This window comes from uncultured Jatrophihabitans sp. (genome assembly GCF_964252635.1).
Taxonomy (GTDB): domain Bacteria; phylum Actinomycetota; class Actinomycetes; order Mycobacteriales; family Jatrophihabitantaceae; genus Jatrophihabitans.
In genome coordinates this window covers 1-54,351 of the sequence record NZ_CAXUNP010000023.1, presented here as the reverse complement: position 1 = coordinate 54,351, position 54,351 = coordinate 1, and the positions used below count along the sequence as shown (strand labels likewise).

General features: G+C 71.1%; 56 protein-coding genes. 32 read left to right on the top strand and 24 right to left on the bottom strand.

The window, feature by feature from the left end:
* Positions 1-640, top strand: a 640-nt coding sequence (locus tag ACFFCA_RS12080) for a TerD family protein (RefSeq protein ID WP_375485094.1), incomplete at its 5' end; no start/stop codon positions are given.
* Between the two features lie 25 nt (positions 641-665).
* Here the strand turns inward: ACFFCA_RS12080 and ACFFCA_RS12075 are convergent.
* The 9 genes from ACFFCA_RS12075 to ACFFCA_RS12035 form a co-directional block, all read right to left on the bottom strand.
* The gene (locus ACFFCA_RS12075) at positions 666-1,646 is read right to left on the bottom strand and encodes a hypothetical protein (protein ID WP_375485092.1); all 981 of its coding nucleotides are present in this window, start codon (positions 1,644-1,646) and stop codon (positions 666-668) included.
* A gap of 5 nt (positions 1,647-1,651) precedes the next feature.
* Positions 1,652-2,215 carry a TerD family protein gene (locus ACFFCA_RS12070; protein ID WP_375485090.1) on the bottom strand — a complete coding sequence of 188 codons (564 nt, stop codon included), beginning with the start codon at positions 2,213-2,215 and terminating at the stop codon, positions 1,652-1,654.
* Positions 2,216-2,248: 33 nt separating this feature from the next.
* Positions 2,249-2,734 carry a hypothetical protein gene (locus ACFFCA_RS12065; RefSeq protein WP_375485088.1) on the bottom strand — a complete coding sequence of 162 codons (486 nt, stop codon included), beginning with the start codon at positions 2,732-2,734 and terminating at the stop codon, positions 2,249-2,251.
* Positions 2,735-2,749: 15 nt separating this feature from the next.
* The gene (locus ACFFCA_RS12060; protein ID WP_375485086.1) at positions 2,750-4,027 is read right to left on the bottom strand and encodes a toxic anion resistance protein; all 1,278 of its coding nucleotides are present in this window, start codon (positions 4,025-4,027) and stop codon (positions 2,750-2,752) included.
* Positions 4,028-4,099: 72 nt separating this feature from the next.
* The gene (locus tag ACFFCA_RS12055) at positions 4,100-4,798 is read right to left on the bottom strand and encodes a tellurium resistance protein (protein ID WP_375485084.1); all 699 of its coding nucleotides are present in this window, start codon (positions 4,796-4,798) and stop codon (positions 4,100-4,102) included.
* A gap of 34 nt (positions 4,799-4,832) precedes the next feature.
* Complete coding sequence (locus ACFFCA_RS12050) at positions 4,833-5,966, bottom strand: DUF475 domain-containing protein (RefSeq protein ID WP_375485082.1); 1,134 nt, start codon at positions 5,964-5,966, stop codon at positions 4,833-4,835.
* 12 nt (positions 5,967-5,978) lie between these two features.
* Complete coding sequence (locus ACFFCA_RS12045; protein ID WP_375485081.1) at positions 5,979-6,557, bottom strand: TerD family protein; 579 nt, start codon at positions 6,555-6,557, stop codon at positions 5,979-5,981.
* A gap of 64 nt (positions 6,558-6,621) precedes the next feature.
* Positions 6,622-7,206, bottom strand: a complete 585-nt coding sequence (locus ACFFCA_RS12040; RefSeq protein ID WP_375485079.1) for a TerD family protein — start codon at positions 7,204-7,206, stop codon at positions 6,622-6,624.
* Positions 7,207-7,280: 74 nt separating this feature from the next.
* A complete protein-coding gene (locus tag ACFFCA_RS12035; RefSeq protein ID WP_375485077.1) occupies positions 7,281-7,922 on the bottom strand; it encodes a hypothetical protein in 642 nt (213 codons plus the stop codon).
* Between the two features lie 179 nt (positions 7,923-8,101).
* Between ACFFCA_RS12035 and ACFFCA_RS12030 the strand changes: the two genes are divergently transcribed.
* Positions 8,102-8,293, top strand: coding sequence for a bacterioferritin-associated ferredoxin (locus ACFFCA_RS12030; RefSeq protein ID WP_375485075.1), 192 nt, complete (start codon positions 8,102-8,104; stop codon positions 8,291-8,293).
* A 30-nt stretch (positions 8,294-8,323) separates the two neighbouring features.
* Positions 8,324-8,803, top strand: a complete 480-nt coding sequence (gene bfr / locus ACFFCA_RS12025; protein WP_375485073.1) for a bacterioferritin — start codon at positions 8,324-8,326, stop codon at positions 8,801-8,803.
* A gap of 28 nt (positions 8,804-8,831) precedes the next feature.
* Here the strand turns inward: bfr and ACFFCA_RS12020 are convergent, their stop codons facing one another.
* The gene (locus tag ACFFCA_RS12020; RefSeq protein WP_375485071.1) at positions 8,832-12,611 is read right to left on the bottom strand and encodes a SpoIIE family protein phosphatase; all 3,780 of its coding nucleotides are present in this window, start codon (positions 12,609-12,611) and stop codon (positions 8,832-8,834) included.
* 131 nt (positions 12,612-12,742) lie between these two features.
* Between ACFFCA_RS12020 and ACFFCA_RS12015 the strand changes: the two genes are divergently transcribed.
* Positions 12,743-13,078 carry an anti-sigma factor antagonist gene (locus ACFFCA_RS12015; protein ID WP_375485069.1) on the top strand — a complete coding sequence of 112 codons (336 nt, stop codon included), beginning with the start codon at positions 12,743-12,745 and terminating at the stop codon, positions 13,076-13,078.
* Between the two features lie 45 nt (positions 13,079-13,123).
* Here the strand turns inward: ACFFCA_RS12015 and ACFFCA_RS12010 are convergent, their stop codons facing one another.
* A complete protein-coding gene (locus ACFFCA_RS12010) occupies positions 13,124-14,590 on the bottom strand; it encodes a CHAD domain-containing protein (protein WP_375485067.1) in 1,467 nt (488 codons plus the stop codon).
* A 72-nt stretch (positions 14,591-14,662) separates the two neighbouring features.
* On the opposite strand from ACFFCA_RS12010, the gene ACFFCA_RS12005 reads away from it, so the two are divergent.
* Both ACFFCA_RS12005 and ACFFCA_RS12000 read left to right on the top strand, forming a co-directional pair.
* On the top strand, positions 14,663-15,106 hold the full coding sequence (locus tag ACFFCA_RS12005) for an SET domain-containing protein (protein ID WP_375485065.1): 444 nt from the start codon (positions 14,663-14,665) through the stop codon (positions 15,104-15,106).
* Between the two features lie 45 nt (positions 15,107-15,151).
* The gene (locus ACFFCA_RS12000; RefSeq protein ID WP_375485063.1) at positions 15,152-15,529 is read left to right on the top strand and encodes a hypothetical protein; all 378 of its coding nucleotides are present in this window, start codon (positions 15,152-15,154) and stop codon (positions 15,527-15,529) included.
* A 47-nt stretch (positions 15,530-15,576) separates the two neighbouring features.
* Here ACFFCA_RS12000 and ACFFCA_RS11995 read toward each other — a convergent pair whose 3' ends face one another.
* The 3 genes from ACFFCA_RS11995 to ACFFCA_RS11985 are packed head-to-tail and all read right to left on the bottom strand — an operon-like array spanning position 15,577 to position 17,533.
* Complete coding sequence (locus ACFFCA_RS11995) at positions 15,577-16,215, bottom strand: methyltransferase domain-containing protein (protein WP_375485061.1); 639 nt, start codon at positions 16,213-16,215, stop codon at positions 15,577-15,579.
* Positions 16,215-16,856, bottom strand: a complete 642-nt coding sequence (locus ACFFCA_RS11990; protein WP_375485059.1) for a DUF2064 domain-containing protein — start codon at positions 16,854-16,856, stop codon at positions 16,215-16,217. Before ACFFCA_RS11990 ends, ACFFCA_RS11995 begins: the two co-directional genes overlap by 1 nt.
* On the bottom strand, positions 16,853-17,533 hold the full coding sequence (locus ACFFCA_RS11985) for a glycosyltransferase family 2 protein (protein ID WP_375485057.1): 681 nt from the start codon (positions 17,531-17,533) through the stop codon (positions 16,853-16,855). The genes ACFFCA_RS11990 and ACFFCA_RS11985 overlap by 4 nt, the downstream gene beginning before the upstream one ends.
* A gap of 144 nt (positions 17,534-17,677) precedes the next feature.
* On the opposite strand from ACFFCA_RS11985, the gene ACFFCA_RS11980 reads away from it, so the two are divergent.
* From ACFFCA_RS11980 to ACFFCA_RS11970, 3 genes are all read left to right on the top strand, one after another.
* The gene (locus ACFFCA_RS11980) at positions 17,678-18,325 is read left to right on the top strand and encodes a hypothetical protein (protein WP_375485055.1); all 648 of its coding nucleotides are present in this window, start codon (positions 17,678-17,680) and stop codon (positions 18,323-18,325) included.
* Between the two features lie 100 nt (positions 18,326-18,425).
* On the top strand, positions 18,426-19,445 hold the full coding sequence (locus tag ACFFCA_RS11975) for an NAD-dependent epimerase/dehydratase family protein (RefSeq protein ID WP_375485053.1): 1,020 nt from the start codon (positions 18,426-18,428) through the stop codon (positions 19,443-19,445).
* Positions 19,438-20,778, top strand: a complete 1,341-nt coding sequence (locus tag ACFFCA_RS11970) for a glycosyltransferase 87 family protein (protein WP_375485051.1) — start codon at positions 19,438-19,440, stop codon at positions 20,776-20,778. The genes ACFFCA_RS11975 and ACFFCA_RS11970 overlap by 8 nt, the downstream gene beginning before the upstream one ends.
* On the opposite strand, the gene ACFFCA_RS11965 is transcribed toward ACFFCA_RS11970, so the two are convergent.
* The gene (locus tag ACFFCA_RS11965; RefSeq protein ID WP_375485049.1) at positions 20,752-21,405 is read right to left on the bottom strand and encodes a maleylpyruvate isomerase family mycothiol-dependent enzyme; all 654 of its coding nucleotides are present in this window, start codon (positions 21,403-21,405) and stop codon (positions 20,752-20,754) included. The two genes, ACFFCA_RS11970 and ACFFCA_RS11965, sit on opposite strands and share 27 nt — an antisense overlap.
* Before the next feature lie 149 nt (positions 21,406-21,554).
* Here ACFFCA_RS11965 and ACFFCA_RS11960 point away from each other — a divergent pair, with 149 nt between their 5' ends.
* Complete coding sequence (locus ACFFCA_RS11960; RefSeq protein WP_375485047.1) at positions 21,555-21,845, top strand: STAS domain-containing protein; 291 nt, start codon at positions 21,555-21,557, stop codon at positions 21,843-21,845.
* Positions 21,846-21,848: 3 nt separating this feature from the next.
* Here the strand turns inward: ACFFCA_RS11960 and ACFFCA_RS11955 are convergent, their stop codons facing one another.
* Genes ACFFCA_RS11955 through ACFFCA_RS11945 form a run of 3 tightly spaced genes read right to left on the bottom strand, consistent with a single transcriptional unit; the run spans position 21,849 to position 25,413 of the window.
* On the bottom strand, positions 21,849-23,108 hold the full coding sequence (locus tag ACFFCA_RS11955; RefSeq protein WP_375485045.1) for a class I SAM-dependent methyltransferase: 1,260 nt from the start codon (positions 23,106-23,108) through the stop codon (positions 21,849-21,851).
* A complete protein-coding gene (locus tag ACFFCA_RS11950; protein ID WP_375485098.1) occupies positions 23,105-24,448 on the bottom strand; it encodes an FAD-binding oxidoreductase in 1,344 nt (447 codons plus the stop codon). Before ACFFCA_RS11950 ends, ACFFCA_RS11955 begins: the two co-directional genes overlap by 4 nt.
* 41 nt (positions 24,449-24,489) lie before the next feature.
* Positions 24,490-25,413, bottom strand: a complete 924-nt coding sequence (locus ACFFCA_RS11945) for an SGNH/GDSL hydrolase family protein (protein WP_375485043.1) — start codon at positions 25,411-25,413, stop codon at positions 24,490-24,492.
* A gap of 163 nt (positions 25,414-25,576) precedes the next feature.
* On the opposite strand from ACFFCA_RS11945, the gene ACFFCA_RS11940 reads away from it, so the two are divergent.
* On the top strand, positions 25,577-26,971 hold the full coding sequence (locus ACFFCA_RS11940; RefSeq protein WP_375485041.1) for a trypsin-like peptidase domain-containing protein: 1,395 nt from the start codon (positions 25,577-25,579) through the stop codon (positions 26,969-26,971).
* Between the two features lie 81 nt (positions 26,972-27,052).
* Here ACFFCA_RS11940 and ACFFCA_RS11935 read toward each other — a convergent pair whose 3' ends face one another.
* From ACFFCA_RS11935 to ACFFCA_RS11920, 4 genes are all read right to left on the bottom strand, one after another.
* Positions 27,053-27,373 carry a putative quinol monooxygenase gene (locus ACFFCA_RS11935; RefSeq protein WP_375485039.1) on the bottom strand — a complete coding sequence of 107 codons (321 nt, stop codon included), beginning with the start codon at positions 27,371-27,373 and terminating at the stop codon, positions 27,053-27,055.
* A 27-nt stretch (positions 27,374-27,400) separates the two neighbouring features.
* Positions 27,401-28,357: a beta-ketoacyl-ACP synthase 3 gene (locus tag ACFFCA_RS11930; RefSeq protein ID WP_375485037.1), complete on the bottom strand. Its 957-nt coding sequence runs from the start codon at positions 28,355-28,357 to the stop codon at positions 27,401-27,403.
* 145 nt (positions 28,358-28,502) lie between these two features.
* Complete coding sequence (locus tag ACFFCA_RS11925) at positions 28,503-30,071, bottom strand: MFS transporter (protein ID WP_375485035.1); 1,569 nt, start codon at positions 30,069-30,071, stop codon at positions 28,503-28,505.
* Positions 30,061-30,513, bottom strand: coding sequence for a MarR family winged helix-turn-helix transcriptional regulator (locus ACFFCA_RS11920; RefSeq protein WP_375485034.1), 453 nt, complete (start codon positions 30,511-30,513; stop codon positions 30,061-30,063). Before ACFFCA_RS11920 ends, ACFFCA_RS11925 begins: the two co-directional genes overlap by 11 nt.
* 228 nt (positions 30,514-30,741) lie before the next feature.
* On the opposite strand from ACFFCA_RS11920, the gene ACFFCA_RS11915 reads away from it, so the two are divergent.
* The 6 genes from ACFFCA_RS11915 to ACFFCA_RS11890 all read left to right on the top strand — a co-directional run bounded on the left by ACFFCA_RS11915 (position 30,742) and on the right by ACFFCA_RS11890 (position 36,168).
* On the top strand, positions 30,742-31,983 hold the full coding sequence (locus ACFFCA_RS11915) for a glycosyltransferase family 4 protein (RefSeq protein WP_375485096.1): 1,242 nt from the start codon (positions 30,742-30,744) through the stop codon (positions 31,981-31,983).
* Positions 31,977-32,696: a class I SAM-dependent methyltransferase gene (locus tag ACFFCA_RS11910; RefSeq protein ID WP_375485032.1), complete on the top strand. Its 720-nt coding sequence runs from the start codon at positions 31,977-31,979 to the stop codon at positions 32,694-32,696. The genes ACFFCA_RS11915 and ACFFCA_RS11910 overlap by 7 nt, the downstream gene beginning before the upstream one ends.
* Entirely contained in the window at positions 32,693-33,784 is a 1,092-nt protein-coding gene (locus ACFFCA_RS11905) for a prenyltransferase (protein WP_375485030.1), read from the top strand. The genes ACFFCA_RS11910 and ACFFCA_RS11905 overlap by 4 nt, the downstream gene beginning before the upstream one ends.
* The gene (locus ACFFCA_RS11900; RefSeq protein ID WP_375485028.1) at positions 33,781-34,395 is read left to right on the top strand and encodes a class I SAM-dependent methyltransferase; all 615 of its coding nucleotides are present in this window, start codon (positions 33,781-33,783) and stop codon (positions 34,393-34,395) included. Before ACFFCA_RS11905 ends, ACFFCA_RS11900 begins: the two co-directional genes overlap by 4 nt.
* Positions 34,396-34,573: 178 nt before the next feature.
* Positions 34,574-35,059: an RNA polymerase sigma factor gene (locus ACFFCA_RS11895; RefSeq protein WP_375485026.1), complete on the top strand. Its 486-nt coding sequence runs from the start codon at positions 34,574-34,576 to the stop codon at positions 35,057-35,059.
* Complete coding sequence (locus tag ACFFCA_RS11890) at positions 35,056-36,168, top strand: CU044_5270 family protein (RefSeq protein WP_375485024.1); 1,113 nt, start codon at positions 35,056-35,058, stop codon at positions 36,166-36,168. The genes ACFFCA_RS11895 and ACFFCA_RS11890 overlap by 4 nt, the downstream gene beginning before the upstream one ends.
* A gap of 38 nt (positions 36,169-36,206) precedes the next feature.
* On the opposite strand, the gene ACFFCA_RS11885 is transcribed toward ACFFCA_RS11890, so the two are convergent.
* The gene (locus tag ACFFCA_RS11885; protein WP_375485022.1) at positions 36,207-37,001 is read right to left on the bottom strand and encodes a helix-turn-helix transcriptional regulator; all 795 of its coding nucleotides are present in this window, start codon (positions 36,999-37,001) and stop codon (positions 36,207-36,209) included.
* An 82-nt stretch (positions 37,002-37,083) separates the two neighbouring features.
* Between ACFFCA_RS11885 and ACFFCA_RS11880 the strand changes: the two genes are divergently transcribed.
* The 7 genes from ACFFCA_RS11880 (at position 37,084) to ACFFCA_RS11850 (ending at position 45,240) form a co-directional block, all read left to right on the top strand.
* Positions 37,084-38,160, top strand: a complete 1,077-nt coding sequence (locus ACFFCA_RS11880) for a zinc-binding dehydrogenase (protein ID WP_375485020.1) — start codon at positions 37,084-37,086, stop codon at positions 38,158-38,160.
* A gap of 478 nt (positions 38,161-38,638) precedes the next feature.
* Positions 38,639-39,313 (top strand): hypothetical protein, encoded by a 675-nt coding sequence (locus ACFFCA_RS11875; RefSeq protein WP_375485018.1) that lies wholly within the window; start codon positions 38,639-38,641, stop codon positions 39,311-39,313.
* A gap of 108 nt (positions 39,314-39,421) precedes the next feature.
* The gene (locus ACFFCA_RS11870; protein ID WP_375485016.1) at positions 39,422-40,906 is read left to right on the top strand and encodes a 3' terminal RNA ribose 2'-O-methyltransferase Hen1; all 1,485 of its coding nucleotides are present in this window, start codon (positions 39,422-39,424) and stop codon (positions 40,904-40,906) included.
* Positions 40,903-43,461, top strand: a complete 2,559-nt coding sequence (locus ACFFCA_RS11865) for a polynucleotide kinase-phosphatase (RefSeq protein ID WP_375485014.1) — start codon at positions 40,903-40,905, stop codon at positions 43,459-43,461. The genes ACFFCA_RS11870 and ACFFCA_RS11865 overlap by 4 nt, the downstream gene beginning before the upstream one ends.
* Positions 43,462-43,520: 59 nt before the next feature.
* Positions 43,521-43,712 (top strand): hypothetical protein, encoded by a 192-nt coding sequence (locus ACFFCA_RS11860; RefSeq protein WP_375485012.1) that lies wholly within the window; start codon positions 43,521-43,523, stop codon positions 43,710-43,712.
* A gap of 75 nt (positions 43,713-43,787) precedes the next feature.
* Positions 43,788-44,567 (top strand): DUF427 domain-containing protein, encoded by a 780-nt coding sequence (locus tag ACFFCA_RS11855; RefSeq protein ID WP_375485010.1) that lies wholly within the window; start codon positions 43,788-43,790, stop codon positions 44,565-44,567.
* Positions 44,568-44,976: 409 nt separating this feature from the next.
* Positions 44,977-45,240 carry an ANTAR domain-containing protein gene (locus tag ACFFCA_RS11850; protein WP_375485008.1) on the top strand — a complete coding sequence of 88 codons (264 nt, stop codon included), beginning with the start codon at positions 44,977-44,979 and terminating at the stop codon, positions 45,238-45,240.
* A gap of 695 nt (positions 45,241-45,935) precedes the next feature.
* On the opposite strand, the gene ACFFCA_RS11845 is transcribed toward ACFFCA_RS11850, so the two are convergent.
* Entirely contained in the window at positions 45,936-46,838 is a 903-nt protein-coding gene (locus tag ACFFCA_RS11845; RefSeq protein ID WP_375485006.1) for a helix-turn-helix transcriptional regulator, read from the bottom strand.
* 152 nt (positions 46,839-46,990) lie between these two features.
* On the opposite strand from ACFFCA_RS11845, the gene ACFFCA_RS11840 reads away from it, so the two are divergent.
* The 8 genes from ACFFCA_RS11840 to ACFFCA_RS11805 form a co-directional block, all read left to right on the top strand.
* Entirely contained in the window at positions 46,991-47,881 is an 891-nt protein-coding gene (locus ACFFCA_RS11840; RefSeq protein WP_375485004.1) for an aldo/keto reductase, read from the top strand.
* 237 nt (positions 47,882-48,118) lie between these two features.
* Entirely contained in the window at positions 48,119-49,663 is a 1,545-nt protein-coding gene (locus ACFFCA_RS11835) for an MFS transporter (protein ID WP_375485002.1), read from the top strand.
* 72 nt (positions 49,664-49,735) lie between these two features.
* The gene (locus tag ACFFCA_RS11830; protein WP_375485000.1) at positions 49,736-50,773 is read left to right on the top strand and encodes a zinc-binding dehydrogenase; all 1,038 of its coding nucleotides are present in this window, start codon (positions 49,736-49,738) and stop codon (positions 50,771-50,773) included.
* Positions 50,770-51,249 (top strand): DUF2255 family protein, encoded by a 480-nt coding sequence (locus tag ACFFCA_RS11825; protein ID WP_375484998.1) that lies wholly within the window; start codon positions 50,770-50,772, stop codon positions 51,247-51,249. Before ACFFCA_RS11830 ends, ACFFCA_RS11825 begins: the two co-directional genes overlap by 4 nt.
* Before the next feature lie 51 nt (positions 51,250-51,300).
* Positions 51,301-51,756, top strand: a complete 456-nt coding sequence (locus tag ACFFCA_RS11820) for a cupin domain-containing protein (protein WP_375484996.1) — start codon at positions 51,301-51,303, stop codon at positions 51,754-51,756.
* The gene (locus ACFFCA_RS11815) at positions 51,756-52,529 is read left to right on the top strand and encodes a carboxymuconolactone decarboxylase family protein (RefSeq protein ID WP_375484994.1); all 774 of its coding nucleotides are present in this window, start codon (positions 51,756-51,758) and stop codon (positions 52,527-52,529) included. Before ACFFCA_RS11820 ends, ACFFCA_RS11815 begins: the two co-directional genes overlap by 1 nt.
* Positions 52,526-53,569 (top strand): zinc-binding alcohol dehydrogenase family protein, encoded by a 1,044-nt coding sequence (locus tag ACFFCA_RS11810; RefSeq protein ID WP_375484992.1) that lies wholly within the window; start codon positions 52,526-52,528, stop codon positions 53,567-53,569. The genes ACFFCA_RS11815 and ACFFCA_RS11810 overlap by 4 nt, the downstream gene beginning before the upstream one ends.
* A 91-nt stretch (positions 53,570-53,660) precedes the next feature.
* Positions 53,661-54,351 (top strand): aldo/keto reductase (locus tag ACFFCA_RS11805; RefSeq protein WP_375484990.1); only part of this gene is annotated, 691 nt, incomplete at its 3' end.

The window sequence follows — 54,351 nt, the reverse complement described above, 5'->3', positions numbered from 1 at the left end:
GTTCCCGGGCACGACACCGCCGCCCCCGCCGCCGGCCGCCCCGTCGCCGGATGCACCCGTCACGCTCGACAAGGGCCGGGTCAACCTCGTCAAGGGCGCGCGGGTCAGCCTGGTGAAGCAGGGCGCACCGCCGTTGTCGCTCGTGACGATGGGTCTCGGCTGGGACCCGGCGCGCGGTGGCCGCAACATCGACCTGGACGCGTCGGTCATCGCCTTCGACCAGAACGGCCGGGACCGAGAGATCGTCTACTTCGCGCACAAGAAGGGGTTCAAGGGCGCGATCCGCCACCAGGGTGACAACCTCACCGGCAAGGGCGACGGTGACGACGAGAAGATCGACGTCGACCTGACGGCCCTGCCGCCGGACATCACGACGCTGGTCTTCACCATCACGTCCTTCCGCGGACAGCGCTTCACGGAGGTCGCCAACGCGTTCTGCCGCCTCGTCGAGGCCCACAGTGGTGCCGAGCTCGTCCGCTACAACCTCTCGGACTCGCAACCGGCCACGGCGGTGCTCATCGCCGCGCTGCGCCGCACGCCGAACGGCAGCTGGGAGATGCGGGCGCTCGGCGAGTTCCAGGACGCGAAGACCGGCAAGGGCCTGGTCGGTCCGGCGTCCCGGCACGCGGTGGCTCCGTGACCCCACGCGCGCCCGCACCCCCCGTTCAGTCGACGGGGGTGCGGTCGTCGCGCCAGGTGATGCGGTCGTAGCCGTACGCGCGGGCGGCCTCCCGAACGTCACCGGCGATGGACTCCATCTCGGCCCGGACCACCAGCTCGCCGTCGAGGTTGTAGAGCGAGACCAGCACGCCGACCGTGCTCGAGTAGAGCGTCTCGAGCGGCAACTCGATGCGGCCGCCGCCGAACGTCTCGAGCACGAGCGTGCCTCCCCAGGTCAGCGCCTGACGGGACTCCGAGAACGCGTACACCGTGATGCGCTCGACGTCGCCGATCTGCCGGAGATCGATCGAGAGCCGCTCGTAGTCCTCGTGGCCGGCGACGATCACCGGTCGGCGCGACGACGGCGCGAACCGGTTGCCTCCGGTGAGCTGGACCGTCGAGGTACCGCCGGAGCGGAACTGGTACAGCGCCCCGAGGCGTAGGTCTCCGACGTCCCCGGAGCACACCGCCTCGACGGTGAGGTGCCCCACGCCGGACTGCACCCGGGTCAGCGTCACCGTCGGCGTCGCGACCCCGAGCAGGACCTGCTCGCGACCGGACACGTGGCGGTCCTCGTGCCGGCGCAGTGCCGGGCCCTTGGGGCGCGCCGCGACCGCGCCGGTTGGTGCCGGCCCGGGCGTGGCCGACGGGGTGGACAGGTCGAGGGACCCGCCCGCTGACGGCGCTGACGGCGCTGACGGCGCGGGCGCCGACGGACGTGTGTAGTCGACTCCCCCGCTCGACGTCGCCGGGCGACGACCGGGCCGGCTGAAGTCGATCTTGGGGCGGGTGCCCGTCGGCGGCGTCGGTGCCGCCGGGGCATCGCGGTGTGCCCGGTCGGGGCGCGTGTAGTCGATACCGCCGCCGGTGGACGCGACGGTGGGCGGCGCGGCAGGCGGCGGCGCGGCGGCCGGCCGGGGCCGCGACCGGCGACGCAGGAAGGTGAGGTCGGGACGCGGCGCGGCGCCGGTGGGGTCGGTGTCCACGGCGCTCAGAGTGGGATGCCGTAGTCGGTCGCGATCCCGGTGATGCCCTTCGAGTAGCCCTGCCCGAGCACCTTGAACTTCCAGTCCGGCCCGTTGCGGTACACCTCGCCGAGCGCTACAGCAGTCTCGCCCTCGAAGGCCCGCGACAGGTCCTCGGAGCGGACGAGCTCGGCGTTGTCGGCCGCGTTCAGGACGCGCACGATGCACGACCGCAGTTGACCCAGGGTGCGGCGCTGCGCCGGCCCGTCGTTGACGTAGAGCACGACGACGACGCGCGCGATCTCGGCCGGCACGTCGGCCAGGCTGATCTCGAGCTGCTCGTTGTCGCCGCCCAGCGCTCGCTCGAGGTGCTGGGTCGATTGATCGGACGAGGTGATCTGGTTGAAGAACACGAAGTCCTGGTCGCTGCGCGCGCGCCCGTCCGCGCCGCAGAGCACCGCGGCCAGGACCAGGCCATCGTCGAGCACCCGCTCGGCACCCGCGTTCCAGGCCACGCCGACGACCAAGGCCTGCAGGCCCGGGATCTCCCGTGTCAGCGCGACGTTCGCGCCTCGCTTCATCTCGGCCATCTCGATGTCGAGCCTAGTGTCCGTCGCCGGGGATCAGAGGTCGAGGTCCGAGCGGCTGAATTTCGTCTGCAGGAAGTTGCCCTGGGTGAACAGGGCGTTGACGTCGTGCTCGCGGGCGGCCCTCGCCAGATCGCCGGCCGCACCCGCGAGGGAGTCCAGCTGCTCGCGCAGCGCGGCGCGCGGCGTACGCCCGGACGGGCCGACCTGGTCGGTCAGCCGCGGGTCGAGAGCCAGGTACGCGCGCAGGGTGGTCGGCAGGTAGTCCCCCACGATGCCGTTGATCTGGACCACCGCGTACACGTCGAGCTGGTCAGCGGTCGCGGTGTCGATGACCTCGCGGATGCGGTCGGTGATCTCGCGTGAGACGACCACGGCCTCCACCGGCAGCTTGCCCGCGCTGCGGTTGACGAACTGCACGAGCTCCCAGAGCCGGCGCAGCAGGTGTTCGGGTGAGTCGTCGTCCTCGGCCGGGTCGGCGGCCGGGGGCGACTCCTCGTGCCCGCGTCGGAACCACGTCACGCGACGCCTGCCGGGTCAGGAGCCCGGCAGCGCGTTCGGGTTCGCGCCCGGCAGCTCGGCCGACGCGCCCTCCTGGCGCCGGGTGCGCTCCAGGTAGGGCCGCGCGCGCTCGATCTGACCCTCGAGCGCGGTGACGGTCTGCGACATGGAATCGGTGGCCTGGGCCCGGAACGAGTCGATCGCGTCCATCGTCTGGAACACGTTGTCGAACGCCGCCTGCAGCTTCTGGATGTCGATCGTCGAGCTGGCCGCCTGCTGGTTGATCTCGGCACCCTGGATGCGCAGCTGGTTCGAGGTCGACTCGATGAGGTTCGACGTCGTGGTGTTCAACGCGCTGATCTGGTCCAGGACGAGCTTCTGCCGCGCCAGCGCCTGCGACACGATGACCGCCGTGCGCAGCGCCGAGATGGTGGTGGTCTGCGCGCGGTCGACGCCCTTGATGAGCTCCAGGTTGTTCTTGCGCACGAGGTCGAGGGCCATGTAACCCTGCACCGACACCGCCATCTGCGTCATGATGTCCTGCCGGCGCTGGCGGATCGCGAACAACGCGTCGGACTTCAGCGTGTTGGCGGCCTCGGTGTTCCCGGCGGCCTCGATCTCGGCGATCTTCTGCGTGACGGCCTCGTCCAGGGCGGTGGCGAGCGCGTTGTACTCGCTCAACTTGCCCATGGTCGTCCACATGTTGACCTTCTCGGTCTCGATCGCCGCGTTGTCCTTACGCAGATCGTCCTGGCCGGACTCGAGGGACTTGATGATCGCGTTCAGCTGGGTCTGGGCGGACTCGTACTTCTGGAAGTACCGCGCGATCTTGTCGCCGCCCGGAATCCACTTGAGCACCTTCTTGACGCCGGTGAGGTCGGCCCGGCTGGGGTCGAGCTCGGTGACGGTGTTGCGCAGCTCGTTGAGCGTGCCGGCGACCCGCGTCTGCGCGTCGCCGCCGCTGCCGCCCTTGCCGGCCTTCATCGCGGCGGCGGGCCGGTCGAGCATGCGGTTGGACACCTGGGCGGACGCGCGCAGTTCCTTGTCGCCCATCGAGGTGATGGCGTCGACCTTCTTGGTGAACTCGGGCGCGTGGATGTCCATCGTCGCCAGCTCGTTGGCGAACGCGGAGGCCCGGGTCGCGAGCTCGGTCTTCTTGGTGTCGTCGACGGGCACGGCTCCCGCGGCCTGCTCGTCCTTGACGACCGACACCGGCGCGGGCGGGGTCAGCACGAGACCTCCGGCGGCGGGGGCGGCGGCCGGCGTGGCGGCGGTGGGTGCCGCCGCGGTCGCGTTGAGGTCCAGTTCGGACATTCCTCGACTCCTTCGTGCGCGGGTTCGCCTACAGCGCCTGTCAGCGTAGGCGGTGATCGTCGGTGGGGCGGGCTACTTGCGCCCCGCCGTCCAGTTCATGCCCCACCCGTACGCCTCGTCGAGCTTGCGCTGGGCGCCGTTGAGGTAGTTGACCTCGCGGTGCACGGTCAGGGCGCCGTTCTCGTTGGTCAGCATGGCGATGGCGCAGATGCGCGCGCCGTCCTGCGGGTCGTCGAGGCGGATCTCGATCGGCGCGGCGCCGCGCGGCGTGATCGTGGTGACGCCCTGCGCCTCGGCCCAGTTGGCGGCGCCCTCGTAGATCAGCGCGAACACCAGGATGCGACGGATGTCGGGCAGGCCCTCGAGGTTGACGAACAGGTTCTCCCCGGTGCTGACCGACCCCGAACGGTCGTCGCCGTCGAGCCAGATGAGGTCCTGGCTGCCGGTGCGTGGACGCGCGCGGAAGGCGTTGCCGAGGGCCTGCACGACACCCTTGGTGCCGTCGGTGAACTCGTACAGGCAGCCGAGGTCGAGGTCCAGCTGGGTGTTCTTCCGGAAGAACCCCTTGGCCGGCGGGCGGGCGTTCCAGTTCAGGTTCACGGCCAGCAGCCCGGTGTTGCCGCCGTGCTTGGTGAGTGACACCGACGGTGCGGACTTGGTGAGGGTGACCTTGGACAGCGAGACACCCCCGGACGGTGCCCCTCCGGCCGGCTGCCCGGGCACGTCCGGCTGTCCGGGCGGGTTGGGCTGCTTGGTGTAGTCGATGCCCATGTCGGGATCCTCTCTTCGGCCCTGAACGACAGGGTCAGACGGTGGCCGGTTCGGCGGTCTTGGTGTCGGGTTGGTCGTCGCCCTCGCGCTTGTTGCGGACGATGGAGGACAGCAGGGCCAGGCCGATGAAGGCCACGCCGATCAGGCCGGTGACGACCTCGGGGACCTCGTACTCGATGGTGATGAGCAGGATGACGGCCAGCGCCCCGATCGCCCACAACGCCCCGTGTTCGAGGTAGACGTACTCGTTCAGGGTGCCCTTCTTGACCAGGAACACGGTGAGCGAGCGGATGAACATGGCCCCGATGCCCAGGCCGATGGCGATGATGATCGGGTCCGGGGTGATCGCGAACGCACCGATGACCCCGTCGAAGCTGAACGAGGCGTCCAGGACCTCGAGGTAGAGGAACAGGAAGAACGCGGCCTTGCCCACCACGTGGGCGGCCTTGGGCTTCTTGACCTGGAACTCGATCTCGCCGCCCTCGGTGGACTCCTGCTCGTCCTCGTCGTCGACGTCGAAGAACTCCCCCAACCCGTTGACCAGCAGATAGGTCGCCAACCCCAGCACCCCGGACACCAGGATCGTCGAGATCCGGTCCGGCTGCGCGGTGTCCGCGCTCTTGCCCAGCGTGTAGGCCGAGATCGACAGCACCCCGAGCGCGATGACCACCGACAGCTGATCCAGCTTGCCGATCTTGGCCAGCGGCTTCTCGATCCAGGACAGCCAGGTGATCTCCCGTTCCTCAAACATGAAGTCCAGGAACAGCATCAGCAGGAACATCCCGCCGAATGCTGCGATCGCCGGGTGGGCCTGGTGCAGCAGGTAGCCGTAGGTGCCCTTGGTGTCCGGGTCGCCCTTCTCCAGCGCCAGCCGCACCGCCTCGACGGGGCTCAGCTTGGCGGTGATGCCCACGATCAGCAGCGGGAAGATCAACCGCATCCCGAACACCGCGATCGCCACACCCACGGTCAGGAAGATCTTCTGCCAGAACGGCGACATCCGCACCAGCACCGTGGCGTTGACCACGGCGTTGTCGAAGGACAGCGACACCTCCAGCACCGCCAGGATCGCGACCAGCGCGAGCCCGGTACCGCTGTCGTACAAGAAACCCAGCACGAGGCCGATCACTGCAATCAGCAGCGACCATCCGAAGGTTCGGAAGAACACCCGGTCCGCCCGTCAGCCCACGTTGACGCCGAAGTCCAGGGCGATGCCCCGGAGCCCGGTGCTGTAACCCTGGCCGACCGCGCGGAACTTCCAGTCCGCTCCGTTGCGGTACAGCTCGCCGAAGATCATCGCGGTCTCGGTGGACGCGTCCTCGGACAGGTCGTAGCGGGTGATCTCGGCGCTGTCGGCCTGGTTGACCACGCGGATGTAGGCGTTGCGCACCTGACCGAAGGACTGCTGGCGGGACTCCGCCTCGTAGATCGACACCGTGATGACGACCCGGTCGACCTCCTGCGGGACGTTGACGAGATTGACCTTGATCTCCTCGTCGTCGCCCTCGCCCTCGCCGGTGAGGTTGTCCCCGAGGTGCTCGACGGAGCCGTCCGGGGAGGTCAGGTTGTTGAAGAACACGAAGTGCGAGTCCGAAAGGATCTTGCCGGACGTCCCCACCATGAGGGCCGACGCATCGAGGTCGAAGTCGGCGCCGCTCGTCGTGCGCGCGTCCCACCCCAACCCCACCAGCACCGCGGTCAGGCCGGGCGCCTCCTTGGTCAGGGAGACGTTGCCGCCCTTGTTCAAACTCACGCTCATTGTCAAAACCTCCTGGTCTGCTTGCACAACGTCTTACCCCTGGTCCGCGGTTCCGCGGCCACGGTCAGACGTTGACGCCGAAGTCCCTCGCGATGCCCGACAGGCCGGCACTGTATCCCTGGCCGATCGCGCGGAACTTCCATTCCTCACCGTTGCGGTACAGCTCGCCGAACACCATGGCCGTCTCGGTGGACGCGTCCTCGGACAGGTCGTAGCGGGCGAGTTCGCTGCTGTCGGCGGAGTTGACGACCCGGATGAAGGCGTTGCGCACCTGGCCGAAGGTCTGCCCGTTGCTGTCGGCACTGTCAGCACCGTAGATCGAGACGGGGAAGACGACCTTGCCCGCCTGGGCCGGGAGCGAGGCGAGATTGACCGTGATCTGCTCGTCGTCGCCCCCGCCCTCACCGGTGAGGTTGTCGCCGGAGTGCGTGACCGCGCCCTCGGGCGAGGTCTTGTTGTTGAAGAAGATGAAGTGCTGGTCCGATACAGCCCGGCCGTCCGCGTCGGTCACGATGGCACTGGCGTCGAGGTCGAAGGCCCGACCGTCGGTCGTGCGCGCGTCCCATCCCAGGCCGACCACGACCGAGGTGAGGCCGGGCGCTTGCTTGGTGAGCGACACGTTGCCGCCCTTGGTCAGATTGACACCCACGACGAACTCCAGACAGGTGGTGACGGATCAGGACCAGGCCGACCCTAGTCGTCCGACCACTGCGCGCGCGGTGACTAATCGTTACGAATCACGGCACACGACAGGCTCTTGCTGCCGGGGTCGTAGGCCCACCCGACCTCGAAGGAGGTCGTGGAGTTCGTCAGCAGGTCGTCGTTGGAGTTGAAACCGTTGACCCCCTTGACGACCCCTGATCCGCTGAGGTCCGTCACCCGCACCCACACGAAGCTGTCGGGACAGTCGTTGCCGCTGCTCAGCGCACACTTCGCGGCTTTCGGGCTCGCGGTGGTCGGCACCGCCTTCTTCCCGTGCTGGGTCCGGTAGGCGTTGATCGCGCTCATGGCACCGGTGACGTCGCCCGTGACGCTGCACTTCGAGTCTCCGGGGCAGGTCGGCTTCGGCACGGTACCGCTCGTCGAACTGCTCGCCGACCCGTTCCCGGACGGTGCGGTCGAGGTGCGCGTCGTCGAGGGCGCCCGCGACGATTGCGGAGCCGAGCCGGACGCCGGCGTCGAGATGTCGGTGGGCGGGTCGGCGATCTGGCCCTGGTTGCTGTCGCCCCCGCCGCCGCCGGAGCCGTTGAACAGGGTCAGGCTGAGCACCACGAACAGGCCGGCGACGACCGCGAGCATGGCCAGCAGCCAGGCGGCCCGCTTGCGCAGGTCCGACTCGGGCAGGTCGTCGCGGTCCACGGTCACGTCCTCGATTATCGCCGGGGCCGGTTGCGCCGTCGGGGGCGCCTGGTCCGACCTCTCAGAGTGCGGAGTTCTCCCGGTGGTACGGAGACGCAGAACCCCGCCGAAATACCCGAATCGGGCATGTGGTCCGCGCAACGCCTGCTGGTGAGGCATGCCTCACTAAGGCTAGGCTCACCAACATGTTCGTGTGCATCTGTCACGCCGTCACCGACGAGCAGGTCCATGACGCCCTCGACGCGGGCGCGATGTCCGTGGCCGAGATCGGGCGGGCCACCGGCGCGGGGTCCAGCTGCGGCAGCTGCCACGACCACGTCGAGGACCTGGTCGAGGCGCGCTGCGGCGCGTGCCCGCTCGCCGGGCTCGTAGCCTAGACCCCGTCGACGACCCCTAGGATCTCGACCATGCGTGGCGACGAGCGGGTCCTGGAGTTCCTCAACGAGCAGCTCAGTGCAGAGCTCACGGCGATCAACCAGTACTTCCTGCACGCCAAGATGCAGGAGAACTTCGGCTGGGTGAAGCTCGCGGCCTACACCCGCTCCGAGTCCATGGACGAGATGCGGCACGCCGAGGTGCTCACCGACCGCATCCTGCTGCTCGACGGCCTGCCGAACTACCAGCGCCTGTTCCCGCTGCGGATCGGACAAAGCGTCCGCGAGATGTTCGAGGCCGACATGGCCGTCGAGGCCGAGGCGATCGAGCGGCTGCGGCGTGGTGCCGAGTACATGCGCTCGGTGCAGGACATCACCAGCTGCAAGCTCTTCGAGGACATCCTGGCCGACGAGGAGCACCACATCGACTACCTCGAGACCCAGCTCGCGTTGCTCGAGCAGCTGGGCGAGCCGCTGTACCTGGCCCAGCAGATCCAGCAGCCGAGCAGCTGACCCGGCCGGACTACCACCGGCCCCGGGGTCAGGTCACGCTCAGCTGGCACCACACCGCCTTGCCGCTGGGGGTCGGCCGGGTGCCCCATCGTTCGCTGAGCAACGACACGATCATGAGACCGCGCCCGTGGTTGTCACCGGGCGCGGCACGCCGCAGCTGCGGCGCGCTGACGGCGCTGTCGTAGACCTCGATGAGCAGCCGCTGCCCGCCCTTGCGTACCCGCAACTGCACCGGCGGCTCGCCGTGCAGGATCGCGTTGGTGACCAGCTCGCTGACGATCAGGCGGACGTCCTCGACCTGGCCGTCCGCGCCGCCCCACTCGGCCACCCGGTCCGCGGCACGGTCCCGGGCCGGGCCCACCTCGGCGAGGTCGTTCGGCACCGCGACCACGTCGACGCGGTCGGTGCTCGCGCGGTCGGACACCCGGGCCACGAGCAGGGCGACGTCGTCGTCGAGATCCTCGGGCAGGAGGGCGTCGGTGAGGTGGGCCGGGATGGCGCCGACGTCCGAGGGGGCGCTCGCGAGCAGCGCCGCGAGGGTGTCGATGCCGTCGTCGACGTTGGCGCCGCGCCGCTCGACCAGGCCGTCGGTGTAGAGCGCGAGCAGCGCGCCGGCCTCGAGGGTGATCGTCTCGGGTTCGACCCACCCACGGCCGACGCCGAGCGGCGGCCCACCCCGGGTGAGGCGCTGCGCGGACTCGCCCGGGCAGAGCAGCAGCGGAGGCAGGTGGCCGGCGTTGGCGTAGGTCAGCGACTGGTCGGTGGGGTCGTAGACGGCATAGATGCAGGTGACGATCATGTCGCGCCGGATCTCGCGCACCGCGTCGTCGAGCAGTTGCATGAGGACGTCGGGCGCGATCTCGATGCGGGCGTAGGCCCGCACGGTCGCGCGCAGTTGCCCCATGACCGCGGCGGCCTGGATGCCTCGGCCCATGACGTCGCCGAGCACGAAGGCCGTGCGCCCGGCATCGAGGTCGATGACGTCGTACCAGTCGCCGCCCACCTGGGTGCCCTCGACGCCGGCGCGGTAGAACGCCGCCAGATCGAGGTGGTCGGCGTCGAACATCCGCTGCGGCAGCAGGCTGGCCTGCAGCTCGTGGGCGATCTGGTGCTCCCGGGCCGCGGCCTCGCGCGCCGCCTCCTCGCGCGCCGCTTCGGCCTGGGCGGCCGCGCGCGTGGTGATGTCCTGCGCCGACCCGCGCAGCCGCACGGGACGGCCGTCGCTGCCGCGTTCTGCAACGGCGCGCAACCACACCAGACGCTCGCCGCGCCCGTCGTCGACCGCGAACTCCAGGTCGATGTCCCGGCCGTCGGCAACACCGGCACGCACGGCGGCGAGGACCCGCCTGCGGTCGTCGGCGCGCACCGACCCCAGGTCCAGGGGGTCACCGGGTCGCCGCGCCGCGTGGGCGTCGAACCCGGACAGGGCGAAGAACTGCGGCGTGCCGTGCAGCGTGTCGTCCGCGATCTCGTAGGTGAAGCTGCCGACCTGCGCGAGCTCCTCGGCGAAGGCCAGCATCTCGCGGCTGCGGCCGAGTTCGGCCGCCACCCGCCGCACCCGGTCGAGCTCCAGGTTGGCCCGGACCCGCGCGAGCAGCTCGCGCTGGGAGAAGGGCTTGACGAGGTAGTCGTCCGCGCCCGCCTCGAGCCCCTCGACGGCCGCTTCCTCACCGGAGCGGGCGGACAGCATGACCACCGGGATGTGCGCGGTGGTCGGGTCGTCGCGCAGGGCACGGAGCAGGCCGAAGCCGTCGAGCACCGGCATCATGACGTCGGTGAGGACGAGATCGGGCGCGTCGGCGCGGGCGCGCTCGAGGCCCTCGGCGCCGTTCGCGGCGGTCAGGACCGCGAACTCCTCACCGAGCACGTCGGCGACGTAGCCGCGCATGTCCGCGTTGTCGTCCACGACCAGCACCCGCCGGCCCTCGTCGACGCTCCGGCCCTCGTCGACGCTCCCGTCCCCGTCGACGACCGGGCCGTGCGCGGTGCGGTCGGCGTCGCCCTGCCACCGGGCCGCCTCGGCCAGGTACCCGGCCGCGACGTCGGCACCGGCGCGCTGGGCTGCCGCCGGCCGGGGTGCCGCCACCCGGTCGGCCGGCAGGTGCGCGACGCCGCGCGGGACGGTGACCGTGAAGGTGCTGCCGCGACCCGGTGTGCTGTCGACGGACACCGCGCCCCCGTGCAGCGTGGCGAGCTCGGAGACGAGAGCCAGGCCGATCCCCGACCCCTCGTGGCTGCGCAGCTGCGCGCCGGCCACGCGGTGGAAGCGCTCGAACAGCCGCGCCTGCTCCTCGGCGGGGATGCCGACCCCGGTGTCGGTCACCCTGAGCTCGGCGCCGGACCCGGTGCTCGCGAGCCGCACCGTGACGCCACCCTCGAAGGTGGCCTTGAGCGCATTGGACACCAGGTTCAGCACGATCTTCGACCACATCTCCCGGTCGACGTGGATCGGCTCCGGCAGCGGCGGGCAGTCGAGCGTGAGGGTCAGACCGGCCCGGGCGAACGCCGACTCGAACATGCTCGCGATCTCGACGGTCAACCGGTCGAGGACGACGGGTTCGTAGCTGGCCTGGGCCCGTCCGGACTCGAGTCGAGAGAAGTCGAGCAGGGTGTTGACGAGCTTGAGCAGCCGTTCGGCGTTGCGCTGCACGACCTCGACGCGCCGGCGCTGGTCGGGCCCGAGGGGCGCGTCGGGGTCGGCGAGCGCGTCCTCGGTCGGCCCCAGCAGCAGGGTCAGCGGTGTGCGGAGTTCGTGGCTGACGTTGGTGAAGAAGGTCGTCTTGGCGCGGTCGAGAGCGGCCATCTCCTCGGCTCGTTCGCGCTCGGCGTCGAAAGCCTGACCGCGGGTGATCGAGGCCGCGATCTGGTCGGCCACGAGCGAGACGAAGTCGATCAGGCCGTCGTTCAGCGCGCGGTGCGGGTTCATGCCGACCACGACGGCGCCGATGACGCGTTCACCGGCCAGCATGGGCGCGACCACCGCCTGGGCGGGCTCCGCGGTCCATCCGCCGGTCGGCAGGTCGTCGAACACCGGCGCCAGCTCGACCACCGTGGCCGACCCCTCGGACGGCCAGTGCGTGGCCCAGGGCATCGTGGGGTCGTCGAGTGTGAAGGCCTCCGGTGCCGCGGGGTGTCCGGCGTCGACCCCGCTGGTGAAGGCAAGTCTGGCCGCCCCGGCTTGGTCGAGCAGGTAGCCGACGACGAACGGCAGGTCGTAGGGATCGTTCGGCAGCCGGGCCTCGATAGCCGCGATCACCTGCGCCGCCGAACTGGCGTCGGACACGCCGGCCGCGAGGTCGCTGAGGGCCGCGATGCGCCGCTGGCTCAGCACGCGCATGGTGTCCTCGCTGACCACGCAGAACATTCCGGAGATCCGGCCGTCGTCGTCGTGCAGCGGGCTGTAGGAGAACGTGTGGTAGGTCTCCTCGACGAACCCGCTGCGCTCGAGGAACAGCTGCAAGCCCTCGTCGTAGGTGGCCCCGCGGCCCTCCAGCACCGTGGCGACGAGGCTCTGGACGTCGGGCCAGATCTCCGCCCAGACCTCGGCCGCGGGACGGCCGAGCGCCCACGGGTACTTGCGTCCGAGCGTGTCGCGCCGGTAGGCGTCGTTGCAGAAGAAGGTCAGGTCCGGGCCCCAGGCCATCCACATGGCGAAGCGGGAGGACACCATGAGCGAGAACGTCGAGCGCAGGCTCTGCGGCCACTGCCGCGGCGGCCCGATCGCCGTGGCGGCCCAATCGACGTCGGCGTAGGCGCGACCGATGTCCGTGCCGAGGTCGAAGAACTCGGCGAGAGGCTCGTCGGCCATGGTGTGGCGGGCCCTTCGACGCAGTGGAGTTGGTCGGACCTTACCGAGCGATTTCCGACGTGACCAATGACCCGGCATGATCAACCGGGCCCGGGTTACCGTCGTGACCACAGTGACGGAAGGATCGCCGCATGGCATTCCGTTTGGAGACGACTCGCCGACCCGGCGCCGTGGTGGTGTCGCCCTTCGGCGACCTCGACGTGCGCTCCGCCGGGATGCTCCGGGACGCTCTGACGGAGCTCGCCGGGGAGGACACCCGCGACGCCGTGGTGCTCGACCTGGCGGGAAGCGACTTCATCGACTCCTCGGCACTCGGTGTGCTCGTCGGGTCGCTCAAGCAGTTGGAGGCGGTCGACCGGCGGCTCGGTGTGGTGTCGACCAAACCGCACCTCGTGAAGGTCCTGCAGATCACGCGGCTGAGCGACGTCATCCCGGTGGGCGACACCGTCGAGGACGTCCTGCGCTGATCACCCGGGATCGGCCGATCCATCCACGCCCTGACACCGTGACCGTCAGCGGATGCCTTCGGCCAGGTCGCGCTGGCGCCGGTACAGCACCCCCAGCGTGAACCCGTTCCCGCCCGGTTGGCGGCCGAGCCGCAGCAGGAACTGCGCGGCGACGACGTCGTCCTGGCGATGACCCAGACGTCGCTGTCGCTTCGTGGCCCGCGTGACCAGCGTGCGTGCCGGTTTGCCCAGCACCGGGGTGACGAGTTCGGCCGCGTAGCGGGCCCGCTTGGCCGCCTTCCGGGCGCGGTGGTGCGCGACGTCCGACGCCGCGGCACCCGCGGGGTCCTGCGCGGTCGCGGCCCGCGCCGCGGTCACCCGCCGGTCCATGGCGCGTGCGGCCCTGCGCGCCAGGGGAACCAGCGCGGTCGCCGGCGCGTCCGGGTCGGACACGGGCAGGTCGGTGCTCCACCCGCGCAGCTCGGCGAGCAGCGCCGAGTACCGCCGCGAGTTCATCACCGTCGCGAGATCGGCTCGCGCCGCCGTCTCCTCGACGTCCAGGGCGCTGTCGACGTGTCGCCGCACCGGGCCGATCACGAGCTCGGGGTCGAGGTCGTCCAGGGCCCGGGTGAGGGTCGTGCGCAGCACGTGCCGGTCGCGCACCTCGCCCAGCGCCGCCGCGTACCAGGCGAGTTCGCCGTCGAGCGCGGCCGCGCGACCACGGTCCAGCAGCGGCCCGAACACTCGCAGCGTGCTGCGGTAGCGGCGCGTCGCCACCCGGGTCGCGTGCACCACCCGTTCTAGCTCCGCGGGGTCCGCCGGCGCCGCGGCGTCACGGCGCAAGGTGATGTCCCCGGTGACCATGGTCGTGAAGCTGTCGTCGAGGTAGGTACCGAGGACGTCGCCCGCAGTGGACGTCGAGCGCGCGCGAGATACCGACGTGTCCAGGGCCCGCCCGAGCTTGGAGGAGCTGGCCGACGGCCGGGCGCCGTGCTTGCGCAGCCACTTCGCGATGCGCTCCAGCAGCCTCTCGGTGCCGCCCTCGAGCAGTTCGACCTCGGCCTCCTGCCAGCTGCGGATCACCGAGAACTGGTGCTTGACCGTGGCGGTGACGGTGTCGTGGACGATCTCGGCCAGCCCGACGCCGTTCGCGTCCACCAGGCGGCGGACCGCACGCTCGGTGCGCAGCGTGGCCGTGATGCGTAGCGTCGCCGGGCCGCGCAGCCCCGCCGTGAGCGCACGCAGCTCCGCCGGCACGCCGCGCTGCGGGGCGAGCGGCACCCGGATCTCCTGCCGGGCGCCGTCGGCGGGGATCTTGAGCTGCCACCCGGTGTCGGCATCCCCGGTGCGGCGTCGCAGCGTCACGCGGGAACCGAGCAGGTCGTGGCCCGCCGTGTCGTAGTAGGTGCTCTCGAGGCGCTGGGTCTCGACCTCGACCGTCCCGCCGTCCGGCACGAGGCGTCGGGTGTCGGGCAGCTCCCACACCTCCGGCAGATCGAACTTCAACTCGCGTTCGCGCTGCGTCTCGCTCATCCCGGCACCGTACCCAGCCCAGGGGCCGACGGGCCCGCGTCGCACCCGGCGGCCCTGGCTACCCTCGACCCGGTGACCACGACGAAGTTCCGGGTGCGCCGCTCCCCCGTTCACGGCCGCGGCCTGTACGCGACGGCCGACCTCGACGCCGACGAGTTCCTGCTCGACTACGGCGGTGAGGTCGTCGACTGGGAGCTCGCCCAGCAGCGGTGGGAGGCCGCCGACGGCGACCCCGACCACACCTTCTTCTTCGACCTCGGCGACGGCCGCGTGATCGACGGGGGCAGCGGCGGCAACGAGGCGCGGTTCATCAACCACGGCTGCGACCCGAACTGCGAGACCGTCGACGAGGACGGCACCATTCACATCGTCACCGTCCGCGCGATCCCCGCGGGCGCGGAGCTGTTCATCGACTACCGGCTCAGCCTCGACGACGACGCCTCGGACGAGGCCGCTGCCGCCTACGCCTGCCGGTGCGGCGCCGACTCGTGCCGCGGGACGATGCTCGCGCGTTGACCCGCGCAGCGGCGTTGTCTTACCCGTCGGGTAGATAATCGGTTCATGCGTGGACGAGGCCACGAGAACGTGGCGACGGTGCTGGTCGACCCCGGCGTGCTCGACGACTTCGAGCTGGACCTGATGTCGCAGGACTTCCGGGTGTGGGAAGTCAGCACCGTCCACACCTTCCCCGACGCCGCGCGCCTGGCCTTCCAGATCCGCCGCTCGCTCATCGAGTGGAGTCAGGGCAAGTGGCGCGACGCCGCGGACTGGACCGTCGTGTGGATTACCTTCGGCGAGAGCTGGCTCGACGGCGACGAACCGGTCCCGTGGCCGGCGCACGCCGCCCTGTGGGACAAGCTGGCCGAGTACGCCGCGCACACCCGCTACAACCTCGGGTTGGGCGGCGTTCCGCGGCTCACCGTGCCGCACGAGCACTAAGCGGGCCGGGCACCGCGGTCACGTCGGCGTCAGCGGTGGAGGGTCACTCAGAGCTGCAGGGTCACGAAGCAGCGGCCGCCGACCCGGCACACCGACTCGACGGCGAAGGCAGTCGTCGGCAGCAACCGCGTGCGCAGGCCGTGCACGCCCACGCGCGACCACAGGAACGGCACGCCGATGGGCACGTCGTTGCGCGCGAACCGGACCCATCCGTGGGTGTCGATGTCGTCGTCCGGGTCGGTCTCGATGACCACGCGACCGCCGGGCGCCAGCAGGTCCTGCACCCGCCGCAGCAACCGCCCGGGGTCACCGCCGATACCGATGTTGCCGTCGAGCAGCAGGACGGTCGCCCACGACCCCTCGCGCGGCAGGGGCCCGAACACGTCACGGTGCTCGGCCTGCGCACCGGTGCCCCGGGCCAGCGACACGGCAACCTCGGCGATGTCGATGCCCAGGACCTCGACGCCGTGGGCGTGCAACAGGTGCACGAGCCGTCCCGGGCCGCAGCCGACGTCCAGCACCGGGCCGGTACTGCCCAGCACGGCGTGGCGGTCGACGTCGTCGGCCGGGGCCAGCCACCGCTCGACGTCGAGCACCATCGCGCGGCGTCCCGGGGCGTGCAGCTGCAGCAGGCCGCCGCCGCCCTGCAGGGCGTCCTCGTAGGGACGCAACGCGCCGGGACGCATTAGCTCACCCGCCCGACGAGCCGCGGGGCGATCTCGGCCAGCACGACCCGCAGCCGCCCCAGCGGGGCATCGGCGGCCACGGCGAACAGGTCGTCCACGGTGTCGATGTCGGCCAGCGTGTCGAGCAGTGTCGGGCGCAGTCCCTCGACCTGCAGCTGCGCGTACTGCGCCGCACCGGTGCTCGACCGCGACATCGGAACGCCCAGCACGGCAGCACGACCACGGCGGGCGTCGCGCAGCCCCAGTGCCCAGAAGCCGCCGTCCGGTGCCAGGCCGAGCGCGGCCTCGTGCCGCGCCGGGTCGAAGGCCAGCAGCTGACGCGGCTGCAGCTGGGGAGTGTCCATGCCGACGAGCAGGGCCGATCCGGCGCCGGCCGCGTCGAACGCGGCCGCGATGCGTTCGTCGAGACCGCCATCGGGTTGCTCGACGAGTTCCCAGCCGTGCGGCAACCAGCCGGCGGCATCGCCGTCGAAGGCGAGCAGGCGCCGACGAGCCGGAGTCCGCGACACGGCGTCCAGCGTGTCCTGCAGGCACGCAGCCGCCACGAGTGAGGCGTCGAGCGCGGACAGCGGTGGTGTCAGCCGCGTCTTGGCGAAACCGGGGCGCGGCTCCTTCGCCAGCACGACAAGGGTGTCGATCACGCGGTGATCGCCGCGCTCATGTCGCGCACCGCTTGCACGGTGCCGCGCAGCGTGCCGGTGACCTTCGAACGGCCGATGCGCGGGCCGTACGCGACGTCGACCTGCTCGATGCGCCAACCGGCGTCGGCGGCGCGCACGACCGTCTCGGCGGGATAACCCGATCGACGGTCGGTGAGCCCGAGCGACAGCAGCGCCTCACGGCGAGCGACTCGGAGGGGACCCACATCGTCTATTCGCAGTCCGGTACGGCGCCGGATTCGCCGCGCGAGCTCCCGGTTGGCGACGCGCGACGACCACGACCACGCCTCGCGACCGGTGGGTCGCCGTCGTCCGATGACCAGGTCGGCACCGCGATCGAGCACTGCGAGGAGGGCCAGCACGTCACGGGGGTCCAGTGAACCGTCGCAATCGCACACCGCGACGACGTCGGCGGTTGCCGCCTCGAGCCCGGCGTGGCAGGCCGCACCGTACCCCTGCACGGCGCACGGGACGACCGTCGCGCCCAACTCGGCCGCCAGGGCGGGCGACCCGTCGGCGGACCCGTTGTCGACGACCAGGGCCCGCGCACCGTCGGGCAGCCGCTCGAGGACCCACGGCAGGGCGGCGGCCTCGTCGAGGCACGGCAGCACGACGTCGACCCGACAGCGGTTGTCGGCCGGGGAACGGGCGTCGCTCACCCCACGACGCTACCCACCCCACCGTTCGGCGAACTTTTCCGCGTCGAAGGGAACCGACCTGCCGGGGGGCGACGAAGTCACATGCAGCACCGAGTCATGGCCTCCACCGGAGGCTGCCGACACCGACGTCCAGGAGGACACACCGTGCGCACCTTCACCAAGACCCTGGTGGCCGTTACGGCGAGCGCCGCGCTCGTCGCCACCGGCACCGCCTGCAGCAGCAGCGGTGGCGGCGACAAGAAGCCGATCGCCGACATCAAGAAGCTCACCGGGCAGAGCACCTCGGTGAAGCTCGACCCGACCTTCGTGGCCGCCCTGGGCACGCTCAAGCTCACCCCGGCGCCCACCGGCAACGCCAAGTTCGACGCGAACTCCGGCACCGTCACCTTCCCGATCACCGGCGGCAACGCCAAGGTGTACAAGAAGGGCAAGGTCACCCCCTACGTCCAGGGCTCGATTCAGCACAACGGCTCCGGCCTGTCGCTGACCGGCGGCGCCACCAAGGTGACGCTGCAGAACTTCGTCATCGACCCGGGCAACAACTCCAAGCTCACCGGCGAGGTCCTCGCCAACGGCAAGGTCGCCGTCAAGAGCGCGAAGCTGTTCGACCTCGACGGCAGCACCCTGAAGCCGATCACGGTCAACTCGAGCACTGGCGTCGCGACCCTCACCGGCACCACGGTGAAGATCTCGTCCGACGCCGCCGCGCTGCTGAACAAGACGTTCAAGACCACCGCGGTCAAGGCCGGCACGACGGTCGGCATCGCTACCCTGCTGGTGAACACCAAGTAGTCGTCACGCCGGGACGTGTCCCGGTGGCGTGAATCGGGTGGCGGCCTTCGGGTCGCCACCCGATTCGCATTTCTGCGCGACTGGATGCGGAAGGACACACGTGCGCGTACTCGTCACGGGTGGTGCGGGCTTCATCGGCGCCCACGTACGGGCGGCGCTGGCCGAGGACGGGCACGAGCTGCGGGTGCTCGACTCGCTGCGGTCCGACGTGCACCGCGAACCGCCACCACCGATCGACGACCTGCAGATCGGCGACGTGCGCGATCCGGCCACCGTCGACCGCGCGCTGGCCGGTGTCGACGCTGTCGTGCACCTCGCGGCCAAGGTCGGGCTCGGTGTCGACGTGCATGACCTGCCCGACTATGCCGACTCGAACGTGCACGGCACCGCCGCGCTGCTGGCGGGCATGGCCCGCGCAGACGTCGTGACGCTGGTGCAGGCCAGCTCCATGGTCGTCTACGGCGACGGGCTCGGCCGCTGCCCGGAGCACGGACCGGTGACGCCCGGCGCCCGCGCCGAGGCCGATCTGCGTGCGGGCCGGTTCGAGGCGCCGTGCCCACGGTGCGGCCGCTCGCTCGAGCCGCTGCTGGTCGGCGAGGACACGCCCACCGACCCGCGCAACGCGTACGCGGTCACCAAGCTGGCCCAGGAACAACTCGCCACGGCGTGGTCGCGCTCGACGGGCGGCGCGGTGACCTCGCTGCGCCTGCACAACGTCTACGGCCCCGGCCTGCCCCGTGACACGCCCTACGCGGGGGTGGCGGCCCTGTTCCTGTCCGCGCTGCGCCGTGGCGAGGCACCGCAGGTGTACGAGGACGGCGGCCAACGGCGTGACTTCGTGCACGTCCGCGACGTCGCGGCCGCGTTCGCCGCGGCGGTGGCGCAGCCGGCCGACGGCGCGCGGGCCCTCAACGTCGGTTCCGGGACACCGCGCACGATCGGTGACCTCGCAGCCGCGCTCGCCGACGCCCTGGGCGGCCCCGACCCCGTCGTCACCGGCCGGTACCGGCTCGGCGACGTCCGGCACATCACCGCCGACAGCGCGCGGGCCCGCGAGTCCCTGGGCTGGGCGCCGGCCGTCCGGTTCGCCGACGGCACCGCGGACCTCGCCCGTGCGTGACCCGCGCCGCCTGCTGGTCCCGCTGTTCGCGGGGTACGTCGCGCTGTTCGCGGTGCTGCTGCACACGTCCGGCCGGCACGTCCCGCTGTGGCTGCTCGGCTGCTCGACCGTGGTCTTCGTGGCGCTCGTCGCCCTGCTGTCCCGGTGCCGGTGGACCGCGTCGCACACCGCGCTGGTCATCCTCGTCGGTGCGACGGTCCTCCAGATCGTCGCGCTGACCCGGGGGCCCACAACGTCCGACGACGTGTACCGCTACCTGTGGGACGGGCGGGTGCAGTTCAGCGGCACCGACCCCTACGCCTACCCCCCGGTCTCGGCGCACCTGGCGCACCTGCGCGACACGGCGCTGTTCCCCACCGGACGCGCACACTGCCCGTGGCCGATCCCGGACGGCTGCTCGCTGATCAACCGGCCGCGGGTGCGCACGGTGTACCCGCCGGTGGCCCAGCTGGTCTTCGACGCCGGCCGGGTCGTGTCGTTCGGTGGGCACGGTGGCGTGCACACCTTCCAGGTGCTCGCCGCGCTCGGCGTCCTGGGCATCACCGCGCTGCTGCTGCGGGTGAGCGTCCGCGCCGACCAGCCCCTGTGGCCGGTGGCGATCTGGGCGTGGTCGCCGCTGGTCGTCATCGAGTTCGGCAACAACGCGCACGTCGACTGGGCCGCGATCGCCCTGTCCCTGGGGTGTCTCGAACTCGCCCGGCGTCACCGCAGCGGTTGGGCGGGGGCGCTGCTCGCGGCCGCCACCCTGACCAAGATCTACCCGGCGCTGATCGGGCCGGCGGTGCTCCGGCGGCGGCCTTGGCTCGTGCTCGGCGTCGCGGCCGGGGTGGTTGTCCTCGCCTACCTGCCGCACGTCGCTGCCGCCGGAACGGACGTGATCGGGTACCTGCCCGGCTACCTGCACGAGGAGGGCTACAACTCCGGGACGCGCCTGTTGCTGCTGGGGGTGGTGCTGCCGCACCCGGTCGACACCGTGGTCGGGGTAGCCCTGCTCGCCGCCGCGGCCGTGTGGACCTGGCGACGGTCGGACCCGGACGCTCCGGAACGCAGCGCGGTGACCCTCGTGGGCCTGGCCTTCCTCGTCACCACCCCGGCCTACGGCTGGTACGCCGGGCTGCTGCTCGCCCTGGCGGTGCGGGCGCGCCGCCTCGAGTGGGTGCCGGTCGCGCTGGCCCCGGCGTTCGTGTACCTCGTCCGCGCCGAGGTCTCGAAGGCGTCGTGGTACGGGAGCACCATCTACGCCGTGGCCGCCGGGCTCACGCTGCTCGCGTTCGTCGTCCGGCGGCGCGCGGATTCACGCGCGGGCTCACTCGTGCAGGTCGGCGTCGGGTAGCGCCCCGAGCGTCGCGAACGCCTTCAGGTACGGGCCGATGTCGCCGGCCGTGGTCCAGGACCGCAGCTGGTCAGCCGACCGCCGGGCCATCAGGGCGCGCGCCAGGTCGAAGTCGCTCGCCGTCACGACGGTGGGCGCCCCGTCGGCGTCCGAACGCCACGACCACCGCTCCCCCTGCAGGGTCAGCGCACCGGCCACCCCGTCCGCGAACCGCCCGACCATCCGGTCGCGAATGGCCTGCAGGCCTGCCGTGTCCTGCGCTCCGGGCACGCCGAGCGCCCCGCGCAGGTCCTGCTCGTGAATGATCGCGTCGCCGAGCGGTCGGGGGTTGTTGTCGCGCATCCACTGCTCGAGCCGGGGCGCCAGCTCGGTCCACTCCGCCACCAGCTCGGCGACACTGCGGTCGCGCCGCTCGTCGACCTGCCGTTGCGTCCACCCGGCGTTGTGGTCGTCGGGCTCATCACCGGCGAGCACGTCGGCGTCCAGCCCGATCATGTGCGCGAGGAGGTCGTGCACGCTCCAGTCCGGCGTCGCCGGAACCCGGGCGGCGGCTGACGCGTCGTCGATGTTGGCGACCAACGCGCACACCCGCTGCCGGGCCGCGCTCCATTCCTCGACAGGGTCCATGACCGCAGCCAAGCACAGTCGACCCGCCAGAGGCTCAGCGGGTTGTCGAGGAACGGCCCGCCCGAGTGGAGCCGCCGGGAGCGCTGCCCCATACTTGTGCCACACGTGGCTGAACCCGGCGCCGGACGTGGCAAGCCAAGGAGACTTCGATGGGTCAGTCGGTCGAGATCAGCTGGACCGGGGACGTCGACCTCGTCAACATCAACGACATCCGCGGCGAGATCGATCACGCGCTGAACACACCGGATGTCGAGCAGTTGGTGATCGACCTCAGCGGCGTGGGCTTCGTCGACTCGCTCGGTCTCGGCATGCTGGTCTACGCCGTCGACTCCGGTGGGACCCGGGGTGTCGCCGTGTCGATCCGGCACGTCCCCGACCGCACCATGAACCTGATCCGCGTCGCCGGCCTCGACGACATCCTGCCGATCGACGCCGGCTGAGCGCTACCAGGTGGGGCGCAGCGGGAAATCGGCCCGGCCGTCGGGGTGGGGGTTGACGGCCAGCACCTGGTGCAGCTGCACGACGTTGCGCTCGAAACCCAGCCGCGACCCGGCCATGTAGAGACCCCACACCCGCGCCGTAGGCAGACCCACCTCGGCAACGCAGGCGTCCCAGTGCTCGACAAGGTTGGCCGACCAGTGCATCAGCGTCAACGCGTAGTGCTCGCGCAGGTTCTCCTCGTGGCGGACCTCGAAGCCCGCGTCCTGGGCCTCGGTGATGATGCGCCCCGCGCCGGTGAGCTCGCCGTCCGGGAAGACGTACCGGTCGATGAACGCGCCCGGCATGGGGCTGGTCTTGTTGTCGGGGCGGGTGATGCAGTGGTTCAGCAGGCGGCCGCCCGGGCGCAGCAGGCTGTGCAGCAGGGCGAAGTACGCCGGGTAGTTGGCCACGCCGACGTGCTCGAGCAGGCCGATCGAGCTGATCGCGTCGTAGTCGCGGCCGGGGGCGTCGCGATAGTCGCCATGGATCACCGTGACGTGATCGGCCAGGCCCGCCCGCTCGGTCTCGGCCTTCGCCCAGGCCGCCTGCTCCGCGGACAGCGTGATCGCCACGACGTCCACGCCGTAGTTGCGGGCCGCGTGCCGGGCCATGCCGCCCCACCCGCACCCGATGTCGAGCAGGCGCATGCCGGGCTCGAGACCGAGCTTGCGTGCCACGAGGTCGAACTTCTCGTACTGCGCGTCGTCGAGGGTGGTCTCCGGCTTCTCGAACACCGCGCAGGTGTAGGCCATCGAGGGCCCCAGCACGTACTCGTAGAAGGTGTTCGACACGTCGTAGTGCATGCCGATGGCCTGGCTGTCGCGACGACGCGAGTGCCGCAGGCCGTTCACGGTCCGCCGGAGTCGCGACGGGGCCTCCTGCTCCGGCGGCTCGGGCGGAAGCAGGTTGCGGACCCCGAGCTCCCGGACGAGGGCGGGGACGTCGGCCACGGGCGGCCGGCGGAAGGTCCAGTTGGCCAGCGCGCGCAGGGCGATGTACGGATCGCCCGGGTGCGCGCCCACCAGCTCGAGCTCGCCCGTGACGTAGGCGCGGGCCAGGCCGAGATCGCCCGGCGCGGTGACCAGGTAGCGCAGCGCGCGCTCGGTGTGCAGCTTGAGGGTGAGGCCCTCGTCCGAGGAGCCGACGACCGACCCGTCGAACGCCTCGATCCGCATGGGGACGGATCCGTCGGTGACGGCGGTGATCAGATCGGCGGTGGTCATCGGCGGGCGACTACTTTCTCGTACATGCCGGGCAGGCGCCCGTGCGGGTCGTAGCGGTGCTTGGCCTGGGCGTAGGCGGTACCACCGTAGAGGGCGTCGAAGGTGTCGCGGTCGTAGTAGGCGTCGGAGTACAGGGACTTGTGCCCGCCGAGCGCGGCGACCTCGGCCTCGATGCGGCGGTTGACGTCGCCGTCACCCGCCCCGTCGGCGATCGGCACGGTGCCCCAGAACCCCACGTTGACGTAGGTCCGGCCCGGCTCGAGCGGGTACAGCGGCCAGTCCTGCTGGGCGCGCAGGGGGCACAGCCAGACCGGCGTCATGCCGACCTCGCGGTCGAACCAGCGCAGGAAGTCGGCCGTGCGCTCGAGGGGCACCTCGACGTCCTGCACGACCCGCTCACGTGCCGGCAGGTGGCGACGCCGGTCGAGACGGCCGACGATGTCGAAGCGGGTGTCGAGGCCGACCAGCCGGTGGTACACGTCGCTGCGACGCCAGCGACGGGGCCACAGCCGCCGCACGAGAGGGTTCTGGGCCCCGAAGGCGCCCGAGCACCAGAACCAGTCGGTGTCCCACCGCCACAGGTAGTCCGAGACGGTCAGGCAGTCGCGCCCCCGCTCACGGATCGAGCGGTAGTAGATCTGCTGCCCGGTGTAGTTCGACGGCTCGCCGCCGTCGGCCCAGGTGGCGAGGGTCAGGTAGGACTCCCCCGGGGCGAACACGACGCCGTCGACGAAGTCCACGGCCTCGCCGTCCCACTCGCGCTTGTCGGCGATCGACTCGATCGCCGAGGACAGGGTGTCGAGCTCGTCGAAGCGCACGTGCCGGAGGCTCACGTACGGCGCGGTCCGCTGCAGCGCGATCCGCAGGCGCAGCGCGTAGCCGAGGCTGCCGTAGGAGTTCGGGAACGCCCGGAACAGTTCGGCGTTCTCGGTCGGGCTCACCGTCAGCACCTCGCCGTCGCCGGTGAGCACGTCGAGTTCGAGGACCGACTCGTGCGGCAGCCCGTTGAACAGCGACGACGACTCGATGCCCAGGCCGGTGACCGCCCCACCCAGGGTGATGGTCTTCAGCTGCGGCACGACCAGAGGCATCAGGCCGTGCGGCAGGGTCGCGGCCACGAGCGTCTCGTAGGTGCACATGCCCTGCACGTCGGCGGTGCCCGCGCGCGCGTCGACGGCGATGACGTCGACGAGCCCGCTCACGTCCAGGCCGGCCCCGGTGTCGGCACGCGTCCGGAACAGGTTGGACGTCGGTTTGGCCAGCCGGATCCGCCCGTCGGGCAGCGCGCGCACCCCGTCCCGCACCGACTCGACGGCTCGACGGTGCGCGGACTCACCGATGACGGGCACCTACGCAATCTAGGCGATGCCCCCCGACGCCCTCAGCGGCGGATGGCCTTCTCGACGGCGAGCGCCAGCAGCGCCTGACCGCCGACACTGGGGTGCACCCCGCAACCACCGGTGGTCAGCGTCGTGAGCAGACCGGCCGCGCAGGTGTCGCCGCCCGCCTGAGCCGCAGCCTTCTGGAACGTGGCGTAACCGTCGGCCACGGTGACGTCGAACGGCTTCGCCGCGGTGTCCATCGCCGTGTTCAGCGCCTGGCTGCTGCCGTTCTGCACCGCCGAGCGGTAGTCCGTCGAGTAGTAGTTCACGATGACGATCTGGCCGCGGTAGTGCTCCTGCTGGCGCAGCGTGCCGAGGATCGTCCGGACGTTGGCCGAGATCTTGGCGAGCACACCGGGCAACTCGGAGGCGCACTGGTCCGTGGTCGTCGCCTGGCACAGGAAGCCGTCGTTGGCGCCGATCATGAGGGTGACGAGGTCGGTGTTGCGGTGCCGGGCCAGGAAGGACCGGGCGTACTGCAGCTGGGTGCCGGCGTAGCCGACGTGCAGCGGGAACTTGGTCCGGTAGCCATCGGTCCCCGTGGGCGTGAGCCGGCAGGCGTAGCTCAGCTCGGACGCCGACACCAGGCTGCCGGACGTCTCGCCGGGGCACGACGCGTTCGCCACCCGCAGCCCCAGGGCGCTGCCGACGTTCTCGGGGAAGCCGACGAAGGTGCTGGCGTCCGGGTAGTCCGGCGTGGGCAGGTTGGCCGGCTCGCGGTAGCCGAAGGACACCGAGTCGCCGAGGGCGAGGTAGGACGAGCCCGGCCGGACCGGGTGCACACGGTGATGCGCAGGGTGGTGTGCCGGGTGGTGTGAGCCCGACGCGAACGCGGGCGCGGCCACCACGGCCGACGCGGCCAGGGCGGCCACCGCGGCCGCAGCCACGAGCAGGCGCCGGGAACGGGACGGGACAGGAGCCACGGGGCACCTCTTCAGAACGGCGTCCGCCGGACGTCGTCGTCGGGCTGTGGCGCTGCCGTCACCCTGCCTCCCGGAACACTGCCAGGCAAGGGCCCTCGCGTTCACAGCTTCTGCACGGTGAACACTCAGCAGGTGTAAGGCGACGGGAGGTTTTCTCGAGAACATGACGACCGACACCCCGCAGCCGGGCCCTGCATGGACACCCGAGCCGAACGAGCCCCACCACCCTGCGCCGCAGCCGTACGCCGCGCCGCAGCCGTACACCGCGCCGTACCAGTACGCCGCGCCGCATCCGTACTCCGGGCCGACCCCGTACGGCACGCCGCATCCTTACGCCGGGCCGACCCCGTACGGCACCTCGTATGCGGGCTACGGCTTCCCGCCGCCACCCGCTGCGCCCTCGCGTCACCGTCGCGCCAAGCGGGCGCTGGTCGGCGTCGGCGCCGCGGCCCTCGCGGCCGGTCTGGTCTTCTCCGGGGTCGCCATCGGCGACGCCGCGAAGTCCGGCGGGACGTCGTCGGCCGACGGCGGCTCGAGCAGCTCGAGCGGAGCGGGCGGCGGCACGGCGCAGGGCTACGCGCCCGGCCGGAGCGGCGGGTCGACCTCGACCGGCAGCGCCACCGCGACCTCGACCCAGCAGGCCGGCATCGTCACCATCAACTCGGTGCTGAAGTACCAGAACGCCGAGAGCGCGGGGACGGGCATGATCCTCACCTCGAAGGGCGAGGTGCTGACGAACAACCACGTCATCGCCGGCGCGACCAGCGTCACCGTGACCGTCGAGAGCACCGGCAAGAGCTACACGGCCGAGGTCGTGGGCACCGACGCATCCGACGACGTCGCGGTGCTGCAGCTGCAGAACGCCTCCGGTCTCACCACGGCCAAGATCGGTGACGCCTCCGACGTCGCCGACGTGTCGGCCGGCGACAAGGTCACCGGTGTCGGCAACGCCGGCGGTACCGGCACCCTGACCGCGGCCGGCGGAACGGTGACGGGCCTGAACAAGACGATCACCGCTTCCGACGAGAGCGGCGCGAGCTCGGAGACCCTGGACGGGCTCATCGAGACCGACGCGCCCATCATCTCCGGCGACTCCGGCGGCCCGCTCTACGACGCCGACGGCGACATCGTCGGCATCAACACCGCAGCGTCGACGAACTCTTCGGCCGCCGCGGTGAACGGCGCGTCGGTTGCCTCGCAGGCCTACGCCATCCCGATCACGAATGCGCTGGCCATCGCCAAGCAGATCGAGTCCGGTGCCGAGACCTCGTCGGTGCGGATCGGCCTGCCCGCCTTCCTCGGCATCGGCCTGTCCGCCGACGACGGCAGCGGCGCCACCGTCGGCTCGGTCGTGTCCGGGGGGCCCGCGGACGACGCAGGCATCACCGCCGGCTCGACCATCACCGCGGTCGGCGGCACGGCCGTCAGCTCGGCGTCCACGCTGCAGAGCGCGGTGGACCAGCACGAGCCCGGTGACCGGGTCTCGGTCAGCTGGACCGACTCCGCGGGCGGCAGCCACACGGCCACCGTCACGCTGGCCAGCGGCCCGGCCGCGTAAGGCGGTCCGTGGCCCGGGTTGTCCGCCCCTCGTCGCGTCGGAACGCGACGAGGGGCGGACAACTGTCGGTGGTGGGCGTCCTCAGACGGCGAGCTCGCCCAGCTTCGACCACTCGGTGCCCTCCGCCGTCGTGTTGATGATCAGCGGGGTGGCCGCGAGGTGCGGGGGCAACTCGCTACGGGCGGCCTGGAAGTGCGCCGACTGCACGTGGGCCGCGCCGGCGTCGTCGTCCCGGAACGCCTCGATCAGCACGTACTCGTCCGGACGGTCGAGGCTGCGCGACCAGTCGAACCAGAGGCAGCCCTCCTCGGCCCGGGTGGCCGTGGTGAAGCCGGACGAGATCTCCGGCCACCGCTCGACCGACTCGGGTTTGACCCTGAACTTCACCGTGATCACGATCATGCGGACATCCTGTCGTCGTGGGGCACGCTACGGCAGCCTGATGACCTGGCCGGCGAAGCTGAGCCCGGCACCGAACCCCACCAGCAGCGCGAGCTGGCCCGCCGTGGTGAGCCCGCGCCGGGCGAGGTCGACGACCGCGATGGGGATGGACGCGGCGGACGTGTTGCCGGAGACGATCACGCTGTCGGCGATCACGGTGTCGCCGAGCCCCAGCTTGTCGCTGATCGCGTCGACGATGCGCTTGTTGGCCTGGTGGGGCACGAACACGTCGATGTCCCCGATCTGCACTCCGGCGCGGCGACACGCGTCCAGCGCGACAGCCGGCATGTGCTCCACCGCCCAGCGGAACACCTGCGAGCCGGCCATCGTCAGTTTCCCGCCGGCGACCGCCCCGCAGTCGATCAGCTGCGACTGCGAGCCGTCGCTGCCCCAGACGGCCGGCCCGACGCCCGGGGACGCCCCGGCCGGCCCGACCACCGCGGCGCCCGCGCCGTCGGCGAACAGGATCGACGTGCCGAGGTCGGCAGGATCGACCAGCGAGCTCATCAGCTCGGCCGCGACGACCAGTACGTACCGGGCCGCGCCGGTGCGGATCGCATCGTCGGCCGTGCTCAGCGCGTAGCAGAAGCCGCTGCAGGCGGAGTTCAGGTGCATGCGGGGCGCTGTGCGGGCCAGCCCCGAGGCCAGCGTGCCGTGATCGCCCGGTCCGTTGGCCACGCTGCAGCTGGCCGTGATGACCAGGTCGACCTCGTGCTCGTCGACCCCGGCGGCCTGCAGCGCCTGCATCCCGGCCTGGAGCGCCAACTCGTTGAGTTCCGCGCCGGTCCCTGCGCGGCGGACCGAGCGGATGCCCGTGCGGGTCTCCACCCAGCTGCCGGCCTTGCCGAACGGGGCGCCCAGTTCCTCGGAGGTGGTGGTGGCCGTCGGTTGGGCCGCGCCGAACCCGAGCACCTGGCTGCCGCTGCGTCTGACCGTGCCGAGCACTGGCCGCTCCCCGGGGGTGGATCGTCACGAACTACTAGGAAGTCCAACTATCCGGGTTACCGAGGGGTAGTCCAAACCAGCCCGGAAACACGCGAGCCCGCCCACGTCGTGTGGGCGGGCTCGCGGACGGTGCCGGTACAGGCGATCAGGCGTCGATGCCGACGATCTCGGCCTCGGCGGTGTCCTCGGCCGCTTCGTGCCGACCGGCAGCGGGAGCCGCGGCGGGAGCGGCAGCAGCGGCCGCCTGCTCGCGCATCTCGGCCAGCCGGCGCTTGGACGGGAACATCGTGGCGCCCATGACGGCGCCGAACACGAACACGATCGCGCTGGTGAGGAAGGCGACGGTGTAGCCGTGGGTGGCGGCCTGGTCGGCCAGGGCGCGGCCCGCGGACGCGTGGGAGTCTGCGTAGCTCGCCGTGGACGAGGCAACGATGGTGCTCAGCAGCGCGGTGCCGATCGACCCGCCGACCTGCTGCATCGTGCTGACCAGGGCGGAGGCGACGCCCGCGTCCTGCGGTGTCACACCGGCCGTCGCCGTGTTCATCGACGGGGCCATGACCATGCCCATCGCAAAGCCCATGAAGATCAGCGACGGGAGCACGCCACCGACGTAGCTCGAGTGCACGTCCAGCAGGCTCAGGTAGCCCAGCGAGAGCGCACCGATGATCATGCCGATGGTGATGACGACCCGGGGGCCGAAGCGGGGCAGCGTGACGATGTTCGACAGGTTCGAGCTGATCATCACGCAGGCGATCATCGGCAGGAACGCGAGGCCGGACAGGACGGGGCTGAAGCCCTTGACCGACTGCAGGTAGTAGGTCAGGAACAGGAACAGGCCGAACATGGCCAGACCGGCGACGGCGACCGCGGCGAAGGCGGTACCGCGGGAGCGATCGGCGACGACACGCAGCGGGAGCAGCGGCGTCTTGATGCGCCGCTCGGCCAGCACGAAGGCCACGAGCAGGACGGCGCCGAGGGCCAGCGAGGCGATCGTCACGACGGATCCCCAGCCGGCGGTCTCGGCGTGGGAGAACCCGAAGACGATGCCGAACAGGCCGGCTGAGGCGAGCACGGTGCCGATGCCGTCGATGCGGGAGCGGGTCGCGGCACGCTCGTGCGTCATGTAGATCACGGCGCCGAGCGCGGCGGCCGCGGCGAACACGACGTTGACGTACATGACCCAGCGCCAGGACAGGTACTCGGTGAGCACCCCGCCCAGGATCAGGCCGACGGCGCCGCCGCCGACGGCCACGGTGCCGAAGACGCCGAACGCCTTGCCGCGGTCGGCGGGGTCACGGAACGTGGTGACGAGGGTCGACAGGGCGGCGGGGGCGAGCATCGCACCGGCTACACCCTGCAGGGCGCGCGAGGTGACGAGCACGCCGAACGTCGGCGCCGCGCCACCGAGCGCGGACGCGGCGGCGAAGGCGATGAGGCCACCGATGAACACGCGCTTGCGGCCGAACAGGTCACCGACCCGGCCGCCGAGCAGCAACAGGCTGCCGAAGGCCAACGCGTACGCGGTGACGATCCACTGCCGCTGGTCGTCGCTGAAGCCGAGGTCGGCCTGGGCCGAGGGCAGGGCGATGTTCACGACGGTCGCGTCGAGCACGACCATCAGCTGGGCGATGGAGACCACCACGAGGATCAACCAGCGGTGGTCCGAGCTACGGGCTTCCGCGGCCTTCTTCTCGGCCAGTGAGCTAAGAGACATGAGCAGCTTCCAGTTGTGAGTCGAGGTGGGTGCGGATGCCGGTGAGCAGCGTGATCAGCTGCTCGCGTTCGGCTCCGTCGAGCCCGCCGTAGATGGTCTTCATGGTGGTGCGCTTGACGACGAGGGCCCGATCCAGGGCCTCGGCGCCCTGGGGGGTGATCTCGACGAGCCACACGCGCCGGTCGTGCGCATCGGAACTGCGGGTCGCCAGCCCCTCACGCTCGAGAGCGTCGAGGGTGTCGGTGACCGAGCGGGGCGCGAACCCCAGGATCGTGGCGATCGAGGCCTGCTTGACCGGCCCGTGCTCGGCGAGCACGCCGAGCACCTTGGCCCGTGCAAGCGACAGGCCCGCGTCGGTCATGGCCACGTCAACCAGGCGGTGGATGCGGTGGTGCAGCTCGATGAACAGACCACCGATCCGCTCGCACGACGTGTCCGTCATGCCCCACCTCCTCGATCGCGACGTTCCTCATCATGAGGAACCTCATCAATCTAGAGGTCATTCCCGTCCCAGGCGAAATTCTTTCCCGGTCCTGTGGCCGAACCCATGAACACCCCGTCCTGTTCCCCTGGTCGTCGCCCGTGGGCAGTCGTCACGGACCGTCGCACTAGAGTCACGACGTCCGGAGTCGGCACTTCGAAGGGTGATTCCCGCGTGCATCAGGGCTCGTTGCGCATAGCGCTGACGTCGTATCGCAGCAAGCCGCACTGTGGGGGCCAGGGGGTCTACGTCCGGGCACTGTCCCGTGCCCTGGTCGACCTAGGGCACTCCGTCGAGGTGTTCTCCGGCCCGCCCTACCCCGACCTCGACCCGCGGGTGGCGCTGACCGCGGTGCCCAGCCTCGACCTGTACCGCGAGGCGGACCCGTTCCGCGTTCCGCGCCCGTCGGAATTCCGCACGCCGACCGACGTGCTCGAGTTCCTCACGATGTGCACCGCGGGATTCCCGGAGCCGCGGACCTTCAGCCGGCGCGTCGCGCCGCTCCTCGCCGCCCGCCGCGCCGAGTTCGACGTCGTGCACGACAACCAGTCCCTGGGCCCGGCGCTGCTGCGGCTGCCCGCCGCGGGCGTCCCGCTCGTCAGCACCATCCACCACCCGATCACGGTGGACCGTCGGCTCGCACTGGCCGGGGTGCCGTGGCAGCGCCAGCTGACGATCCGCCGCTGGTTCGGCTTCGTGCGCTACCAGGCACGTGTGGCCGCTCGGATGCCGCTGTCGATCGTCCCGTCGCGCAGCAGCATGGACGACATCGTCGCCGACCTCGGCGTCCGTCGGACGCAGCTGCGCGAGGTGCCGAACGGGGTCGACACCGAGCTGTTCCGCCCCCGCGGGGCCCGGGTGGCCGGGCGGCTCGTGTCGATGTGCAGCGCGGACGTCCCGCTCAAGGGCCTGCAGGTCCTGCTGCGCGCGGTCGCCGAGCTGCCCGAGTCCTCGCCCGTGCACCTCATCGCGGTCGCCCGTCCCGAGCCCGGCGGCGCCACCGAGAAGCTGGTCTCCGACCTCGGCATCGCCCACCGCGTCACGTTCGTCAACGGCCTGTCCGACGACGAGCTCGCCGAGCTCGTCGCCTCGGCGGAGCTTATGTGCGTGCCGTCGCTCTACGAGGGCTTCTCGCTGCCCGCCGTCGAGGCCATGGCGTCGGGCACCCCGCTCGTCGCCAGTGCCACCTCGGCGCTGCCGGACGTCGTCGGCCGCGACGGACGCTGCGGGGTACTCGTACCGCCCGGCGACCACCGCGCCCTGGCCGCCGCCCTGCACGACCTGCACGGCGACGCGGAGCGCCGCGTCGCCATGGGCGCGGCTGCCCGCGAACGCGCGGTGAGCACGTTCAGCTGGGCCGCCACGGCGCAGGCCACCGTCGACGTGTACCGCGAGGCCATTGCCCTGACCGGGGAGTCCCACCCGTGCTGACCGTCGACTTCGACCGTCTCGGCGTCGTCGAGGGCGACCGCCTGCTCGACCTGGGATGCGGCGCTGGCCGCCACACCTTCCAGGCGCTGCGCCTGGGTGCTGAGGTGGTGGCGGCCGACCAGTCGGTCGCCGACCTGCGCGATGTCGAGGCCATGGTCGCCGCGATGGCCGAGGAGGGCGAGATCAAACCCCCGTCCGCGCCGGTGACGCTCGAGGCCGACGCGCTCGCCCTGCCGTTCGCGGACGGGCACTTCGACCGCGTCATCGCCGCCGAGATCCTCGAGCACATCCCGGACGACCGGCAAGTCATCGCCGAGCTGGCGCGGGTCCTGCGGCCGGGCGGCACCGCCGCCGTCAGCGTCCCCCGCCGCTGGACCGAGCAGATCTGCTGGGCGCTGTCCGCGCCGTACCACGAGGTCGAGGGCGGCCACGTCCGCATCTACCGCGGCAGCGAGCTGGTGAGCCGTCTGCAGGACGCGGGGCTGCGGCTGGACGCCAAGCACCACGCCCACGCGCTGCACTCGCCGTACTGGTGGCTCAAGTGCGCGGTCGGCGTCGACCGCGACCACCCGCTGACCCGCGCGTACCACCGGATGCTCGTCTGGGACATGATGTCGCGGCCCTGGCTGACCCGTACGGCCGAGCGGGCGCTCGACCCGGTCCTGGGCAAGAGCCTCGTCCTGTACCTGACCAAGCCGGCGGCCCGCGGGTGACGCGGCGCGAGACGTTGCCGGACCTGCCCGGAGTGGTCTCGGCCGGACAGCTGCACCGGACGGTCGACCGGATCGCGGCGGCCCAGCGACCGGACGGCCTGCTCCCCTGGTTCCCGGGCCACCACGCCGACCCGTGGGACCACGTCGAGGCAGCGATGGCGCTGTCGCTGGGCGGGTTGCGTGACGAGGCCCGGGCCGCGTTCCGGTGGAGCGCCCGCAGCCAGGCCGACGACGGCAGCTGGCCGATGGAGATCGTCGACGGCGAGGTCACCGACGCGAGCACCGACGCGAACCAGTGCCTGTACCTCGCCGTGGGTCTCTGGCACGACTGGCTGCTCACCGGGGACCGGTCCTTCGTCGCCGAGCTGTGGCCGACCGTGCGGCGCGCGGCCGGCTTCGCCCTGGACCTGCAGCGGCCGGACGGGGCCATCACGTGGTCGCGCGACCCGGCCGGCGTGCCCGACCCGGACGCGCTGCTCACCGGCAGTGCGTGCATGGTGCTGTCCCTGCGCTGCGCCATGGCCCTCGCCGAGCTCGTCGGCGACCAGCACCCGGACTGGGAGCTGTCCGCCGCGCGGCTCGCCCATGCCGTCGCCGAGCATCCCGCCGACGCGTTCGCCGACAAGACGCGCTTCTCGATGGACTGGTACTACCCGGTGCTGGGCGGCGCGGTCCGCGGCCCGGCCGCGCAGGAACTGTTGCGCAGGCGCTGGACCGAGTTCGTGGTCCCGGGACGCGGCATCCGCTGCGTGGCCGACCGGCCCTGGGTCACCGCTGCCGAGACCTGCGAGCTCGTGCTCGCCCTCGACTGCGCCGGCGACCGGGCCGCGGCGACGGCGCTGCTGCGCGACGTGCAGTTCCTACGCACCGCCGACGGCGACTACTGGACGGGCTGGGTGTTCCCCGAAGAGGTGATCTGGCCCCAGCAGCGCACGACCTGGACGGCCGCCACCGTCGTCCTCGCCGCGGATGCGCTCGCGCGCCACTCGGCGGCCACCGGCCTGTTCCGTGCGTCGGACCTGCCGCCCTTGCTCGACGTCGGGCCCTGCACGCCGCAGTGCCACGCCCTGTCACGGGGCCAGGGATGACGAACCTGCTCGCCGTCGCCGCGGACACCCGCGGCTTCCTGCCCGACGACGAGGCCGCGGCGCTGCGTGCCACGGCGGCGGACGCGCCCGTCGGCACCTGGCTCGAGATCGGCACGTACTGCGGCAAGTCGACCGTGCACCTCGGCGGCATGGCCCGGGACCGCGGCGCGCGGCTCGTCACCCTCGACCACCACCACGGCTCGGAGGAGAACCAGCCCGGGTGGGAGTGGCACGACCCGTCGCTCGTCGACCCCGCCACCGGCCGGTTGGACACCCTGCCGTCGCTGCGTCACACCCTCGCCGCTGCCGGGCTGGAGGAGGTCGTCAGCGTCGTCGTTGCGACCACGGCGCAGGCGGCGGCCTGGTGGACGACGCCGATCTCGTTGCTGTTCCTCGACGGCAACCACACCGAGGCCACGGCGCAGCACGACTACGCGGCGTTCGCACCGCACCTCGTGGCCGGCGGGGTGCTGGCCGTGCACGACGTGTTCCCCGACCCGGCCGACGGCGGGCAGGCGCCGTGGCACGTCTGGCAGCGGGCGCTCGCCCAGGGCGGTTTCGACGAGGTGTCCACGCACGGCTCGCTCCGGGTGGCCCGCCGCACCGGTTGACGGACGAGGCAACCTCCGGCCGTCGAATGCGTATGACAGGTATGACACCGACGCGGACACCCCGAACCGCAAAGACCACGACGCGATGATGCCGCTGACAGCGTCGCGTTCGAGTCCTGGCGATCCCCCGGAGCTGGGGCCGGAGAGCGACGCCACTTTCCGCCTCGACGCCGAGACGATGACCGCCACGGTCAGGGCGCAGTGGATGCCCCTCGTCCGGCTCGGCACCCTGCTCCTCAACGACCGGGCGGTGGCCGAGGAGGTCGTCCAGCACGCCTGCGAGACGGTGTGGAAGCAGCAGCCGGCCGTCGGCAGCAGCGCGCAGCTCGGTGCGTACCTGCGGACCAGCGTCGTCAACGGCAGCCGCTCCGTCGGCCGTCGTCGCACGACCGCGGCCCGCTACCTCGCTCTCGTCCGGGCCGAGCAGCCGGACGGTGAACCACCGGCCGACGCCGAGCTGTTGCTCGACGAGGACCGCCGCGAGATCCGTGCAGCCGTCGGGCGGTTGCCCGACCGCCAGCGTGAGGTCCTCGTCCTCCGCTACTGGGGCCGGCTGTCCGAGGCCGACATCGCCCAGACCCTCGACATCTCCCCCGGGACGGTCAAGTCCACCGCCCACCGCGCGATCGCCGCGCTCCGCGCGCACCTGAAGGAGCAGTCATGACCAACGATCCCCGGGACCTCGCGTCCCGTCTCACGGACGCTCTCGACTCCGCCGCCGCCACCCTGCCCGACGCCGAGCCGCCCGCCTTCTCGTGGCAGCAGCCGGCCGCGCGTCGCAGCAGCCGGCGACGGCGTGGTCTGTACGCGGCATCCGGACTGGCCGCCGCCGCGGTGGCCGCCACCGTCGTCGCGGCGACCCTGCCCTCCGGGCACCATGCGGGCGACGGGCACCAGGCCCCCGATGCCGAGCGCCCGGGCTCCGTCGCACCGAGCAGCTCCGCGGCCGTGTCACACGCCCGTCCGGTGCCAGTGCCGCACACCGGCCAGTCCGCATCGGCGCTGCTGCTCGCCGCCTCGCACACCCGCCTGCGGACCGGCGACCCGGCGTTGCGTGACGGCCAGTTCCGGTACGTGCGCATCGTCAGTCCGGCGCCGGGAACCATCGTCTACGACAAGAACGGGACCCCCCACACCGAGAAGGCGCCGGCCGGCTCCTACAACCTGGACCAGTACTGGATCCCGAAGGACGTCACGGACGTGTGGATGCGCCGGTCCGGGGTCGTCGGGGACGTCGCCCCGGACGTATGGACGGGTCGCTGCGACGATCTCTACGCGCACACCCAGGACGCGCCGAAGGGCCCGTCGTGCACACGTCCGGGCAGCTTCAGCGACCCGACCCCGCGCTTCGTCGCACACCTGCCTCGCGACCCCGACGCGCTGTACAGCCAGCTGCGGTCGTACGCCGAGAGCCGGCTCAACCCGGACAAGATCCACGACACGAACTACCTGATGTTCTTCGTCATCGACTCGCTGCTCGACAACGAGGTCGTCACCGGCGACCTGACGTCCACCCTGTACGCCGTGCTCGGTCGCATCCCGGGGATCCAGGTCCTCGACGGTGTGCAGAACTACTCCGGAGTGGCCGGTACCGGGTTCAGGCTGTCCACCACCCTGGGTCACGGGCCGGACGCGCTGCGGTCCACCGCGACCATCATCGTCGACCTCGCGTCCGGGACCTTCCTCGGCGACCAGCAGGTGTCCGACGGCAACACCTACTCCTCGGCCGTCACCACCGGCGTCGCCGATCGGATCGGCGTCGCCGGCCACTGACGCGACGGCGGCACCGGCGGTCGACGCCGGTGCCGCCGTCAGTCGCGCGCCGGGCTCTCCGGCCGGTAGATGGTGAGCACCTGTTCGGGTTGGTCCGAGACGTGGAACGAGGCGTAGGTCATGACCTGCTCGCGGCCGGAACGGGTGCGCACCCACTTGCTGCCGGGCTGGCTCGTCGCGATGTCGTACCGGGGCCACCACGCGTCGGCCTCGGGGCTGGCGGTGCGCAGTTCGTCCTCGAGACGCCGGAAGCGCGCCGAGCCCGGGTGCTTTCCGGCGTTCGTCCGCAACCGTGCGAGCAGGCCCTGCGCCACCCTGGTCCACTCCGGGAGCACCTCACGCGCGAGCGGCTCCAGGAACATCCAGCGGGCGAGGTTGGGGTTCGGGCCCTCCGTGGCGCCGGCGAGCAGCTCGGCCGCGGCGTCGTTCCACGCGAGCAGGTCGTAGCTACCGCCTGTGACGTAGGCGGGATGGGGTTCGACCAGCTTGGGCACGTCGGCGACCTCGGGCGAGAGGAACTCGGGTTCGTCGGGCGGCAGGCTGTCCTCGCCGGCGAGTGCGACGAGGTGGGCCCGCTCCGGGCCGTCCAGCAACAGGGCGTCCGCGATCGCGGTCAGCACCTGGCGGGACGGACGCACGTCACGGCCCTGCTCGAGGAACGTGTACCAGGTGGTGCTGATCCGGGCCAGGTGCGCGAGTTCCTCGCGACGCAGCCCCGGCGTGCGTCGGCGCGGGGATCCGGGCAGCCCGACGTCGGCCGGCGACGTCCGTTCACGCCGGGCCCGCAGGAAGATTGCCAGCTCGCGTCGCTGCTCGTCCGTCGCTGCCGTCACCGAACGACCCCTCCCTGCTAGCGCTGGTACCAGTATGAAGCGGCTCTGGATACCAGGTTGCGTGAGACCGAGACTGTAGAGCATGAAGGCATGGATTCTGGACTCGACCGACAGCGGCGTGCGACTCGACCAAGTGCCCGACCCTCGGGTGACCAGCGGCGGCGCGGTGCTGCGCATGCTCGCCGTGCAGGTGCCGGCGTACACCCGGGTGCTCACGACCGGCGGCCGCGGCGGTATCGCCACGCCGACCGTTCTCGGGATCGGGGGCATCGGCAGGGTCGAGGCGGTCGGGGACGACGTCCAGACCGTGCGGCCCGGCGAGATCGCGCTCAGCACCGGCTTCCTGTCCACCGGTCGGGTGAGCGATCCGGAGGAGGTCCTGCTCGGCTGGACCGGGATCGGCGGTCGGGGAATCTCGACCGCCGCCACGGACGCGATGCGCCGCGTGTGGCGGACGGGGACGTTCGCCGAACGGGCGTCGATGCCGGCCTCGACCCTCGTCGCGCTGCCGGGTGCCGAGCACTACGCGGACCTCGCCCGGCTCGCGTTCCTGCCCTGGCTGACCGTCGCGGGCGGCGGGGTCGAGCGCAGCGGCATGGGCCCGGGCGACCGGGTCGTCGTGACCGGCGCCAGCGGGCAACTCGGCGGGGCAACGGTGCTGCTAGTCCTGTCACGCGGCGCGGGGACGGTCGTCGCGGTGGGGCGCAACGTCGACAGCCTCGAACGTCTTGCTGCGCTGGATGCGCGCGTGCGCACCGTCCGTTCGATCGGGGACCGGGCCGCCGACGCCGCCGCGATGACCGACGCTCTCGGTGGCGACGCCGACGTCACGATCGACGCCCTGGGCCCGGCGCCCACCGCCGACCTGACCATGGCGGGGCTCGACGTCCTGCGCCTCGACGGCACCATGGTGCTCATCGGTGGCGTGCGCCAGACCCTGCCCATCCCCTACGACGAGTTGATGCACCGCCGGATCACGCTGCGCGGCTCGTGGATGGCGTCGAACGAGACGGCCTTCCGGATCTGGCGCCAGATCGAGTCGGGCGCACTCGATCTCTCCGCCCTGGACGTCACCACCGCCGGCCTGGACGACCCGGACGCGGTCCTGTCGCGCGCCGAGTCGACCAGCGGGCTCGGTTTCGTCGCACTGCTGCCCTGACGGCCGCCGACCACGGGACGCTAACGACCGTCTCCCCGCACGACCGCCACGCGCCGCTGCCAGCGACCCTCGAAGGCGCGCAGGAGCAAGCGGATCGGCACCGGCGCCTTCGGCAGCAGTTCGGCACGTTCGGCCGGACTGCACTGCGACATGACCCACGGCAGGATGAACACGAGGTGCGGGAACGACGCGGGCTGCGGTCACGTGCACCTGCGCCCGGAGGCCTGACCGTTTCGGGCGCGCAGTCACCGCGGTCTGAGAAGATTCCGCGGTGACCTGGTCAACGTCGATCACTCGGACCGTTGCCGCCGCGGCGGTTGCCCTCGCCTCGGTCGCTGCCGTTGCCTGCGATTCGTCGACCCGCCATCCCGGACACAGCGCCTCGGCATCCGGTGGCGCATCTGCATCGGGATCGCCCACCTCGACACAGTCTGCGACCTCGGACCCGTCTCCGACGGCGACTCCCACGCCCACGCCGGTGGGTCTCGGGCACCGCAGCGACTGCCACGCATACCTGAAGCTGGACCAGAACTCGTCCCTGAACAGCATCATCCCCAACCGCTGGCTCTGCTTCGACCGGACACCGACCGGGATGCTCTCGATCACCGCCGACGTCCACGACATCACTCAACCGCTGGACTACGCCAAGCAGGTCTGCTCGCTGGTTCCGGACGCCACCGTCCAGCGCAGCATCGGCAGCTTCCTCGTCGCGATCATGGAAGACACGCAGCAACCAACAGGTATCAACGCGTCGTGCAACTACACGCTGCGGGTGGGCCGATTGACCGGGGAGGTCAAGACCGCGATCTTCCCGGTCCCGTTCGATCAAGTCGACAGCGGATGCACCGGTACCCCCGAGAAGGAGCCGGACGGTTTGAGCCTGCGAGCCTTCACCGTTGCCGGCGTGCGCGGCACCGTGAACGGCCCTTCGTTCTCGTCCAAGGACGAGGGGAACACCCAGACTTGGGACTATCGGCTACCCGTCCGGCTTGTCAACGGTGACGCGATCTGCCAGGAGAGCAAGGTCGAGCTCGAGTACCAGCCCGGTTCGTTCGGGGGCAAGGGCGGGATCGTGTCCCCGGCCCACTTCAACTCCGTCTCGCAGCGTCTCGTCGCCGACCTCGCCGTAGCACTGAAACCGAAGGCGCGCTGAGAACGCCCCGACGTGGACCTCCCCACGTTCTCCGTGTGGCGGGCGGCGTATACGCCGGACCGGTAATGCGGGCGCCGGACGGGCTCCCGTCGTGGAGAATGCGCAGTCGTGCTGCTTTCCATCTCGACGACCGTCACCCCGGCGACCGATCTGGGTTACCTGCTGCACAAGCACCCCGGTCGCGCGCAGGAGATCGAGGTGTCCGTCGGGACCGCGCACGTGTTCTACCCGGAGGCGGCTGCGGACCGGTGCACGGCAGCGCTGCTTCTCGAGGTCGACCCGATCGCGTTGGTGCGCGGACGCAAGGGCCCGTCGAGCGAAGGTTTCGCGCTCGGTCAGTACGTCAACGACCGGCCCTACGCAGCGTCCTCGATGATGTCGATGGCCCTGTCGAAGGTCTTCCGCACGGCGATGACGGGTCGCTGCGACGCACGCCCCGAGCTCGCCGCGGCAGCCATACCGCTCGAGGTGCACGTGCCGGCGCTGCCCTGCCGCGGGGACGCAGACCTGGCCCGTCGGGTCTTCGAACCACTGGGCTGGACGGTCCGGGCGGACGCCGTCGTGCTCGATCCCGAGATCCCGGTGTGGGGCGACTCACGCTACGTGGATCTGCGGCTCGCCGGTCGGCTCCGCCTCGCCGAGGCCCTCAACCACCTCTACGTGCTGCTGCCCGTCCTGGACGACGCCAAGCACTACTGGGTGAGCCCCGACGAGGTGGACAAGCTGATCCGTGCCGGCGGCGCCTGGCTGGCCGCGCACCCGGAGAAGGAACTGATCACCCGTCGCTACCTCGCCCATCGCGGCGTGCTGACCAGGGACGCGCTGGCGCGGCTGGCCGAAGTCGACGACACCGACCCGGAGCGGCTCGACAACGCCGACGACGCCCCACTCGTCGCCGACGACCCCGACCGGCCGATGCCGCTGGCCCAGCAGCGGAGGGGCGCCGTCGTGGCCGCGGTTCGTGCCTCCGGTGCACGACGGGTCGGGGACTTCGGCTGCGGCGAGGGTGCGCTCGTGGCCGACCTGCTCGCCGACGCCACGGTGACGCAGGTGGTCGCGGTCGACGTGTCGGCACGAAGCCTGGACCACGCGGCGCGCAGGCTGCGGCTCGACCGGATGACCGAGCAGCAGCGGGCGCGCCTCGACATCTTCCAGTCGTCGGTGACCTACCGCGACGACCGGTTGGCCGGGCTGGACGCTGCCGTGCTGATGGAGGTCATCGAGCACGTCGACCTACCCCGTCTCGGCGCGTTGGAGCAGGCCGTCTTCGGCCATGCCGCCCCGGGCACGGTCATCGTGACGACCCCGAACGTCGAGTACAACGTGCGGTTCGAGAGCCTGCCCGCAGGAGCGACGCGGCACCGCGACCACCGCTTCGAATGGACCCGCGCCGAGTTCCGCGACTGGTGTGATCGGGTCGCCACAGAGCACCGGTACACCGTTCGTTACCTGCCGGTCGGCACCGACGACGCAGAGGTCGGGCCGCCGACCCAGATGGCCGTCTTCACCAAATCCCTGAGTGCCGCACAGTCCACGAGCGCCACACAGTCCACGAGCGCCGCACAGTCCACGAGCACGGAGCGCAGCGCATGACCCGCGAACTGGCCGTGCCCGAACTCAGTCTCGTCGTGCTCATCGGGGTGAGCGGGTCCGGGAAGTCCACGTTCGGCCGCACGCACTTCAAGCCGACCGAGGTCATCTCCTCGGACTTCTGTCGCGGCATCGTCGCCGACGACGAGAACGACCAGGCGGCCACGCCCCAGGCGTTCGAGCTGCTCGATCACATCGTCGGGCTGCGTCTCGCCGCCGGGCGGCTGACCGTCGTCGACGCCACCAACGTGCAGCCGGACGCCCGCAAGAAGCTGGTCGCCCGCGCCCGCGAACACGACGTGCTGCCCGTCGCGATCGTCCTGGACATGCCGGAGCGGTTGTGTGTCGAGCGCAACGCCGGCCGCCCGGACCGCGAGTTCGGGGCACACGTCGTCCGCCGCCAACGCGACCAGCTGCGTCGCGGGCTCCGGGGTCTGCAGCGCGAGGGGTTCCGCACCGTCCACGTCCTGTCGGGCCCGGACGAGGTCGCGGACGTCGTCGTCACCCGCACCCGGCTCTACAACGACCTCCGGCACGAGACCGGACCCTTCGACGTCATCGGCGACATCCACGGCTGCCGCGCCGAGCTCGAGACGTTGCTGTCCGATCTCGGTTACACCCTCCGGCGTGACGAGCGAGGCCGCGCGGCCGGCGCCCATCACGACGGACGCCGTGCCGTGTTCGTCGGCGATCTCGTCGACCGCGGCCCGGACACGCCGGGCGTGCTGCGGCTGGTGATGGGCATGGTCGCGGACGGCGATGCGCTGTGCGTACCGGGCAACCACGAGAACAAGCTGCTGCGCGCGATGCGTGGCCGCAAGGTGCAGGTCACCCACGGCCTGGCCGAGTCGCTGGAGCAGTTGGCGGCCGAGCCGGCCGAGTTCCGTACGGACGTCGAGACGTTCCTCGACGGGTTGATCAGTCACTACGTCCTCGACGGCGGCAACCTCGCCGTCTCGCACGCCGGCATCCTGGAGCGCTACCAGGGCCGGGCGTCCGGGCGGGTCCGTGAGTTCTGCCTCTACGGCCAGACGACCGGCGAGACCGACGAGTACGGGCTGCCCGTCCGGTACCCCTGGGCGCAGGAGTATCGCGGCAGAGCGATGGTGCTTTACGGCCACACCCCGGTCCCGGCCCCCGAGTGGATCAACAACACGCTGTGCCTGGACACCGGCTGCGTCTTCGGCGGTCGGCTCACCGCGTTGCGCTACCCCGAGCGCGAAATCGTGTCCGTGCCGGCCGAGCGGGTCTACTACGAGCCCGCCAGACCGTTCCCGACCAATCCCGACGCCGAGGTCGCGCAGGCCCGGCGTGACCCGGACGTCCTCGACATCACCGACGTCACCGGCAGCCGTGTCGTCGAGACGGCCTACCAGAAGCGGATCGGCGTACGGGAGGAGAACGCCGCCGCCGCGCTCGAGGTCATGAGCCGGTTCGCGACGGACCCGCGATGGCTGCTGTACCTGCCACCGACCATGAGCCCGGTCGCGACCTCGCCCCGGGCGGACCTGCTGGAACATCCTGAGCAGGCCTTCGAGGCGTTCCGTGCCGAAGGTGTCGACGCGGTGGTGTGCGAGGAGAAGCACATGGGCTCACGGGCCGTCGCGCTGGTGTGCCGCGACCTGGACGCCGCGCGCGCACGCTTCGGCGCGCCCGGTGGTGCGATCGGCTCGGTCTGGACGCGCACCGGTCGGCCCTTCTTCGACAGCGAGCTGACGGGCGAGCTGCTGTCCGGGTTGCGCGACGCGGCGGAGCGAGCCGGGTTGTTCGACGAGCTGGGCGCCTCGTGGTTGCTGCTCGACGCCGAGCTGCTGCCCTGGAGCGCGAAGGCCGAGCAGCTGCTCCGCGACCAGTACGCCCCGGTCGGGGCGGCGGCCCGCACGGCGCTGCCCGCTGCCGTGTCGGCCCTGGAGCAGGCCGCGGCGTCCGGGGTGGACGTGACCGAGCTGCTCGACCGGACCCGGTCCCGGCTCGACAACGCCGAATTGTTCAGTGCCGCCTACCGGCGCTACTGCTGGCCCACCGAGGGGCTGACCGGAGTGCGCTTGTCGCCGTTCCAGCTGTTGGCCACGGATGCGACGACGTACCAGGACCGGCCGCACGCCTTCCACCTGGACATCGCGGACCGGTTGGTCGCCGCTGCGCCCGAGCTGCTCGCGCCGACGCGGCGACAGTTCGTCGACACGACCGACCCCGCCTCCACCGCAGAGGGCACGGCATGGTGGGAGCACCTCACCGGCGCGGGTGGTGAGGGCATGGTGGTCAAGCCGGCGGTGAACCTCACCCGCGGGCGCAAGGGCCTCGCGCAGCCCGGCCTCAAGGTCCGCGGCCGGGAGTACCTGCGCATCATCTACGGGCCGGACTACACCGAGCCCAGCAACATCTGCCGTCTCCGTCAGCGCCACCTCGGCCACAAGCGTTCGCTGGCTCTGCGGGAGTACGCCCTCGGGCTCGAGGCGCTCGACCGGGTGGCACGCGGCGAGCCGCTGTGGCGTGTCCACGAATGCGTCTTCGCCGTCCTCGCGCTCGAGTCCGAACCGGTCGACCCGCGGCTCTGAGAGGTCACCGACGTCGATTACCGGCCCGCCATTGCCGACCCACCCGGCGAGCACGGATCATGACCGGTGTGGGGTTGCAGATCGTGGTCGTGGTCGCGTCGCTCGTGCTGCTCACGACGCTCGGCGGAGCACGTTGGGGTGAGGGCCTGCTCATGGCCCTGGTTGGCGGCCTCGTATTCCCGGTCACATGGGTCGTGTGGTTCGTCCGCGACAACCACTCGGCCGGCCGCCGCGCCTTCGTCGGCCACTGACGCGGTCCCACCGCGCCGAGGCCCGGTCACCAGCGACGTCCGCGCGCAAACACCTTCAGCAAGGAGCACTCCGACATGCACGACTACCCCGACCCGGCGTCTGTCCACGACCTCGTGCAGGCGTCGCCGCGACGCGTGCGCGGCGAACTCGGCGGCGTCACCGTCTTCGACACCCGCGCCGCCCGATACGTCTGGGAGACGGTCAAGTACCCGCAGTACTACGTCCCGCTCGACGACGTCAGCCCCGGCACCCTCGTCGACGACGATCACCTGCAGCACCTGCGAAGGGGAACGGCCCGGCTGCACACGGTGACCGCCGGCGGGCAGTCACGTCCCGGAGCCGCCCGGGTCTACGGCGACGACGCCCGCGACGGGCTCGCCGGCACGGTCCGCTTCGACTGGGACGCCCTCGACGCGTGGTACGAGGAGGACGAGGAGGTGTTCGTCCACCCCCGCAATCCCTACGTACGCGTCGATGCCTTAAGGTCCCGCGCCCACGTACAGGTTCGCCATGGCGACCTGCTGCTGGCCGAGAGCAACTCCTGCGTCCTGGTCTTCGAGACCGGTCTGCCGACGCGCTACTACCTCGACCGGGCCGATGTCCGCGCTGACCATCTGATCCCCACCGACACCCTGACGGCGTGCCCCTACAAGGGCCGCACCTCGCAGTACTGGTCGGTCCGCGCGGGCGACGACGTGCTCGAGGACGCGGCGTGGACCTACACGTTCCCCACCACCGCGCTCGCCCCGATCAGCGGGCTGATCGCGTTCTACAACGACCTCGTCGAGATCACCGTCGACGGGGTGGTCGCGACGCGGACCGACGACCTCTCCCGCCTGCGCGGCACCGAATGAGCGCGCACGCCCTCGAGAATGCTGACGCTGCTCGGGCTGTGCGGACGCCGTGGTCACGGGCGCACCGCCGCTACCGCGCACAGCGAGCGCTGTCGCGATTGTCGTCGGTCCAGGGGCAGCGCGATTGGTCAGTAGATGCGCTTGCGGCCGCCGATCTCGGGTCCGAGAAAACCGGAGATGGCCGCGCCCATGACGAGGGCGATGATGCCCAGGGTCCAGATGATGTGAATGGTGGCGAGGAAGCCGAGCTCAACGCCGGAACGCGGGGACGGCGCCTGCAGGACAACGGGTTAGGCCTGCAGGCACCGCCTCACGCCGCGTCTTGACGCAAGCGGACCCTACCTGGACAGCGGCCACCATCCTGAGGCCTCGCCCCTTCTGCCGTTGGTGTACGGCGTAAGGTTCGGTCGTGGATCTTGCTGCCCCCGACGACAGACAACTGGCGGCCGACCTGGATGGGGACGATGTCGGACAGCTCAGGGCGCAGGTCGCCAACCTCACGGTCGCGCTCCACGCATCTCGCCGCATCGGCACAGCCATCGGAATTCTGATGGCCAGCCACAAGATTACGTACGAACGAGCCTTCGCGATGATGTGCGATGCAAGCCAGAACGCGAACCGGAAGGTGCGCGACATCGCTGACGACGTCGTCGAGACCGGTGCTCTGCCGTAGCGCTCCGACCCGGGCGTCGATCGCCCGGAGATGATCCCCGGACAGAAGGCAGCCCCGGCTCTCGTAACGGGGGGGTACGAGACCCGGGGCGCCAGCACGACGGTACCGCCTCAAGTGGAGGTTGAGGGCACCGCGTACCCAAAGCATGCGCTTGTTTCCCAAACACGCAACTTATGGCCATGTCCGCGATTCGACTTGATTAACAGCCCCGGTCCGTCACCCTTCAGGGAAGCGACCCGCAGGGGCTGCATCTGTCACAGGATGCCATCGCGGGGGGCGAGCTCCTGCGGGTCTGCTTCCCCGACGGGCGACCGCCCGCCGGCCGACGGCGCGGCGGGCGGTGTCGTCCGCCGGCCGGCCGACGGTTTGGTCGAGGTTTCGGGGCCTGCAAGTGGTGGGCGATACTGGGATCGAACCAGTGACCCCTGCCGTGTGAACGCGTAAAGCGCGCTTCAGGAGGGGGCCAAAGGGGATTGGCCGAAGTGCCTCGAGGCCCCAGTTTTTCAAGCACAGAGGCGGCTCGCACAAGGTTGGCTGTACGTGGCCGCCTACGACCGTTTGTGGACCTCCTGCGGACTATTTGCGGACTAACGAACATCAACAGTCGTCAAGCTGCACCGGCTGGGCTCGAGCCAAGTGTCCTCGATTAGGTACGGGCGGCGCCTACAGAAGTGGCGCAGACGGGATACATCGAGTCAGGAAGGCAAGTCGGCCTGAGCAGCCTCGTCGGTGCAGGTGGCGGCCCAGGAAGCGAGCAGCGCGAGTCCGTCAGCGGTCGCGGTGCCGGGGTCGGCTGTATAGATGTTGAGCTGCAGCGCCGGCTCGGAGGGCAGCTGCATTGCTTCGAAGTTCAGGTCGAGTTCGCCGACGGCCGGGTGCCGCAGGCGCTTGCGGCCGCTGCGGTGAAACTTCACGTTCTGGGAGGCCCAGTGCTGGCGGAACAGTTCCGACTGGGTGGACAGCTCGCCGACGAGGGTGATCAAATCCTTATCATGCGGGTTGCGTCCCGCCTCAAGGCGCAGCATGGCGGCGGCGTCCATGGCCATGCGGTCGAAGTCGATGAAGAACTCGCGTGCGGACGGGTCGAGGTAGAGAAACCGGGTGGTGTTCGGCGCCCGCTTGCTGGTCGCGCCGGCCGCGGCGGAGTTCAGCACCGGGGAGTACAGGGCTCCGGCCAGGGAGTTCATGCCGAGGATGTCGTGGCGGGCGTTGCGCACCCAGGCCGGCGCCGCGGTGACGGCGTCGAGGACCTGTTGAATGACCGGGCGGATCGTGGTGGCCGCCGGACGGGCGCGGCGGGTAGCCGGTCCGGCAGCGCGGGCCAGCGAGTACAGGTGTTCGCGTTCGGCGTCGTCGAGCTGCAGCGCGGTGGCGACACCGTCGATGACCGAGTCTGATGCACCGGCGAGGTTGCCGCGTTCCATCCGCACGTAATAGTCGATGCTGACCCCGGCCAGCAGCGCTACTTCCTCGCGGCGCAGACCTTTGACGCGGCGGTTCCCGCCGCCGTAGGCAGGCAGCCCGGCCTGCTCGGGGGTGATGCGCTCCCGGCGTGAGGCCAGGAAGTCCCTGACCTGCGTGCGGTGGTCGGTGTCCATGTCGTCAACCGTAAGTGGCCTCTGGCACGAGTGGGAGGCACCAGCGTTACCCCCATCGCCTGCATCACCCCCCGCTTGGTCGACGCGTTGCCGGCGAAGGGGGTAATGGCTGTACCTCGCAGGATCGACGTGGGGCTTCTAGCGTCGAGGACATGACCAACGAACTCACCTTGAACAACGGCGTCACGCTGCCCCCGATCGGGCTCGGCGTCTACCAGAGCCCGCCCGAGGAGACCTCCGCGGCCGTCGAGGCTGCGCTGAAGGTCGGCTACCGGCACATCGACACCGCCGCCGCGTACGGCAACGAACGACAGGTCGGCGAGGGCATCCGCAGCTCCGGCGTCGACCGGGACGAGGTGTTCCTCGAGACCAAGATCTGGGTCAGCGACTACGGCTACGACGAGACGCTGCACGCCTTCGACAAGGCGACCCGCAAGCTCGGTTTCGACACCGTCGACCTGCTGATCCTGCACCAGCCCGCCCCGGACCGGTTCGAGCAGACCGTCGGCGCCTACACCGCGCTCGAGCGGCTGCTGGCCGACGGCAAGGTCCGCGCGATCGGGGTCAGCAACTTCATGCGCCACCACCTCGACAACCTGCTCCCCCGCACCGAGGTCGTGCCGGCGGTCAACCAGATCGAGTGCCACCCGTACTTCTCCCAGCCGGACGTGCAGGCGGCGAACGCCGAGCACGGCATCCTCACCCAGGCGTGGTCGCCCATCGGCGGGATCACCTTCTACCCCGGTTGGGGCGAGCACCGCAAGAACGTGCTCGAGGACGACATCGTGACCGCCATCGCCGACGCGACCGGCAAGAGCCCGGCGCAGGTGTTGTTGCGCTGGCAGCTGCAGCACGGCCGCTCCGCGATCCCGAAGTCGACCAACCCGGGCCGGATCGCAGAGAACTTCAACGTCTTCGACTTCGAACTCACCGACGACCAGATCACGGCGCTCAACGGTCTCGACACCGGGGAGCGCAACGGCCCCGACCCGGACGGTCCGATGCGCAAGGACATCGCCGAGCGCACCATCCCCGAGGACTGACACCCACCACCATCCCCGAAGATTGACACCCACCACCACCCGCCTCAGCACTGCGAAGGCCGCCCGGAGCACCACCGCCGGGCGGCCTTCGCCGCGCATGCAGACACTGCAACCATCACCAGGACCAAGTCCGAGCTCACCGTCGGAGCGACCACGAACGGCCCCGTGGGGGGTACTGGCATTACCTGGCAGCACAGGCACTCCCACCCGGTGTTCGCGGGCCGGACAGTGGACGTCATGAGCGCCACGACGGTCACCCACGCGGACACCGACCAGTCCGCACAGCCACAGAAGCCTGGACAGGCACAGAAGTCCGCACAGTCGCAGAAGTCCGGACAGCCGCACCACGCCACCGCGATCCTGGCGATCATCTGCATCAGCTACTTCATGGTCATCCTGGACAACTCGATCATCTTCACCGGGCTGCCCCGCATCGAGTCCGCGATGCACTTCTCCCCCACCGGGCTGACCTGGGTCCAGGACGCCTACACCCTCGTGTTCGGCGGGCTGCTGCTGCTGGGCTCACGCGCCGGTGACATCGTCGGCCGCCGGCGGATGTTCTTCCTGGGCCTGGCGCTGTTCGGTGGCGCGTCGTTCCTGGTCGGCGCCGCGCCGTTCACCTGGTGGCTGATCGCCGCCCGCGCGCTGCAAGGCATCGGCGCGGCGATCCTGGCCCCGTCCTCGCTGGCCCTGCTGACGGCCACCTTCGCCGAAGGTCAACAGCGCGGCCGCGCCGTGGCCGCCTACAGCGCGGTCGCCGGCATCGGCGCCAGCCTCGGCCTGGTCGTGGGCGGGGTGCTGGCCGACCTGATCTCCTGGCGCGCCGGGTTCTTCATCAACGTGCCGATCGGGCTGGCCATGCTGATCGCCGGCCGCCGCTACGTGAGCGAGACCCCGCCGCGCGGCGGGCGGTTCGATCTCATCGGCGCGCTGTGCGCGACGCTGGGCATGAGCGCGCTCGTGTACGGGGTCATCGAGGCCAGCACCACCGGCTGGGCCGCTCCCCGGGTCGTCGCCGCACTGATTATCGGCACGGTGTTGCTGGTCGGGCTGGTGGCCAACGAGGCCCGCGCCGAGCAACCGATCATGCCGCTGCGGCTGTTCGCCAGCCGCCAGCGCACCGGCGCCTACCTGACCCGCATGCTCTACCTCGCCGCGATGATCGGGTTCTTCTTCTTCACCACCCAGTACCTGCAAGGCGTCCTCGGGTTCAGCCCCCTGCAGGCCGGTCTGGCGTTCCTGCCGATGTCGGCGGTCAACTTCGCCGCCGCCCTGCTGGTCACCCGCGTGATCCGCCGGCTTGGTGCGACGCCGGTGCTCGTCCTGGGCGTCGTCGCGACCTTGGCCGGGATGGGCTGGCTCAGCCGCGTCACGGCCGACAGCAGCTACCTCACTGCGGTTGCGCTGCCGATGGTGCTCATCGGCATCGGCCAGGGGCTGGCGTTCGCGCCGATGACCTCCGCCGGCTTGGCCGACGTCGACGGCCGGGACGCGGGAGCGGCGTCCGGACTGGTGAACACGTTCCACCAGCTCGGCAGCTCCCTCGGACTCGGAGTGCTGGCCACCGTCGGGGCGGCCGCCGTTCCGGGCAGCGCCACCGCGACCGCAGCGTTGGTCGACCGGGTCAGCGCCGGCCTCACCGGCAGCACCGCGATGCTCGCCCTCGCCCTGGTGGTCGTCCTGGCCCTCATCACCCGCCGCCGCATCTCCCCTACGACCACGCAGACCGCACTGGCACATACGGCGCTGGCTGGCCCGACGGCCGCCGACGCCCGCGCCTGAACCACCCACTCCACACACCCAGAGCCCCGAACCACAACAACTCGAACCACCACAACCTGAAGGAACCCAGTCATGCGAGCAGCAGTCATGTACGGCGCCGGCGACGTCCGGATCGAGACCGTCCCCGACCCGAAACTGGTCCAGCCCACCGACGCCGTGGTCCGCATCGTGCGGACCTGCGTGTGCGGCAGCGACCTGCACCCCTACCACCAGATGGACGCCACACAGGACGGCACCCCAATGGGCCATGAGTTCCTCGGCGTCGTCGAGGAGGTCGGCTCCGAGGTCCGCACCCTGAAGTCCGGCGACTTCGTCATATCCCCGTTCGCCTGGTCGGACAACACCTGCGACTTCTGCCGCGAGGGATTCCAGACCTCGTGCCGGCACGGCGGCTTCTACGCCGCCAACGGCATCGGGGGCGCCCAGGCCGAAGCCATCCGCGTCCCGCTGGCCGACGGCACCCTGGTCAAGGCCCCGGTCGGCCAGGACTCGCCGCTGCTGCCCGCCCTGCTCACCCTGTCCGACGTGTTCCTCACCGGCCACCACGCCGCCGCACGCGGCCGTGTCGAGCTGGGCAGCACCGTCACGGTGATCGGCGACGGCGCGGTCGGGCTATCCGCCGTGCTCGCCGCGAAGCGGCTCGGCGCCGAGCGGATCATCCTGATGGGCCGCCACATCGACCGCACCGACCTGGGCCGCGAGTGGGGCGCCACCGACGTCGTTGCCGAACGCGGCGAGGAGGGCATCACCAAGGTGATGGACATGACCGGCGGCGACGGCACCCACGTGGTGATCGAGGCCGTCGGCCATCGCCCGGCCTACGACATGGCCGTCGGGGTCGTGCGGGTCGGCGGCACCATCAGCCGCGTCGGGGTGCCGCAGTACGAGGAGGCGCCGGTCGGGTTCGCCAGCCTGTTCGGCAAGAACGTCACCCTCACCGGCGGCCCCGCACCCGTGCGGGCCTACATCGAGGAGCTGCTGCCCGAGGTTCTCGACGGACGGCTGGACCCGGGCAAGGTCTTCGACCGCACTGTCAGCCTCGACGACGTCCCGGCCGGTTACCGCGCCATGGACGACCGGGAAGCGCTGAAGGTGCTGGTGCAGCCGTGACCGCCACCGCGTGGACCGCGGCCGAGCTCGACGCCATCGACGCCACCGGCGAGGTCGACGTCGCCACCCGCCGCGCCGACGGGACGCTGCGCTCACAACGGATCGTGTGGATCGTGCGGCACCGCGGCGCCGGCCCAGACGGCGACCGTGACGGCGTCTACGTCCGCTCCGTCAACGGCGTCGACGCCGCCTGGTACCGCGGCGTGCAGACCCGCCACGAAGGCCAGCTCACTGCTGGGCGGCTGCGACGCGACGTGGTGTTCGTCGAGACCGGCCAGCACGCCGAGCCCGACAACGCACCCGGCGGCACTGCGCTGGACGGCGATGCGCTGGAGGATGCTGCGCTGGAGGGTGCTGCTTTGGACGATGCCCTCGACGAGGCCTACCGCGTGAAGTACGGCCGATCGTCCAGCGCCGTCGCGCATATCACCGCCGACACCGCACGGGCCACGACCCTGCGCGTCGACCCGGCCTGACCCAGTCACTAATCGAACCTGCCACGTCACGCAACGAAGAGAAGGAACGACATGGACAAGAACGCCACGAACCCCACCGTCAAGACACCGGCCGAGAACTTCACCGGAGACGTGTGGCTGACCCCGGTGTTCGGCGGTGACGGCACCTCGCAACTGACCTGCGGGCTGGTGCGCTTCACCCCCGGCGCTCGGACCAACTGGCACTCCCACGCCAACGGGCAACTGCTGGTGTGCACCGATGGAATCGGGCTGGTCGGCACCCGCGACGGCCAGACCGTGGTGCTGCGGGCTGGGGAGAGCGTGTGGACCCCGGCCGGCGAGGAGCACTTCCACGGCGGGACGAGCACGAACATGATGTGCCACTACGCGATCCTCGACGGCGACGCGGCCCACAGCAGCGCCAGTGGTGAGGCCACCACGTGGCTCGAGCCGGTCACCGACGAGCAGTACACCGCCGCCCACAGCGCCGCCGGCGTCTCATCCGATGCCGCAGCCGGGGAGCAGTGATGGCGATCAGCGACGCTGCCCGGCGTAACCACGACCAGCTGTTCGGCGACCGCGTCTCCACCCTGGCCCGCACCGACCCGGAGCTGATCGAGTACTTCGACAACTTCGCCTTCGACGAGGTCTACAGCGACGCCACCCGTCTCGACGAGACCTTCGACCCGCGCACCCGGGTGCTGGTGCAGCTGGCCGCGATCCTGGCCGCCGGTGGGCTGGCGGAGTTCCGCGTCGTCGCTGCCGCTGCGCTGGCCCACGCCGGGGTCACGCCGGTCGAGCTGAAGGAGGTCGTCTACCAGGCCGTCGCCTACGTCGGCATGGCCCGCACGTATGACTACCTGAACGCGGTCAATGACATCCTCACCGACGCCGGCGTGGAGCTGCCGCTGCCCGGTCAGTCGAGCACCACGCCGGACACCCGGTTCAACCAAGGTCTGGCCGTGCAGAAGCGGGTCGTCGGCGACGAGCAGGTCGACGCCATGCACGCCAACGCCCCCGACGATGTTGTGCACTTCCAGCGCTACCTGTCGGCCAACTGCTTCGGCGACACCGTCGGCCGTGGCGGCCTGGACCTGCGGGTGCGTGAGCTGCTCACCTTCTCGATGCTGGTCGCGCTCGGCGGCGCCGACGCCCAGGTCCGCGGGCACGTCACCGGAAACCTGCACGTCGGCAACACCCGCGCGACGCTGCTGGCCGTGCTCACGGTGCTGGTGCCCTACCTCGGTTACCCCCGCACCCTCAACGGCCTGGCCGCCGTGAACGACGTCGCCAGCACATGAGCACGCCACCGGCGTCCGAGACGGGCCAGGCCCACCGGTTGCCCGAGACCATGACCGCGCTGGTCGCGGCCGGGGTGGGCTGGCAGCAGCGTGAGCTGCCCGTCCCGGCGCCGCACGCCACGCAGGTCCTGGTCCGCGCCCGGGCGGTGGCGCTGAACAACGCCGACCTCGACTCGCTCAGCTCTGCCACCTCAACCGGGGATGCGCCGCAGGGAGACGGGTCCGCCGAAGACACGAACGCGACGCCGGTGGGTTACGAGTTCGCCGGCGAGATCGTCGCGGTAGGCGAGCAGGTCACCGGCGTCTCCATCGGCGATCGGGTCATGGGCACCACCCCGGGATCGTTCGCCCAGTACGTGCCCGTTGACCATCGCCATGTGATTCCGGTCCCCGACGGCGTGTCCGACACCGACGCCTGCGCGCTGCCCACCGGATTGCTGACCGAGCACGGCGCGCTGGTGCTGGCCGGCTTCCGGTCAGGCCAGTCGGTGCTGGTCAGCGGCGCAAGCTCCGGCATCGGGCTGCTCGGCGTGCAGATCGCCCGTGCCCTCGGCGCCAGTCCCGTCATCGCGACCACCCGGGAGGCGGCCAAGACGGACCTGCTGCGCGGCCTGGGCGCCACCCACGTCGTGACCTCCAGCGGCGAGCTCGTAGCCGCGGTCCTCGAGGCCACCAGCAGGGACGGCGTGGACGTGGTGCTCGACCACGTCGGCGGCGCCGCGCTCGCCGGCTGCCTACCCGCGACCCGGACCGGCGGGACGCTGGTCAGCATCGGACGCCTCAGCGGCGACGAATCGAGCATCGACCTGGCGCGGCTGGAGTCCGGGCAGCTCACCCTGCGCGGTGTCTCCTTCGGCTTCACCCCGCCCGAACAGATCGGCGACGTGCTCGCCGGCCTCACCCACGATGTGCTGCCGGCCCTGGCCGACGGACGCATCAGCGCCGTGGTGGACACCGTGCTCGACTTCGACGACAGCGCCGCCGCGCTCGGGGCGCTGCGCGGACATCGCACCGGCAAAGTCGTCCTCCGCGTCCCCTGAGCACCACCTCAACATGCACGTCAACGGTTCACGTCTACCGCGCCGAGCCGCCCGGCCGGAGCACCCTTAAGCACGAACGAAGGAGAACGAGATGGACTATCGACCGCTCGGCCGCACCGGCGTCCAGGTCAGCCCGCTGTGCCTGGGAGCGATGATGTTCGGCCCGTGGGGCAACGAGGACAAAGCCGACTCGATCCGCATCATCCACGCCGCCCTGGACGCCGGCATCAACTTCATCGACACCGCCGACGTCTACTCCGGCGGGGTGTCAGAGGAGATCGTCGGCGAGGCGCTGAAGGGTCGCCGCGACGACGTCGTGCTGGCCACCAAGTTCTTCATGCCGATGGACACCGACGACCCGAACCACCGCGGCGGGTCACGCCGCTGGATCATGACCGAGGTCGAGAACTCGCTGCGCCGCCTGGGCGTCGACCACATCGACCTGTACCAGGTGCACCGGCCCAGCCCGACGACGGATCTCGCCGAGACCCTGGGCGCGCTCACCGACCTCGTCCGCCAGGGCAAGATCCGCTACATCGGGTCCTCGTCCTACTCCGGCTCGCAGATCGTGGAAGCTCAGTGGCTCTCTCACGACCGGCACCTGGAGCGGTTCGTCACCGAGCAGCCCCCGTACTCGATCCTGGTGCGCGGCATCGAGGCTGACGTGCTGCCCACCGCGCAGCGTCACGGCATGGGCACCCTGACCTACAGCCCGCTGTCCGGCGGGTGGCTCACCGGCCGCTGGCGCAAGGACGCGCCCGGCACCCCTACCTCGGCGGCCC

Bases quoted from the DNA above. Each gene is read 5' to 3' on its own strand.
- ACFFCA_RS12070 (WP_375485090.1), bottom strand. From the start codon at position 2,215: ATGGCCGAGATGAAGCGAGGCGCGAACGTCGCGCTGACACGGGAGATC.
- ACFFCA_RS12060 (WP_375485086.1), bottom strand. From the start codon at position 4,027: ATGTCCGAACTGGACCTCAACGCGACCGCGGCGGCACCCACCGCCGCC.
- ACFFCA_RS12055 (WP_375485084.1), bottom strand. From the start codon at position 4,798: ATGGGCATCGACTACACCAAGCAGCCCAACCCGCCCGGACAGCCGGAC.
- ACFFCA_RS12045 (WP_375485081.1), bottom strand. From the start codon at position 6,557: ATGAGCGTGAGTTTGAACAAGGGCGGCAACGTCTCCCTGACCAAGGAG.
- ACFFCA_RS12030 (WP_375485075.1), top strand. From the start codon at position 8,102: ATGTTCGTGTGCATCTGTCACGCCGTCACCGACGAGCAGGTCCATGAC.
- bfr (WP_375485073.1), top strand. From the start codon at position 8,324: ATGCGTGGCGACGAGCGGGTCCTGGAGTTCCTCAACGAGCAGCTCAGT.
- ACFFCA_RS12020 (WP_375485071.1), bottom strand. From the start codon at position 12,611: ATGGCCGACGAGCCTCTCGCCGAGTTCTTCGACCTCGGCACGGACATC.
- ACFFCA_RS12015 (WP_375485069.1), top strand. From the start codon at position 12,743: ATGGCATTCCGTTTGGAGACGACTCGCCGACCCGGCGCCGTGGTGGTG.
- ACFFCA_RS12010 (WP_375485067.1), bottom strand. From the start codon at position 14,590: ATGAGCGAGACGCAGCGCGAACGCGAGTTGAAGTTCGATCTGCCGGAG.
- ACFFCA_RS12000 (WP_375485063.1), top strand. From the start codon at position 15,152: ATGCGTGGACGAGGCCACGAGAACGTGGCGACGGTGCTGGTCGACCCC.
- ACFFCA_RS11995 (WP_375485061.1), bottom strand. From the start codon at position 16,215: ATGCGTCCCGGCGCGTTGCGTCCCTACGAGGACGCCCTGCAGGGCGGC.
- ACFFCA_RS11965 (WP_375485049.1), bottom strand. From the start codon at position 21,405: ATGGACCCTGTCGAGGAATGGAGCGCGGCCCGGCAGCGGGTGTGCGCG.
- ACFFCA_RS11960 (WP_375485047.1), top strand. From the start codon at position 21,555: ATGGGTCAGTCGGTCGAGATCAGCTGGACCGGGGACGTCGACCTCGTC.
- ACFFCA_RS11955 (WP_375485045.1), bottom strand. From the start codon at position 23,108: ATGACCACCGCCGATCTGATCACCGCCGTCACCGACGGATCCGTCCCC.
- ACFFCA_RS11940 (WP_375485041.1), top strand. From the start codon at position 25,577: ATGACGACCGACACCCCGCAGCCGGGCCCTGCATGGACACCCGAGCCG.
- ACFFCA_RS11935 (WP_375485039.1), bottom strand. From the start codon at position 27,373: ATGATCGTGATCACGGTGAAGTTCAGGGTCAAACCCGAGTCGGTCGAG.
- ACFFCA_RS11925 (WP_375485035.1), bottom strand. From the start codon at position 30,071: ATGTCTCTTAGCTCACTGGCCGAGAAGAAGGCCGCGGAAGCCCGTAGC.
- ACFFCA_RS11920 (WP_375485034.1), bottom strand. From the start codon at position 30,513: ATGACGGACACGTCGTGCGAGCGGATCGGTGGTCTGTTCATCGAGCTG.
- ACFFCA_RS11900 (WP_375485028.1), top strand. From the start codon at position 33,781: ATGACGAACCTGCTCGCCGTCGCCGCGGACACCCGCGGCTTCCTGCCC.
- ACFFCA_RS11895 (WP_375485026.1), top strand. From the start codon at position 34,574: ATGACCGCCACGGTCAGGGCGCAGTGGATGCCCCTCGTCCGGCTCGGC.
- ACFFCA_RS11890 (WP_375485024.1), top strand. From the start codon at position 35,056: ATGACCAACGATCCCCGGGACCTCGCGTCCCGTCTCACGGACGCTCTC.
- ACFFCA_RS11880 (WP_375485020.1), top strand. From the start codon at position 37,084: ATGAAGGCATGGATTCTGGACTCGACCGACAGCGGCGTGCGACTCGAC.
- ACFFCA_RS11865 (WP_375485014.1), top strand. From the start codon at position 40,903: ATGACCCGCGAACTGGCCGTGCCCGAACTCAGTCTCGTCGTGCTCATC.
- ACFFCA_RS11860 (WP_375485012.1), top strand. From the start codon at position 43,521: ATGACCGGTGTGGGGTTGCAGATCGTGGTCGTGGTCGCGTCGCTCGTG.
- ACFFCA_RS11855 (WP_375485010.1), top strand. From the start codon at position 43,788: ATGCACGACTACCCCGACCCGGCGTCTGTCCACGACCTCGTGCAGGCG.
- ACFFCA_RS11845 (WP_375485006.1), bottom strand. From the start codon at position 46,838: ATGGACACCGACCACCGCACGCAGGTCAGGGACTTCCTGGCCTCACGC.
- ACFFCA_RS11840 (WP_375485004.1), top strand. From the start codon at position 46,991: ATGACCAACGAACTCACCTTGAACAACGGCGTCACGCTGCCCCCGATC.
- ACFFCA_RS11835 (WP_375485002.1), top strand. From the start codon at position 48,119: ATGAGCGCCACGACGGTCACCCACGCGGACACCGACCAGTCCGCACAG.
- ACFFCA_RS11830 (WP_375485000.1), top strand. From the start codon at position 49,736: ATGCGAGCAGCAGTCATGTACGGCGCCGGCGACGTCCGGATCGAGACC.
- ACFFCA_RS11820 (WP_375484996.1), top strand. From the start codon at position 51,301: ATGGACAAGAACGCCACGAACCCCACCGTCAAGACACCGGCCGAGAAC.
- ACFFCA_RS11815 (WP_375484994.1), top strand. From the start codon at position 51,756: ATGGCGATCAGCGACGCTGCCCGGCGTAACCACGACCAGCTGTTCGGC.
- ACFFCA_RS11810 (WP_375484992.1), top strand. From the start codon at position 52,526: ATGAGCACGCCACCGGCGTCCGAGACGGGCCAGGCCCACCGGTTGCCC.